Annotated in this window: 48 protein-coding genes and 1 pseudogene (1 of these 49 running past the window's edge); 36 read left to right on the plus strand and 13 right to left on the minus strand. The window is 41.8% G+C overall.

The features are described 5' to 3' along the window. The 14 genes from infB to H5182_RS13345 form a co-directional block, all read left to right on the plus strand. Positions 1–2,028, plus strand: a 2,028-nt coding sequence (gene infB / locus H5182_RS13280; RefSeq protein ID WP_182760163.1) for a translation initiation factor IF-2, incomplete at its 5' end; no start/stop codon positions are given. Positions 2,029–2,139: 111 nt separating this feature from the next. Continuing rightward, entirely contained in the window at positions 2,140–2,598 is a 459-nt protein-coding gene (gene rbfA / locus H5182_RS13285; RefSeq protein WP_145240438.1) for a 30S ribosome-binding factor RbfA, read from the plus strand. Continuing rightward, the gene (gene truB, locus H5182_RS13290; RefSeq protein WP_145240440.1) at positions 2,582–3,532 is read left to right on the plus strand and encodes a tRNA pseudouridine(55) synthase TruB; all 951 of its coding nucleotides are present in this window, start codon (positions 2,582–2,584) and stop codon (positions 3,530–3,532) included. The genes rbfA and truB overlap by 17 nt, the downstream gene beginning before the upstream one ends. 108 nt (positions 3,533–3,640) lie before the next feature. Then, a complete protein-coding gene (gene rpsO / locus H5182_RS13295; RefSeq protein ID WP_016707659.1) occupies positions 3,641–3,910 on the plus strand; it encodes a 30S ribosomal protein S15 in 270 nt (89 codons plus the stop codon). A gap of 353 nt (positions 3,911–4,263) precedes the next feature. After that, a complete protein-coding gene (gene pnp, locus H5182_RS13300; RefSeq protein WP_182760164.1) occupies positions 4,264–6,390 on the plus strand; it encodes a polyribonucleotide nucleotidyltransferase in 2,127 nt (708 codons plus the stop codon). 138 nt (positions 6,391–6,528) lie between these two features. Continuing rightward, positions 6,529–7,407, plus strand: coding sequence for a lipoprotein NlpI (gene nlpI / locus H5182_RS13305; RefSeq protein WP_182731379.1), 879 nt, complete (start codon positions 6,529–6,531; stop codon positions 7,405–7,407). After that, on the plus strand, positions 7,391–8,602 hold the full coding sequence (locus H5182_RS13310) for a hypothetical protein (protein WP_182718694.1): 1,212 nt from the start codon (positions 7,391–7,393) through the stop codon (positions 8,600–8,602). Before nlpI ends, H5182_RS13310 begins: the two co-directional genes overlap by 17 nt. A gap of 213 nt (positions 8,603–8,815) precedes the next feature. After that, positions 8,816–11,608 carry a monovalent cation/H+ antiporter subunit A gene (locus H5182_RS13315; protein ID WP_145240448.1) on the plus strand — a complete coding sequence of 931 codons (2,793 nt, stop codon included), beginning with the start codon at positions 8,816–8,818 and terminating at the stop codon, positions 11,606–11,608. Continuing rightward, the gene (locus H5182_RS13320) at positions 11,608–11,955 is read left to right on the plus strand and encodes a Na+/H+ antiporter subunit C (RefSeq protein ID WP_145240450.1); all 348 of its coding nucleotides are present in this window, start codon (positions 11,608–11,610) and stop codon (positions 11,953–11,955) included. Before H5182_RS13315 ends, H5182_RS13320 begins: the two co-directional genes overlap by 1 nt. Beyond that, positions 11,952–13,469, plus strand: coding sequence for a monovalent cation/H+ antiporter subunit D (locus H5182_RS13325; RefSeq protein WP_145240452.1), 1,518 nt, complete (start codon positions 11,952–11,954; stop codon positions 13,467–13,469). Before H5182_RS13320 ends, H5182_RS13325 begins: the two co-directional genes overlap by 4 nt. Beyond that, a complete protein-coding gene (locus H5182_RS13330) occupies positions 13,469–14,005 on the plus strand; it encodes a Na+/H+ antiporter subunit E (RefSeq protein WP_145240454.1) in 537 nt (178 codons plus the stop codon). The genes H5182_RS13325 and H5182_RS13330 overlap by 1 nt, the downstream gene beginning before the upstream one ends. Next, positions 13,999–14,268, plus strand: coding sequence for a K+/H+ antiporter subunit F (locus H5182_RS13335; protein ID WP_016707651.1), 270 nt, complete (start codon positions 13,999–14,001; stop codon positions 14,266–14,268). The genes H5182_RS13330 and H5182_RS13335 overlap by 7 nt, the downstream gene beginning before the upstream one ends. A gap of 11 nt (positions 14,269–14,279) precedes the next feature. After that, on the plus strand, positions 14,280–14,612 hold the full coding sequence (locus H5182_RS13340) for a Na+/H+ antiporter subunit G (protein ID WP_145240456.1): 333 nt from the start codon (positions 14,280–14,282) through the stop codon (positions 14,610–14,612). A 118-nt stretch (positions 14,613–14,730) separates the two neighbouring features. Beyond that, on the plus strand, positions 14,731–15,315 hold the full coding sequence (locus tag H5182_RS13345) for a hypothetical protein (protein WP_145240458.1): 585 nt from the start codon (positions 14,731–14,733) through the stop codon (positions 15,313–15,315). A 62-nt stretch (positions 15,316–15,377) separates the two neighbouring features. On the opposite strand, the gene H5182_RS13350 is transcribed toward H5182_RS13345, so the two are convergent. Further along, on the minus strand, positions 15,378–16,448 hold the full coding sequence (locus H5182_RS13350; protein ID WP_257326219.1) for an efflux RND transporter periplasmic adaptor subunit: 1,071 nt from the start codon (positions 16,446–16,448) through the stop codon (positions 15,378–15,380). Positions 16,449–16,465: 17 nt separating this feature from the next. Beyond that, a complete protein-coding gene (locus H5182_RS13355; protein WP_182760165.1) occupies positions 16,466–19,576 on the minus strand; it encodes an efflux RND transporter permease subunit in 3,111 nt (1,036 codons plus the stop codon). 260 nt (positions 19,577–19,836) lie between these two features. Here H5182_RS13355 and H5182_RS13360 point away from each other — a divergent pair, with 260 nt between their 5' ends. Then, on the plus strand, positions 19,837–20,865 hold the full coding sequence (locus tag H5182_RS13360; protein ID WP_220496291.1) for a DUF2804 domain-containing protein: 1,029 nt from the start codon (positions 19,837–19,839) through the stop codon (positions 20,863–20,865). A 254-nt stretch (positions 20,866–21,119) separates the two neighbouring features. Here the strand turns inward: H5182_RS13360 and H5182_RS13365 are convergent, their stop codons facing one another. The 5 genes from H5182_RS13365 to map all read right to left on the minus strand — a co-directional run bounded on the left by H5182_RS13365 (position 21,120) and on the right by map (position 26,959). Further along, complete coding sequence (locus tag H5182_RS13365; protein ID WP_182734973.1) at positions 21,120–21,404, minus strand: hypothetical protein; 285 nt, start codon at positions 21,402–21,404, stop codon at positions 21,120–21,122. Positions 21,405–21,410: 6 nt separating this feature from the next. Further along, positions 21,411–22,424 (minus strand): tetratricopeptide repeat protein, encoded by a 1,014-nt coding sequence (locus tag H5182_RS13370; protein WP_259398305.1) that lies wholly within the window; start codon positions 22,422–22,424, stop codon positions 21,411–21,413. A 240-nt stretch (positions 22,425–22,664) separates the two neighbouring features. Beyond that, entirely contained in the window at positions 22,665–23,492 is an 828-nt protein-coding gene (dapD, locus tag H5182_RS13375; RefSeq protein ID WP_145240464.1) for a 2,3,4,5-tetrahydropyridine-2,6-dicarboxylate N-succinyltransferase, read from the minus strand. Between the two features lie 9 nt (positions 23,493–23,501). Continuing rightward, positions 23,502–26,120 carry a [protein-PII] uridylyltransferase gene (gene glnD / locus H5182_RS13380; RefSeq protein WP_145240466.1) on the minus strand — a complete coding sequence of 873 codons (2,619 nt, stop codon included), beginning with the start codon at positions 26,118–26,120 and terminating at the stop codon, positions 23,502–23,504. A 53-nt stretch (positions 26,121–26,173) separates the two neighbouring features. Continuing rightward, complete coding sequence (gene map / locus H5182_RS13385; protein WP_145240468.1) at positions 26,174–26,959, minus strand: type I methionyl aminopeptidase; 786 nt, start codon at positions 26,957–26,959, stop codon at positions 26,174–26,176. A gap of 271 nt (positions 26,960–27,230) precedes the next feature. Between map and rpsB the strand changes: the two genes are divergently transcribed. The 14 genes and pseudogenes from rpsB to H5182_RS13455 all read left to right on the plus strand — a co-directional run bounded on the left by rpsB (position 27,231) and on the right by H5182_RS13455 (position 40,590). Continuing rightward, on the plus strand, positions 27,231–27,959 hold the full coding sequence (rpsB, locus tag H5182_RS13390; RefSeq protein ID WP_145240470.1) for a 30S ribosomal protein S2: 729 nt from the start codon (positions 27,231–27,233) through the stop codon (positions 27,957–27,959). Between the two features lie 105 nt (positions 27,960–28,064). Continuing rightward, on the plus strand, positions 28,065–28,916 hold the full coding sequence (gene tsf / locus H5182_RS13395) for a translation elongation factor Ts (RefSeq protein ID WP_145240472.1): 852 nt from the start codon (positions 28,065–28,067) through the stop codon (positions 28,914–28,916). 159 nt (positions 28,917–29,075) lie between these two features. Then, positions 29,076–29,825: a UMP kinase gene (gene pyrH, locus H5182_RS13400; protein ID WP_145240474.1), complete on the plus strand. Its 750-nt coding sequence runs from the start codon at positions 29,076–29,078 to the stop codon at positions 29,823–29,825. A 50-nt stretch (positions 29,826–29,875) separates the two neighbouring features. Next, positions 29,876–30,397, plus strand: a complete 522-nt coding sequence (gene frr, locus H5182_RS13405; RefSeq protein WP_215909106.1) for a ribosome recycling factor — start codon at positions 29,876–29,878, stop codon at positions 30,395–30,397. Between the two features lie 58 nt (positions 30,398–30,455). Further along, on the plus strand, positions 30,456–31,235 hold the full coding sequence (locus H5182_RS13410; RefSeq protein WP_145240478.1) for an isoprenyl transferase: 780 nt from the start codon (positions 30,456–30,458) through the stop codon (positions 31,233–31,235). Positions 31,236–31,252: 17 nt separating this feature from the next. Further along, positions 31,253–32,119, plus strand: coding sequence for a phosphatidate cytidylyltransferase (locus tag H5182_RS13415; protein WP_145240480.1), 867 nt, complete (start codon positions 31,253–31,255; stop codon positions 32,117–32,119). Next, positions 32,116–33,321, plus strand: coding sequence for a 1-deoxy-D-xylulose-5-phosphate reductoisomerase (gene ispC / locus H5182_RS13420; protein ID WP_145240482.1), 1,206 nt, complete (start codon positions 32,116–32,118; stop codon positions 33,319–33,321). The genes H5182_RS13415 and ispC overlap by 4 nt, the downstream gene beginning before the upstream one ends. Position 33,322: 1 nt before the next feature. Continuing rightward, the gene (gene rseP / locus H5182_RS13425) at positions 33,323–34,675 is read left to right on the plus strand and encodes a sigma E protease regulator RseP (RefSeq protein WP_145240483.1); all 1,353 of its coding nucleotides are present in this window, start codon (positions 33,323–33,325) and stop codon (positions 34,673–34,675) included. A gap of 104 nt (positions 34,676–34,779) precedes the next feature. Next, on the plus strand, positions 34,780–37,251 hold the full coding sequence (bamA, locus tag H5182_RS13430) for an outer membrane protein assembly factor BamA (RefSeq protein WP_182731381.1): 2,472 nt from the start codon (positions 34,780–34,782) through the stop codon (positions 37,249–37,251). Between the two features lie 11 nt (positions 37,252–37,262). Next, positions 37,263–37,781 (plus strand): OmpH family outer membrane protein, encoded by a 519-nt coding sequence (locus H5182_RS13435; protein WP_145240487.1) that lies wholly within the window; start codon positions 37,263–37,265, stop codon positions 37,779–37,781. Between the two features lie 9 nt (positions 37,782–37,790). Next, on the plus strand, positions 37,791–38,828 hold the full coding sequence (lpxD, locus tag H5182_RS13440; protein ID WP_145240489.1) for a UDP-3-O-(3-hydroxymyristoyl)glucosamine N-acyltransferase: 1,038 nt from the start codon (positions 37,791–37,793) through the stop codon (positions 38,826–38,828). A gap of 13 nt (positions 38,829–38,841) precedes the next feature. Next, positions 38,842–39,294 (plus strand): 3-hydroxyacyl-ACP dehydratase FabZ, encoded by a 453-nt coding sequence (gene fabZ / locus H5182_RS13445; RefSeq protein ID WP_145240491.1) that lies wholly within the window; start codon positions 38,842–38,844, stop codon positions 39,292–39,294. 2 nt (positions 39,295–39,296) lie between these two features. Further along, a complete protein-coding gene (lpxA, locus tag H5182_RS13450) occupies positions 39,297–40,067 on the plus strand; it encodes an acyl-ACP--UDP-N-acetylglucosamine O-acyltransferase (protein ID WP_145240493.1) in 771 nt (256 codons plus the stop codon). Positions 40,068–40,207: 140 nt separating this feature from the next. After that, positions 40,208–40,590, plus strand: a pseudogene (locus H5182_RS13455) (septal ring lytic transglycosylase RlpA family protein). Here H5182_RS13455 and cydC read toward each other — a convergent pair. From cydC to H5182_RS13480, 5 genes are read right to left on the minus strand one after another with little or no spacing between them, the layout of a single operon-like run. Further along, the gene (gene cydC / locus H5182_RS13460; protein WP_182760166.1) at positions 40,587–42,320 is read right to left on the minus strand and encodes a thiol reductant ABC exporter subunit CydC; all 1,734 of its coding nucleotides are present in this window, start codon (positions 42,318–42,320) and stop codon (positions 40,587–40,589) included. The pseudogene H5182_RS13455 and the gene cydC overlap by 4 nt on opposite strands. Then, on the minus strand, positions 42,313–44,097 hold the full coding sequence (gene cydD, locus H5182_RS13465) for a thiol reductant ABC exporter subunit CydD (protein WP_182760167.1): 1,785 nt from the start codon (positions 44,095–44,097) through the stop codon (positions 42,313–42,315). The genes cydC and cydD overlap by 8 nt, the downstream gene beginning before the upstream one ends. Further along, a complete protein-coding gene (cydX, locus tag H5182_RS13470; protein WP_064667585.1) occupies positions 44,087–44,239 on the minus strand; it encodes a cytochrome bd-I oxidase subunit CydX in 153 nt (50 codons plus the stop codon). Before cydX ends, cydD begins: the two co-directional genes overlap by 11 nt. Positions 44,240–44,252: 13 nt before the next feature. Next, entirely contained in the window at positions 44,253–45,392 is a 1,140-nt protein-coding gene (gene cydB, locus H5182_RS13475; protein ID WP_145240499.1) for a cytochrome d ubiquinol oxidase subunit II, read from the minus strand. Then, positions 45,389–46,990 (minus strand): cytochrome ubiquinol oxidase subunit I, encoded by a 1,602-nt coding sequence (locus H5182_RS13480; protein ID WP_182731386.1) that lies wholly within the window; start codon positions 46,988–46,990, stop codon positions 45,389–45,391. The genes cydB and H5182_RS13480 overlap by 4 nt, the downstream gene beginning before the upstream one ends. Before the next feature lie 378 nt (positions 46,991–47,368). Between H5182_RS13480 and lpxB the strand changes: the two genes are divergently transcribed. The 6 genes from lpxB (at position 47,369) to H5182_RS13510 (ending at position 55,335) form a co-directional block, all read left to right on the plus strand. Further along, positions 47,369–48,526 (plus strand): lipid-A-disaccharide synthase, encoded by a 1,158-nt coding sequence (lpxB, locus tag H5182_RS13485; RefSeq protein ID WP_145240502.1) that lies wholly within the window; start codon positions 47,369–47,371, stop codon positions 48,524–48,526. Continuing rightward, on the plus strand, positions 48,516–49,112 hold the full coding sequence (gene rnhB / locus H5182_RS13490; RefSeq protein ID WP_145240504.1) for a ribonuclease HII: 597 nt from the start codon (positions 48,516–48,518) through the stop codon (positions 49,110–49,112). Before lpxB ends, rnhB begins: the two co-directional genes overlap by 11 nt. Further along, positions 49,112–52,603: a DNA polymerase III subunit alpha gene (gene dnaE, locus H5182_RS13495; protein WP_182760168.1), complete on the plus strand. Its 3,492-nt coding sequence runs from the start codon at positions 49,112–49,114 to the stop codon at positions 52,601–52,603. Before rnhB ends, dnaE begins: the two co-directional genes overlap by 1 nt. Before the next feature lie 16 nt (positions 52,604–52,619). Further along, positions 52,620–53,576 carry an acetyl-CoA carboxylase carboxyl transferase subunit alpha gene (gene accA, locus H5182_RS13500; RefSeq protein ID WP_145240508.1) on the plus strand — a complete coding sequence of 319 codons (957 nt, stop codon included), beginning with the start codon at positions 52,620–52,622 and terminating at the stop codon, positions 53,574–53,576. 107 nt (positions 53,577–53,683) lie between these two features. After that, positions 53,684–54,991 (plus strand): tRNA lysidine(34) synthetase TilS, encoded by a 1,308-nt coding sequence (gene tilS / locus H5182_RS13505; RefSeq protein WP_182760169.1) that lies wholly within the window; start codon positions 53,684–53,686, stop codon positions 54,989–54,991. Further along, positions 54,988–55,335, plus strand: a complete 348-nt coding sequence (locus H5182_RS13510; protein ID WP_182734969.1) for a hypothetical protein — start codon at positions 54,988–54,990, stop codon at positions 55,333–55,335. Before tilS ends, H5182_RS13510 begins: the two co-directional genes overlap by 4 nt. 47 nt (positions 55,336–55,382) lie before the next feature. On the opposite strand, the gene H5182_RS13515 is transcribed toward H5182_RS13510, so the two are convergent. Next, complete coding sequence (locus H5182_RS13515) at positions 55,383–56,279, minus strand: GGDEF domain-containing protein (protein WP_145240514.1); 897 nt, start codon at positions 56,277–56,279, stop codon at positions 55,383–55,385. A gap of 150 nt (positions 56,280–56,429) precedes the next feature. On the opposite strand from H5182_RS13515, the gene H5182_RS13520 reads away from it, so the two are divergent. Continuing rightward, positions 56,430–57,671, plus strand: partial view of a monovalent cation:proton antiporter-2 (CPA2) family protein gene (locus tag H5182_RS13520; protein WP_145240516.1) — the 5' portion only. The gene runs 735 nt beyond the window's last position; 1,242 of the gene's 1,977 nt are visible here — the first part of the coding sequence; its start codon is at positions 56,430–56,432; its stop codon lies off the right edge, out of view.

The raw sequence follows: 57,671 nt of genomic DNA on the forward strand, positions 1-57,671 counted from the left end.
AGAAAGCTAGCAGAAGAAAATTCAGCTCGCTGGAAGAAAGAAGAAGAAGAACGTAAGAAGCGCGAAGAAACCGCTGATCACCACCTTACGACTTCTACTTACGCACGTGAAGCAGAAGATGTTGCTGATGCGCGTGATGAGCAAGGCACACGCCGTGCTAAGAAAAAGAAAAAAGCCCCAGCGAAGGAGAAATTTGTTCCTTCAAGAGGCAAGAAAAGCAAGCTAAAAGCACCAGCTTCATTACAACATGGCTTCCAAAAGCCAACGGTTGACGTGAAAAACGAAGTGCGTATTAGCGAAACAATTACAGTTGCTGAGCTTGCATCACGCATGGCCGTTAAGGGCGCTGAAGTTGTAAAAACAATGATGAAAATGGGTGACATGGTTACCATTAACCAAGTGATCGACCAAGAAGCTGCACAGTTAGTTGCAGAAGAAATGGGCCACAAAGTTATCATTGTTAAAGAAAACGAATTAGAGCAAACAGTACTAAATGACCGTCATGAAGATGGTAAATCTGAGCCACGTGCACCAGTAGTAACTGTAATGGGTCACGTTGACCATGGTAAAACGTCAACGCTTGATTATATTCGTTCAGCAAAAGTGGCCTCTGGCGAAGCCGGTGGTATCACACAGCATATCGGTGCTTATCATGTTGACGTAAATGGTAACATGATCACTTTCTTGGATACTCCTGGTCACGCGGCGTTTACGTCAATGCGTGCTCGTGGTGCTAAAGCAACAGATATCGTAATCCTAGTGGTTGCAGCAGATGATGGTGTAATGCCACAAACTAAAGAAGCGGTTCAGCATGCGCGTGCAGCTGGCGTTCCTTTAATTATCGCTGTTAACAAAATGGATAAAGAAGGCGTAGACCCAGATCGCGTTAAGAATGAGCTTGCTCAACTAGACGTTATTCCTGAAGAGTGGGGCGGTGATACACAGTATGTGCATATTTCTGCTAAAACTGGTTTAGGTATTGATGACCTTCTTGAAGCGGTATTAAACCAATCTGAGTTGTTAGAACTTACTGCTCCAACTGTGGGTATGGCTGCTGGTGTTGTTATTGAATCTCGTCTTGATAAAGGCCGTGGTCCAGTTGCTTCTATCCTTGTACAATCTGGTACGCTTAACCAAGGTGACATTGTATTATGTGGTCTTGAGTATGGTCGTGTTCGTGCAATGCGCGATGAAAACGGTAAAGACATCAAGTCTGCAGGTCCTTCAATCCCAGTTGAGATTTTAGGTCTATCTGGTATTCCAGCAGCGGGCGACGAAGCAACTGTAGTTAAAGACGAGCGTAAAGCCCGTGAAGTTGCACTTTACCGTCAAGGTAAATTCCGTGATGTTAAACTAGCACGTCAGCAAAAAGCGAAGCTTGAAAACATGTTTACTAACATGACTGAAGGCAATGTATCTGAAGTTAATGTGGTACTTAAAGCAGACGTTCAAGGTTCAATCGAAGCAATCTCTGATTCATTGACTAAACTGTCAACAGATGAAGTTAAAGTGAAGATTGTAGGCTCAGGCGTAGGTGGTATCACTGAAACTGACGCAACCCTTGCTGCAGCATCTAATGCAATCGTGGTTGGCTTTAACGTTCGTGCTGATGCATCGGCACGTAAAGTAATTGAGTCTGAGAACTTAGACTTACGTTACTACAGCGTTATCTATAGCTTGATTGACGAAGTGAAGCAAGCTATGTCTGGTATGTTAGCACCAGAGTTCAAGCAAGAGATCATTGGTCTAGCTGAAGTTCGTGACGTATTCAAGTCACCTAAAATTGGCGCTATCGCTGGTTGTATGGTTACTGAAGGTGTTATTAAACGTAGCGCACCAATTCGTGTACTTCGTGATAACGTGGTTATCTACGAGGGTGAGCTTGAGTCACTTCGTCGCTTTAAAGACGATGTTGCTGATGTTCGTAACGGCATGGAATGTGGTATCGGCGTTAAGAACTATAACGACGTTCGCGTTGGTGACCAAATCGAAGTATTCGAAACAGTTGAAGTACAACGTACACTTTAATTGTTCGTAAGCTAAGATAATAAATGGGGGCTCAGCCCCCATTTGTGTATCCATTATTTAAATAACTTATTTATATTTCTCAATGAGTTATAATTTTTAGAGTAGAGTCTAATGAGAGAGTTTTCTCGTACTGATCGTGTTGCTCAGCAAATTCAAAAAGAAATTGCTGTTATTTTGCAACGTGAAATTAAAGATCCACGTTTAGGTATGGTTACAGTATCTGCTGTAGAAGTATCACGTGATTTATCTTATGCAAAAATCTTTATTACTGTGTTTAACACCCAAGATGAAGATGCTGCAAAGCAAAGTGCTAAAGTATTAAATGAAGCGACCGGTTATATTCGCTCACTACTTGGCAAACGCATTCGTGCCCGTATTATGCCAGAGCTTAAGTTTGTGGTTGATAATTCACTGATGGAAGGCATGCGTATTTCAAACCTTGTTGATTCTATTATTCGTGAAGATAAAGCAAAGCATGTAGATGACGAAGTTGATAGCGTAGATGATGCAGAGCATATCGACGAAACAGACAGCGAAGAAGGCACTAATACAGATGGCAAAGCGCAGTAAAGGCCGTCCAGTTGACGGTATTTTGTTGTTAAACAAACCAATAGGCATTTCATCAAATAAAGCGCTACAGCAAGCTAAAAGTGTGTATTTTGCACAAAAAGCGGGGCACACCGGTGCCCTTGATCCGCTTGCAACGGGTATGCTGCCTATCTGTTTTGGTGAAGCGACTAAATTTACTCAGTTTTTACTCGATACTGACAAAACCTATGTAGTTCGCGCTAAATTAGGTGAACGTACGACAACATCAGATTCTGATGGTGAAATTGTCAGTACTAAAGATGTCAATGTGACGGCTGAGCAACTTAGCGAAGAAATTGCTAAGTTTTTAGGTGAATCAGATCAATACCCGTCAATGTATTCAGCGTTAAAATATGAAGGCCGACCTTTATATAAATATGCGCGTGAAGGCATTGAAGTACCTCGCAAGTGCAGAAAAATCAACGTATTTAGTTTAACACTAGATGAGTTCGATGAAGCTAATAACGAAGTGCAAATGACCGCCCATGTTTCAAAAGGTACTTATATTCGTACTATCGTCGATGACTTAGGCGAAAACCTAGGTTGTGGCGCGCATGTGATCATGTTGCATCGCAGTGCGGTAGGGCATTACCCTGCTGACAAAATGGTGTCACTTGAGCAGTTAGAAGCGTTATTAGTAAAAGCGAAACAAGAAGAGCTTACGCCTTCTACTTATCTTGATGAACTATTACTGCCAATGGACACCGCATTAGTTGGTTTACCTGTGGTTGAGCTCAGTAAAGAGCAAGGTAGTTCTTTTAGCCATGGTCAGGCGGTTGTACTTGATATTGAACTGCCAGAAGGGGCAATTAAAGTGCTCGCTGATGGTGTGTTTATTGGCACTGGTGAACGTAATCCTGATGGCCATTTAAAGTCAAAACGTGGCTTATCAAATCAGCAAGAAACAACAGCGTAAAGTTTAGCTTGTAGTTATTGCCGTAGCTGGTAGAATACGCCCGCTAATCGTTTTGGCTGAATTAGTGATCGGCTAAGACACCTTTTAAATTTTATTTTTGGAGTTACTATGTCACTAAGCAATCAAGAAAAGATCGATATCATCGCAAAATTCGCACGTGCAGAAGGCGACACTGGTTCACCTGAAGTACAAGTTGCACTTCTTACTTTTGATATCAACAAGCTTCAAGGTCACTTTGCTGATCACAAGCATGACTTCCACTCACGTCGTGGTCTGCTTCGTAAAGTAAGCACTCGCCGTAAACTGCTTGATTACCTTAAAGGTAAAGACATTGCACGTTATACTGCGTTAATCCAAGAACTTGGCCTACGTCGCTAAGAACTAGATTACATAGAAAGGAGCTTTATAGCTCCTTTTTTTGTGCCTGAAATTTCTCACTCTCTCTGTCCACAACAATTAATTCTCTTGAAATATCAAATAAAAGCCACATAGTTAGTGACAGCAAAGCACACTTTTTAGCGCGCCTATTATCACCACTTTTATCTAGGGACTAAGCTCGCAATTTTGCATTACTTTGTTATATACTATGCGCGTAGATAAAAAGGTTTATCTACGCTTATTCACATCATTGCCAATTGTAGTACTTAATTGATTTCCAACTGAATACAATTATGTACTGTAATTGGTACTTTGATGGCAACTTATTAGAACACATTTAAGGAACATTTTAAGTGCAAGCAATTATTAAAGAATTTCAACTAGGTCAACATACAGTTACCCTAGAAACCGGTGCAATCGCTCGTCAAGCAGACGGCGCAGTACTAGCAAGTATTGGCGACACATCAGTATTAGTTACTGTTGTTGGTAAGCGTGAAGCACAACCTGGCCAAGATTTTTTCCCACTAACAGTTAACTACCAAGAGCGTATGTACGCTGCAGGTCGTATCCCTGGTGGTTTCTTAAAGCGTGAAGGTCGTCCTAACGACGGTGAAACACTTATTGCACGTCTTATTGACCGTCCAATTCGTCCACTTTTCCCAAATGGTTTTGTAAACGAAGTACAAGTTATTGCTACTGTTGTTTCTGTTAACCCTGAAATTCAACCTGATATGGTTGCGATGATCGGTACTTCAGCAGCACTTGCTATCTCTGGTATCCCATTCAGTGGTCCAATTGGTGCAGCGCGCGTTGGTTACATCAACGGCGAATACGTACTTAACCCAACGCTAAAAGAGCTTGAAGAAAGCCAACTTGATTTAGTTGTTGCTGGTACTGATAACGCAGTACTTATGGTTGAATCAGAAGCTGACGTACTTGCAGAAGACGTTATGCTAGGTGCGGTTGTATATGGTCATGAGCAATCTCAAGCTATCATCAACGCAATTAACGAATTCAAAGCAGAAGCTGGCAAGCCTACATGGGATTGGGCAGCACCTGAAAAGAACGTTGCTTTAGAAGATAAAGTAGCAGCAATCGCAGCTGATAAAGTAGGCGAAGCTTACCGCATCACTGATAAAGTGGCTCGTAAAGAAGCACTTGGCGTAGCTAAAGACGAAGTTGTTGCTGTATTAACAGCTGAGCTTGCTGAAGGCGAGTCACTAGACAAGCAAGAAGTTGGCAAAGTATTTGGTTCTCTTGAGAAGAAAATCGTACGTGGGCGCATCACTGCTGGCGAAAAACGTATCGATGGTCGTGAACCAGATATGATCCGTGCACTTGACGTAATGACTGGCGTATTGCCACGTACTCACGGTTCTGCAATCTTTACGCGTGGTGAAACACAAGCACTGGTAACAGCTACACTTGGTACAGAACGTGATTCACAGTTAATCGATGATTTAACTGGCACGCACAAAAACCACTTTATGCTTAACTATAACTTCCCTCCGTTCTGCGTAGGTGAAACAGGTTTTGTAGGTTCTCCTAAGCGTCGTGAAATCGGCCACGGTAACCTAGCTAAGCGCGGTATCCAAGCTGTAATGCCTACATTGACTGAGTTCCCTTACTCAATCCGTGTTGTATCTGAGATCACTGAATCAAATGGTTCATCTTCAATGGCATCAGTATGTGGTACTTCACTTGCACTTATGAATGCGGGTGTGCCAATTAAAGCGTCTGTTGCGGGTATCGCGATGGGTCTAGTTAAAGAAGACGAAAAATTCGTAGTTCTTTCTGACATCTTAGGTGATGAAGATCACTTAGGTGACATGGACTTTAAAGTAGCTGGTACTGCTGCAGGTATCACTGCACTACAGATGGATATCAAGATTGAAGGTATCACTCAAGAAATCATGCAAATTGCGCTTAAACAAGCAAAAGCTGCACGTTTACACATCTTAGGTGTGATGGACGAAGCGATTTCTGCACCATCTGAAGAGCTTTCAATGTTTGCTCCACGTATCTACACTATGAAGATACCACAGAAGAAAATCGCAGAAGTTATCGGTAAAGGCGGCGCAACTATTCGTCAACTTACTGAAGAAACAGGTACTACGATTGAAATCGGTGATGACGGTACAATCAAAATTGCAGCAACAGACGGTGAAAGCGCAGCAAATGCAATTAGCCGCATTGAGCAATTAACAGCTGAACTAGAAGTAGGTACTATCTACGAAGGTAAAGTTGTACGTATCGTTGATTTCGGTGCGTTTGTAAACATTCTTCCTGGTAAAGATGGCCTAGTGCATATCTCTCAGATCAGTACTGAGCGCGTAAATAACGTGACAGATCACCTATCTGAAGGTCAAGAAGTTAAAGTTAAAGTACTAGAAGTAGACCGTCAAGGTCGTGTACGTTTAAGTATCAAAGAAGCAATGGAATCAGCAGCTGCCACAGCTGATGCACCAACTGACGCTTAATTGTTGATATTTAATCCAGATATTCTCTGGATAATATAAAAAGGGGCTGTATAGCCTCTTTTTTTATGCTTTAATGAAACCTCTTTGGATAGCACTTGTCCTATCAGTTTGCTACTTATCTTGGTATAAAGGATTTTAATGATACTTAAACACATAGCCTTGGCATCGTTTGCTATTCTGTCTTTAAGCGCCTGTCAATCTACTTCGCAAGCACAACCGACTGCGATTGTGAATGTGCCTTTCACTGCGCCTTTAGCGTCTGATTTTCGTAGTGAAATAGCGATAGCTCGTTATTCTGAATTATTAAATCGTGCTGATCTAGCGCCAGATCAACAAGCAAAATTATTTTATGACCGTGGCGTATTATTTGATAGTTTAGGTATGTCTACCTTGGCGCGGATTGATTTTAATCGTGCTGTGCAATTGAAGCCCGATTTAGCCGAAGTGTATAACTTTTTAGGTATTCACCATACCTTGATGCAACAATTTGAAAAAGCCTATGAATTTTTTGATTCAGCGTTAGAACTCAATGAGCAACACGAATATGCCTACTTAAATCGTGGTATTGCTCTTTACTATGGCGATAGAGCAAATCTTGCAGCGGCTGATCTTAAAGAGTTTTTATCACGTTCGCCAAGTGATCCTTACCGGGTATTATGGCTTTATCTAGCGCAAGCAAGCGCTGATCCTGTGCAAGCTATAGCAAACTTAAAAGCCAACGCACAAGGGCTGGATGATAGTCAATGGGCGTATAGTTTAATATCACTTTATTTGGGCGATATGAGCGAGCAGAGCTTTTTAACAAGTCTTGCCGATGGTGTTAAAACTGAACAAGAATATGCGCAGCGGCTATGCGAAGCTTACTTTTATTTAGCTAAAATATATCAAGCTAAAGGGCTTGATTATCAAGCCGCAGATTTCTTTCGTTTAGCACTTGCCACCAATGTGCATGAGTTTGTGGAATATAAATATGCCCGTTTAGAGCTTGAGTTAATGGCTGGTGAAAACGACAGTTAAATTATTTATTAGCGTTGTTGTTATGCTGAGTTTGGGATATTTACCAAGCTCAGTTAATCAGCATCGCGATATTGCCTTTTGGCATGTAAAACATACCCCAGATTCTATTCTTATTAGTTATTATCGTTTTATTGACGATTTTAATGCTCAGCTTAATTCATTGACTGATGCTACCTTATACTTATTAGCTATAAATGCTGTTACAGATGCACAATTTGCTTGGGCACTGCGGTTACTAACAAATGATCAAGCACAATCGGCTTTACCTTTTTGGCGTGTTAGCGTGGCTCAGCAAAGTGTTGATAAGCGCCGCAGACTCAGTGCATTGTTACTGCAATCAGAACGTTGGGATGATTTAACATCACTGGCAGAGCAACACCTGTTGCCTGCAAGTCATGCGGCAGAACAATTAAAATTACACCATGGCGCCACACCGGCGAGTATTGACCAAAGCTTTGCCAGTCATGAGGGATTTTTATTATCCTTTTCACAGCTGCAAGCGCAACCGCAGTGTCAGTTTAATGTGTTGATGATGACAGATCATCGCCAAGGTTTAGCAAAACTTAATGCATTTAAAATTCGTTATCAACAACACCCCCAACCGAGCTCAGGCAGTTTTTGTTTTAGTAAGCCGATTTATTTAGGGGACTCCATAAACTGCCAACAACAGCCGCAACATGCCGCTAAATGTGATTGGCAGCCTTTAGCTCACAATAAAGCTTGGCCAACGGGCTTTGATTTTATAGTGATGATGACCGCAACTGGCTCAGGCAATGTGCAAGGTGGCATAATGCACTTAAACTCGGCGAGTTATTACGGTTTATTTTTACATGAGCTGATGCACTTTAACGGCTTTGAAGATGAGTATCCATTACCCGCAGCGAAGCAGGCGTGGTTATGTAATCAAAAAGGCTTGGTGGCGCCGAACCTTTTTATTGCCAATGATCTTACACCACCGGCTGGCTGGCAGCTAAGTGATAGCTGTCAAACACCAATTAAAGCATATAAACCAAGTCATAACTGGTCAATAATGCAATATCAACAAATCCCTTTGTCAGTGCATTATCAACAATTATGGTTGCAACAAATTACTGATCCGAGCTATCAACCACTACGATTTAGCGACTATTTTCAGCAATTTAAAGCACCTATGAACTTTATAAACAAAATGACAAAAAAAAATATTGAGGGATAAAGTTGTAAATAATATGCTGTCAGCACTAAAATAGTACAAAATAACAGCAGGTAGAAGGGCTTACTATAGACAAAATCGTCGCTGATCAGTATAACTATATACCTATAAAGCGTTTATTGAAGCTAAAATTAAAACCATCCGAAATGACCAGTACTAAACTAAAACTAACTAGCAGTGTATTGATACTCTTATGACTTCAAAAGGTTTCTCTCTATGACTTTGCTCTGGATACCCCTGTTATCCTTAATTGGCAGTGTTATTTCTTCCTGCACCGGCAAATTGACTCGTAATCAATCTACGAGCTTAACTATGCTAGCGCCTTTATGCGCCTTAGCAATTGCGATTTATCACACGCCAGCGGTTTTAGCGGGTGAGACAATTCGCTTTACCACACAATGGATACCAGCGCTGGGTATGGAGCTGGCTTTTCGCCTAGATGGCTTAAGCTTATTGTTTATCTTTATGATCTTAGGGATCGGGTTGCTGGTTATTTTTTATACCCGTTATTACCTAAGTAATAATGACTCGATGCCAAAATTATACTGTTACTTAATGCTGTTTATGACTGCAATGCTAGGTATTGTGATGTCGAATAACGTGATTCAACTATGGCTGTTTTGGGAATTAACCAGTATTAGCTCATTTTTGTTAATCAGTTTTTGGTGGCATAAATCAGAGGCCCGCAAAGGGGCACGTATGGCATTAGCAGTCACTGGAGCCGGCGGATTAGCTCTACTAGGCGGCTTACTACTGCTTGGTGATATTGTTGGTAGCTATGATCTAGACGTTATCTTAGCTAGCAAAACATTGATCCAGTCACATGACTTATACGAAGTTGCATTAGTGTTGGTATTGCTAGGTGCATTTACTAAATCAGCTCAATTCCCATTTCATTTTTGGTTACCGCACGCAATGGCAGCCCCAACGCCAGTGAGTGCCTATTTGCATTCAGCGACTATGGTAAAAGCCGGTATCTTCCTACTTGCACGTTTTTATCCAGCGTTAGCTGGAACAGATATCTGGTTTATTTTGGTTGCCATGACCGGCTTAACAACGTTATTGGTCGGCGCCTACATCGCTTTATTTAAGCATGATTTAAAAGGGCTGCTGGCGTATTCAACCATTAGCCATTTAGGTTTGATCACTTTATTACTTGGGTTAGATACTGAACTTGCCACAGTAGCGGCAATATTTCATATTATTAACCATGCAACGTTTAAAGCATCATTATTTATGGCCACCGGTATTATTGACCATGAAACTGGTACGCGAGATATGCGTAAGCTCAATGGTATGTGGCGATTTATGCCTTATACAGCGACACTGGCAATGGTTGCTGCAGCGGCAATGGCTGGGGTGCCGCTATTAAATGGTTTCTTGTCAAAAGAAATGTTTTTTGCAGAAACCTTACATCAACAAATACTAGGTTCTATGTCGTGGCTTATTCCTGTATTAGCAACTCTAGCGGCTGCTTTTTCTGTGGCATATTCGGCACGCTTTATTCACGATGTATTCTTTAATGGCGACCCAATCAATTTACCAAAAACACCGCATGAGCCTCCTCGCTATATGCGTGTGCCAATCGAAATACTAGTTGTGTTGTGTTTACTAGTCGGTATGTTTCCAAACTTTGTGGTTGATGGTATTTTGTCAGCGGCGTCGCTAGCAGTTCTTGGGGAAGCGACACCACAGTTTAAACTGTCAATTTGGCATGGTTTTAATTTACCATTGCTTATGAGTGCGATGGCTGTCGTGGGCGGTGTATTTATATATATTCAGCGCAAGCACTTATTTAAGTTTCAAGCATCACTACCTCCATTAAATGCTAAAAAAACCTTTGAGCGGTTTGTCTATACGATCATTAAGTGGAGTCAAGAAAAAATCAGCAGCACCGAAAATGGTTCTCTGCAACGTTACATTGTTGTGATGTTGGGGGTCGTATTGTTGTGTGCTGGTTGGCCATTGTTTGAAATGAACGCTTTGGCGGGTACTGCGCCACGTACGCCGATCGATTTTCATAATGCCATTGGTGCAGGTTTAATGATCATCGGTGCCATTAGCACTGTGATTTGGCATCGCTCACGGATGGTATCGTTATTGATGATATCAATCGTAGGGTTAATGGTTTCAGTGGCATTTACTCGCTTCTCAGCGCCCGATTTAGCGCTTACACAGTTAACCGTAGAGGTAGTGACAGTCATTTTATTAATGCTGGCATTATTCTTCTTACCGCAACGCACACCTAAAGAGTCGAGTTCATTACGTATTTTACGTGATTTAGGGATTGCCTCAGCAGTGGGGGTGGTTATTGCCAGTATTTGTTATGCATTATTAACGCGTCCGCTTGAGTCAATTTCAGATTTCTTTATCGCCAATGCAAAAACTGGCGGAGGCGGTACCAACGTCGTAAACGTTATTTTGGTTGATTTCAGGGGCTTTGATACCCTAGGGGAAATCACGGTACTGGGGATTGCAGCGTTAGGTATTTATAAAGTATTAACTAATTTACCATTGTTTATGCCAGCCAGTGACAGTGAAGGTCGCCCTTGGGCGCGAGAACGTCATCCTCTGTTATTAGCCAGTATTTCACAAAGTTTATTGCCATTGGCGTTATTAGTCTCTGCGTATATCTTTTTGCGCGGTCATAACTTACCTGGTGGGGGCTTTATTGCCGGGTTAGTCACTGCAATTGCCTTTATTTTGCAGTATATGGCTCATGGTTCAATTTGGATCTCTGAGCGCTTTGATGTGAACTATCGAAAGATCATTGCCTCGGGTATCGCCATTGCAATGTTAACAGGGCTAGGAAGTTGGGCATTTGGACGACCGTTTTTAACCACTTGGTTTGAATATTTTGATGTGCCATTTATCGGCAAAGTAGAACTGGCCAGTGCCATCGTATTTGATTTAGGTGTTTACATGACCGTAGTCGGCGCGACCTTAATGATACTCGCAAGCCTAGGTAAGTTAACCGCAGATACACCTAAGAAAGAGGTAAATATTTAATGGAACTGTTATACGCATCATGCGTTGGTGTACTGGTGACTTGTGGGGTGTACTTGATCCTAAGAGCACGGACTTTTCCGGTAGTATTAGGGTTAACGATGCTGTCATACGCAGTGAACTTATTTTTATTCTCTGCGGGGCGCTTAACTATTAATAAAGCCGTCGTGCTTGGTACAGGCACTGACTATGCCGATCCGCTGCCGCAAGCGTTGGTACTGACAGCTATTGTAATTGGTTTTGCAATGACCGCCTTTGTCGTGATTTTGGCAATTCGTGGTCGTGCTGATTTAGGCAATGATCATGTAGATGGTCACTTAGGTAAAATTGAACACAAGGAGCACAAATGATCCAGCATCTAGCTTCTTGGCCAATTTTATTACCTATGCTTGCCGGCATTATTTTACTGTTACCTCCCTGTGGGAAAAGTATTCCTATTCGTCGTGTTGCCTCTGTAGTCATGGCATTATTAAACACTTTCGTCAGTGCGCTATTATTATGGCAAGTTTTCCAGTCAGGCATTATTGTGTATGCCATCGGCGGCTGGCAAGCCCCATTTGGGATCGTGCTGGTTGCTGATTTAGTGTCAGTCCTACTGGTGTTACTAACGTCATTTCTAGGTTTGGCTGTTACTGTTTACAGCTGTATGGGAGATGATGAAAAAGGGGGCTTTTTTCATCCTTTAGTACACTTTTTGGTACTGGGTGTTAACGGTGCTTTTTTAACAGGGGATTTATTCAACCTGTTTGTATTTTTTGAAGTGCTGTTAATTGCTTCCTACTCATTACTAATGCATGACGGTGATAAACACAAAACGCGATCAGCCATTCAATACGTGAGTTTAAACCTGATTGGATCGAGTGTGTTTTTGATTGCACTGGGTATTTTATATGGTGTTTTAGGCACCTTGAATATTGCTGATATGGCACAAAAAGTGTCGCAGTTACAGGGCGATGACGTCTACCTTGCAAAAATTGGTGGGTTATTACTGCTGGTTGTTTTTGCGCTAAAAGGCGCATTGTTACCACTGCACTTATGGTTACCCAATACTTACGCTAGTGCAATGCCTGTGGTGGCAGCGTTATTCGCAATTATGACTAAAGTGGGTGTATACGCAATGCTGCGTGTCTATACCGTTATCTTTGGTGATGAAGCAGGGCAACTTGCACACATGGCACAACCATGGTTGTGGGGCTTGGCCGTTGCAACTATTATAGTTGGCTCCATTGGTGTTGTTGCCGCGCAAGATTTACGTAAGCTCACTGCTAATTTAGTGATTGTATCGGTGGGGACGTTAGTCGCCTTAGTCGCATTACAAAACATTAATGCCACAGCGGCGCTGTTGTATTACTTAGTGCATTCAACCTTAGTGTGCGCGGCCTTATTTTTAGTGGCCGACCTGATCGCTCATCAGCGTGGTAAAGTTGCGGATCGTTTTGCGCCAGGACGCGGCGTAGCGCAACCATACTTATTAGGCACGTGCTTTATTATTGCTGCTTTAGCTGTAGTCGGCATGCCACCACTGTCAGGGTTTATTGGTAAAGTGTGGATTTTAAAAACCACCTTAGATAGCGAAAAAGCATTGCTATTTTGGCCTGTTTACTTGCTTGCCAGCTTTGCATTATTGGTCGCATTATCTCGAGCGGGTACTACCTTGTTTTGGGAACGCAAACACCAAGACTGTGAACCGACTGAAGGAGTAAAAGCGCATCCATTGCAGATCACGGCAATAATTGCTTTATTAGTTTGTTCGCCTTTGTTAGTGATCTTTGGCGGCGCAGTAAGTGAATATATGATTGCTGCTGCTACGCAATTGCATGATATTACCGGTGGTATCAATACGGTACTTGGAGGGGGCTTATAATGCGTTTAGAATCACGTTTTCGTTGGTTACCAACACCTTTTCGCAGTGCATTATTGTTTGTCGTATGGCTGCTACTTAATAACAGCGTATCGGCAGGTCATATAGTGTTGGCTGTGATATTCGCTATTTTAATTCCTTTAGTCAGTTTTCCATTTCGCGAACCGCAACCGCTTATTATTAAGCCCGGTTTAGCGCTAAAGCAGTTAATTATCGTGATGTACGACATTATTACCGCCAATATGCAAGTCGCATTGCTTATTCTTGGGCCAGTTAAAAAACTGCGTCCCGCGTTTGTAAAAGTACCAATAGAGCTCAGCCATGCTATGCCTATAACTATTTTGGCAAGCACAGTATCGCTCACACCGGGCACCGTAAGTGCAGAGGTATATCCGATACCTGAATCTCTCGCTGAGGGTGAGCAACCAACGCAGCGTTATTTGCTTATTCATGTATTAGATTTAGATGACGAACAAGCATTGATCGACACCATTAAACAACGTTACGAAGCACCTCTTAAGGAGATATTTCAATGTTAGAAACGGTCTTTTTAATTGTTTTTGCAATGATTGGTTTATCGTTACTGCTTAACTTATGGCGTTTGGTGGTAGGCCCTTCGGTACCTGACCGCATTTTAGCGCTAGATACTATGTATATTAATACCATAGCGTTAATTATTTTATACGGTATGAGTATGGGCACAGGGTTGTATTTTGAAGCTGCACTGTTAATCGCGATGCTTGGCTTTGTAAGTACAGTAGCTGTATGTAAGTACTTGTTACGTGGCGACATCATCGAATAAAGGGTAATAACATGATCAGTGAATGGATAGTTTCTATATTATTATTAATCGGTGGTGCATTTATATTAATAGGCTCGATAGGCCTTATCAAAATGCCGGACTTTTTTATGCGTCTGCATGGTCCTACAAAAGCTACAACCCTTGGCATGGCTGGAATGCTAATCGCCGCGATGGTATTTTTTAGTAACACGCAAGATGGCGTTAGTGTCAAAGAATTATTGATCTCAATTTTCTTATTGATCACCGCACCGATCAGCGGTTACATGCTAATAAAATCAGCAATACACCATAAACTAAAAGCCAAAGACGGCACCAAAGGTTTGGATAACATCGAAGACGATTAATTTTTTGAAGATTGAAGATTGAAGATTAATATCAGCCCGTTAAGTTACTTTAACGGGCTTTTTATTCACGGTTTTTATTTGTACACTCAAACCTATCATCAACTGCCATCACTTATAAATGCTAAAACATAAAAAACTTATTATCGCGTGCTTGCTGATATTATTGCCGTTGCTAGATAGTTTATTTATACCAACGGCTTTTGGGCTGCAATGGCATAATGCAAAAAGCATGTATTTACTCAGTGCTTATATGATGCCGATTAAATTAATATTGGTGACTATCGGTGGCTTTTTGTTAGCAAGCCACGGTCATCCCCATCATGACGAGCCCCGAGTTTGGTATGCTAAATTATTTGATATCAGCTTTTTTATATTGGCAGGGATCCAATTTATTGTCCTAGCAATCATTAGTGCATTGTATCTAGTGGTTGGCACTCAAGCCGACGACTACCGGCAACAGGGGAATATTAGTGTGTATACCTCGGATGTTGGCGCGTTTGGCAAAGCAACGCATTATTTTTCTTATCAATGCACTGATAAAAATGGCTTTTATACTTTAACACCGATAGCCACCCTCGATTGGTTAGGGTCGTTCACATTTAGTGAAAAAGCGAATACCTTAATCATCAAGCATGACGATCACAGTGGTAAAGGCGAACAAATTAAACCAATAGATATCAGTGGATTTGGCTGTAAATACTGAGTTGTACCCAGCAACTTTGGGAAAAGTTGCTGGATGAAACGGCCTACTAGTTAGAGTTCTGATTATTTTATCTGTATCTCGACATCTTGCCCTGTTTGTAAACGTTCAGCACCACGCACAGCCACGTTATCTCCTGCATTTAAACCGTTATCTGCAATTGGCGAGACTTCGACAAGTGGCCCTTTTCCACTGCCAACGGTTACAGGAATTTTTATCGCTTGACTTTTCGCATCAATTTTAACCACATGTATGCCTTGCTTACGGATGATTAACGCATCTCGATTTACCAATAATACCGGATTTTTGCTGGTCAATGGCACGGTTACATCAACAAGTTGGCCAATTGCCCAAGCGTGTTGTGCATCTGCTTGTAAATTGGCGCGTATTTCAACTGTCTGAGAGCGTGGATCTGTAGATGGAATTACCGCAGTTATTATTGCTGCAGCTGTTTCTGGTTGCGATAAGTCACCCGCTTTAATGGGAAGTTCGATGCCTGTTCGTAAATATTTTAAGTATCTAACGGGTACATATATACGTACTTCTAAATGATGAATATCAAGTAGCGTAAGTAACTCATCAGCACGGTTTATTTCACGACCTGCGCGCTTAAAGCGCTCGCTTACAACGCCAGCAAATGGCGCACGAATAGTTGCTCTTGTTAGTTTGTCATCGATTACTTTAAGTTCGATCTTCGCAAGTGCTATGTCAGAGCGAGCCAGATCGTGCTTATTTTGCACTTCGTCTACTTGGCTTAGTGCGGCGCTGCTAGATTTTTCTAACTCTTTTAAGCGTTTTAGGTCTTGTTGATATAAACGTAAATTAATATTAGCGCGATTGAGCATTTCTTCTTGGCGTGCTTTATCTAATTCTAAAGGTAAGGTATCCATACGAACTAAAATATCATTTTTCTTGATCACGCTGCCAGGCTCGGCAACATAGATAAGACGGCCACTAATACCTGCTGTTAAAGTAACATCGTCTTTGCCAAACAGCGTACCATTAACTTCTATTTCACTGGTTAACGGCGCTTTAGTGACCTGTGCAACAGTCACAGGAATAACGGCAAAAACAGGTGCTATAAATAAACAGTTACATAGGATGAAAGACTGCATGGCTAGTTTAATTCTATTCATGATTAGGTTCTCTATACTCATTGGCTTGTAGCTAAACTTTTTGCTGTATTGTTTACTGATTTATTATTTGACGCAGGCGGTGTGCTTCGGCCTAGCTGTAACAAACTAGGCATTAAAATGAGAGTGAACAACGCACTGATCGCCATACCACCGACTATAACGGTTGCAAGCCCTCTGTAAATTTCAGAGCCTACACCTGGCATTAGCATCAATGGCAGCATGCCAAATAAGCTCGTAAGTGTACTTAAGTAAACAGGCCTTGCCCTTAGTAATATCGCTTGTTTGACCGCCGCCTCACGACTTAAACCTGATGTCATCGCTACCTTAGTTTGATCCACTAATAATATGGCATTGTTAACTACTAACCCTAACAAAATGATAAACCCTATCATGGTGAGCAAATCAAGCGATTGAAAAGTAAATAGGTTTAAAATAAACAGCGCTAATACGCCACCAGCAATGGCTAGAGGCATAACCAGTAAAACCAACGCACTGTCTTTTGCGGATTTAAACAGTGCTGTCATTAATAAAAATAAAATAAACAACGCCAACACAAAATTCAGCGCCATTTCGGTCATCGCCGAATTCATTTTTTGTGCGTTGCCAGCCAATATTGCTCCCGCATTACTTGGCAGGCTAGCTCTGACTTTAGGCATTACCTGTTCGCTTAAAATTGCTTGCGCTTGTTGTAAGCTCATATCAGCAGGTGGAGTTACGACTATGCTCACTGTACGGCGACCATTTACCCGACGTAACTGAGTGGGTCCCACAGTACGTTCAATGTTGGCAAGCTCGCCAAGGCTTTGTATACCTGCTTGTGGGGTAACAATCGGCAGTGCTTTTAGTTCTTCTGGGGTTTGCCAAGGAATGCCTCGTAAAATGACATTCATGCGTTCATTACCATCAAAATATTCATTCACAAATAAACCACCAGTATATGCTTGTACTGCTTGCGATACATCTCGACGAGTCAGGCCTGCTTGGGTAATACGGCGATCATTAGGTGTTAGTCTAAGTTCAGGTTCAGCCATATCAAGACGAGGCTGTGGCTGGGCGGTAGCATCTGGTAGAACTTCATTGACGGCGTTTAGTGCAATTTGTGCTGCATTAACTAAGTCATCCATGTTCGGCCCGGTTAGGTCAATATTGATATCGCGGCCATCACCACCGTTTGCAACTTGGATCATTGAACCACGAAAGAAAAATACTTGCGTGTCGGGTAAATCAATAAAAATCTCTTCTTTGGCTACTTTCATTAACTCTTCGACTCGTTGTGGATCGGCTGAGTAAATAAAGCCACCTGCATTTGAGCCAAAAGCATAAAAATTAAAATCTTTAATGCTAGGTTCTTTTTCGCCATTGAAGTAGGGCATGAGTCGTTTTTTAACTCTGAGTAAGAGCTCTTCTTCCATAAATTGCACATTCCCACCTGGTGGCGTGACCAAATTGAAAAAGAAGCCATCAGTAGGCGCGCGTGGCATAAAATCGGTTTTCGGTAGCATAGTTAATGTTGCTATCACTGAGCCGCCAAGTAATACGATAATCCACATAATTTGCTTAACGCGAGTGTTCGTTAACTTCATAATAAAATTACTGAGCTTTTGCCAATAGTAATGATATGGGTCCGCTTTGATTTGCGCATCGGGCCATAGATGATTCGCTAATGGGATAAGTGTAATTGCGCATATCATTGATGTGATAACCGCTACAGAGAGTGTCAGTGCTAAATCAGAAAACAATTGCCCTTCAATACCAGCCATAAATAAAATAGGTAAAAATATTGCAACACTCGTTGTTGTTGATGCAAATAACGCCCCAGTAACTTGGGCCGCTCCTTTAAGCGCCGCTTTTTTATTATCTAGGCCTTCAGCGCGAAGTCTGGCGATATTTTCTTGTACTATAATAGCCGCATCTAACACTAAGCCAACAGCAAATGCCAGACCCGCGAGTGATATAACATTTAGACTACGGTCAAAAACATTAAGCGCTAAAAATGCCACCATCAATGAGATTGGAATAGTCGCTGCAATCACTAAAGTAGCTTTCAGGCCTCTAAAAAATAACCATAAAATTAAGCAAGACAAAATAACGCCAAGGCCTAAGTTACTTTTAACTAACGACAGTGCATTGCTTATATGCACCGAGGCATCAAAACTAAGCTCAATAGAGAGTCCATTCGCTGCCAGCGGCCCTTCATTTAGCTCTTTTATTGCTAGATTAATATCGTCAAGTAACGCAACCGTATTGGCTTTATTAGCGCGAGAAATACGGATGTAGTAGGCTGGTTTTCCATTACGTCCACTCATACCTAAGCGGTCAGAGTAAGTCCGTTCAACACTGGCTATATCGCCTAAATAAATAGGCCTATCATCTGAGTAACCAACGCGCATTTGTGCCATGCTAGATAAGTCATATTGTCCCGTAAAACGCACTGTATATTGGCGCCTACCTACATTAGCTAAGCCACCTGAAGTATCTCGTGAACTGGCAAGTACGTTACTAATTTTATCTAGGCTTATTCCTAAGGCTGCTGCTTTATGCGGATCAAACGTAATACGCAATTCTTTCGGGCGTTCACTGGCCAGATCCACCCGCGCAACACCTGGAATTTGCGCTAATCGTGGTTCGATAAACTCATCAATTTGTTTTTGAAACTGCGACATATCAAAATCTAAACTATCCGATTGATAATCTTTAGGTGTGATCAGTAAGGTTGCTGCCGCCTCACCATTATTTCCGCCAGCGAATACAACAGGGTCGAATGCGTCTAAAGGTAAAGGGGGAGCTTGATTAAGGCTGGTTAATACATCAAGCATGGCTTGTTGCATATTTTGGCCAACAGCAAAGGTTAGCGTAATAGCGCCATTGCCTCGGTTGATATTGGTATTTACTTCTAATGCGCCAGGTGTATTTTTAACTGCATTTTCAATGGGCTCAATGATAACCGATTCAATCTCTTCGGGTGCAGCTTGTCGCCAACCAGAGAAAATTGTAATTTGCGGTTGTTCAATATCAGGGGTTAATTGAATCGGCAACTTAAAAATGCTTAATATGCCAAACAACATAATTAGCACCAAGATAACAATGACACTCGCAGGGTTTTTTAGCGAACTACGTGTCAGGTTCATTGTGTGTCTTCCAATATTTGTTTTTGTGCATTGTAGTGATATGTAAAAAAAGCGCCACTATCATAAATAGAATGTATGTCAAAAAGTAACCAAGAAACCACTAAATCAGCCAAAAGAGGCAATTTTGTAATAACTTGTAACACTTTAAGTATAAATTCGGTGGCACTTTTTTAAGCGATCATTTTTAAGTTGTTTTGAGTTAGACTTACTAACAATATTTTTAATCGATAAAATGTTGTTTAAAAAGCAAGGAGCTTATCATGAAAAAGCATGAGCTGATTGACCAAGATGGACAAGCCGACTTTGGTATTTTTCCAGATGGAGTAGATGACATCAATTACTTGGATTTTGACCTGCGTAGTACTATGGGTAAATCCAGAAGTACGCTTTTTAAAAAGTTAAGCTTTAATCAATTTCAATTTATTAGTTTGAGTTGCGAGCAGTTAATTATTGGTTTAGCGATCGTTGATTTAAAAATTGCGAGTCAATGTTTTGTATATGTATACGACCCACAAACGACAGAATTCGATGAAGTCAGTTTTATCAGCTTACTGGCTTTAAATACGTGTATTGATAGCACACCAAACACCGGGCAAGCGACTTTTCGAAAAGGGCGTAACAGCGTAACTATTAATACAACCGCTAAGCCGCAAATACGCTCGGTAGAGGTAAATTTAAAGTCCGGGCTGAAAATTAGTGCCTGTATTGATGAATCGATAAATTATAACCCGCTTGCGGTGTGTGTTCGTGCCGGTTTTACAGGCTTTCATTTTACCCAAAAAACTGCCGCATTACCCTGTACTGGAACACTTCAGTGGCGTGGTAACAAATATGTATTTGAAGAGCTTAAAATACTGGCAAGTGTTGATTGGAGCGCGGGTTTCATGCGTCGCGAAACCTTTTGGAACTGGGGGAGTTTAGCCTGCACATTAGCTGATGGCCGCCGCTTAGGTTTAAATTTAAGTGCGGGGGTTATTGAAACAGGTTTTACCGAAAACGCCTTGTGGCTCGATGGCACGCTTTATAAAATTGATATGGTCGATTTTCAATTTGAGCGCTATGGTAATGCTAAAGCAACGAGTAAATGGCGGCTGCGTTCAAACGACGGTATCATCAATTTATACTTCGAACCAATAGGTAAACGCCAAGATAAAACCAACTTAATTATTATCGCGACTAACTTCACTCAACACTTCGGCCGTTACTATGGTGAAATAACTCTTGCAGACGAAGTTATCACACTTAACGGCGAATGGGGATTTACCGAAGACCACTATGCGAAGTGGTAAAGAGTACTTAATACCAATCGACTTAAATATTTAACCACCCTAGCGAGCTAAATAAAGCGCTAACTGCGTTATAATTTTTTCAAGTAGAACAACTGCATGTCAAAATTTATGCCTTGTTATCACTCCATTTATCTGTCGCTATAAATGGTCAGTAACTTTACACGATTGGTATAACCTGACTATCGTTTAAAAATGAACTTAACATCTATCCCAAGATCAGCTCGTTGCCGCGTCACTAAATTCAATCGATTTGTTTAACGACTATAGTGCTTAATGCACTGTGTGATAAACCAAATCGAATCTTGTATTAGGTAAACACCGACAGCACCCAACGTGAGTAAAGTCGCGGCAGCTTGCAACAGCAAATGCTGCGACACATGCTTCGCCAGCAAGCCGTTGTTAAGGTAACTCCCCAGCAGTGAGCCTAGTCCCAAAAAAATCCCACTGTAACCAAATTGCTCAGGCGTGAACCCCAGCGCTGCGAAATTAAATCCGCCCAGTTGGTAATAAGAAAAAAGGGAGATGTTGTAAAGTGCCACCAACAATTACCACTGACACTTTTTAACTAACTCAAACCAAGAACGAGTAAACTTTTTAGGGAGGATTTTCTTTGGTGGTACGATAGGGACTTCGAGCTTTTTAGCAAAGTAACGGTGTACAAAGGTTTTCATTTGATCGCTTTCTAATTGCTCGTAAGCTATTTGCAATTGTGCTATGTCCTTTCGGCTAACATAATTTCCTTTAAGTTTTTTAAAACGCATTTCCAGCCACAGTAATAAAGCTTGTTTAGCCTCATTGGGAAAGGCATGGGTTAAAGTGGATGTGGGTCCGTATAACCTTTCAAAGTTTATTGTTTGATCTTGGATCAAAAATACCATTAACAGATTTAATCCTGCAGAAATTTGTCCCGCTCGCTTGTCAATAATTTGATAACGGCTTAAGGCACTACGAAAATAATGTTCAGCTTCTGGGATTTTATTCTCATCAAGTGCCAAATAGCCCAAGTTACTTTCTATCATGGCGACAACATTAGGGAGGTTTAAACGCACCGTGAAATTATAGCTTTCGGCATATAGGTTACGCGCTTCGTCATTGTTATTTTGTGCCATAGCGACCAGTGCCATACTGTTGGTAAGCGTCAAGCGTTGACGATCATTTTCAGCGTATTTATAACCACATTGAAAACTTAGTTGGGCATCGTCTAAATACTCTGCATAGCGTAGCCAAATACCTAACGCACTCATAATAGACGTTATTCTCTTTTTGAAATAAGGGGCTTGCTGCTGACTAAATATCGCATCTACAGACTGATGAAGGCGGTCAAATTGGCTGGTCGGAACGGCTGCTCGGGCGTTAATAAGATGCCAACGAATAAATAACTCAGGTGAAACTTTATCGATATCGTCAAGATTTTCAAGAATAATAATAGATTGCGCTGGGTTGACCACAAGGTAGTCTTCAGCTTCGTTTAACTTATTTTCAAAAGTGCTTAGTTCAGTAGCAAAAGCTTGCTGAAAACCAAGTAACAGGAACCAACATATAACGAAAAGCCGTAACAACTTGATCTCAATTACTTAATGATGTGATTGATAATTATAGTTGCCGCAGTCATACAAATCAAAGCTAATAAACCAGAATAAGTTCTCAGCTATCAAGTATGTTGTATTTAAAGGTGATATTTATCATAAAAGAGAAAATAACACAGATAGAAAAAGCCCTAGATCTATATAGATTTAGGGCTTTCATTTATTTACTGTTAATGTCAATCAGCTTATTGTTTAGAACTTTTCAGCTCTCTATTATTCGTCTATCGATCTCAATAATGCATTAATCCCTACTTTTTCGCGGGTTTGCTGATCTACTTTTTTCACGATAATTGCAGCGTACAAGCTGTGAGTACCGTCTTTTGATGGCAGTGCGCCTGGAACAACCACTGCACCTGCTGGTACGCGGCCGTAGTGGATCTCGCCAGTTTCGCGGTCGTAAATGCGAGTACTTTGGCTGATGTAAACACCCATTGAAATAACAGCGCCTTCTTCAACGATCACGCCTTCTACAATTTCAGAGCGTGCACCAATAAAACAGTTATCTTCAATGATAGTAGGATTGGCTTGTAATGGCTCTAAAACGCCACCTATGCCAACACCTCCTGACAAGTGTACGTTCTTACCAATTTGTGCACACGAGCCTACAGTGGCCCATGTATCAACCATAGTGCCATCATCAACGTAAGCACCAATGTTTACATATGATGGCATCAATACTACATTTTTACCGACAAAGCTGCCTTTACGGGCAACAGCGTTTGGTACAACGCGCATGCCACCTTGCTGAAATTGCTCCGGTGTATAGTCGCTAAATTTCAGTGGTACTTTGTCATAAAACTGGTTTACGCCGTCGTTCATTGGTTGATTGTCACGAATACGAAACGACAGTAACACGGCTTTTTTTAGCCATTGATGGACAACCCACTCACCACTGATTTTTTCAGCAACGCGTGCGGCACCACTATCAAGTAGCTCAAGTACATCGATTATGGCTTGTTTTACATCACTAGGTACTGTGCTCGGGCTGATGCTATCACGGTTATCCCAGGCGTTTTCAATGGTGGTTTTTAAATCTGACATAAGATCCTCTTATTCGGTTTCTGCGTTGAGTTTTTTACGCAATGCTTGATGAATTTTTGCTTGTTCTTCGTCGGTAAGAGCTTGGTATTCGTTATTCGATACCACGAAGAAATCTTCTGCACGTTCACCTACGGTGGTGATCCGCGCGGCGTGTATATGTAATAAATGGGCTTGAAACACTTCGGCAATTTTGGTTAATAAGCCAGGAATATCTACCGCTTGAATTTCGATTAAGCTGCGGTCTTTACGCGGGTGAGGGCGCAGGATAATTTTTGGTTTAATATTAAAATCTTTAAAGCGTTGTGAGCGATTCTTTTTAAAGCGAATTTTCTTTTTCGGATCAGCAAGCGCTTGATCAAGGCCGCGTTTGATTGACTGCGCTTGAGCGCTGGCAATCGGGTCGCCACTGACTTCAAGTACTACAAAGCTAAACAGCACATAGCCGTCGCGAGTGGTGAGCACTTGAGCATGTTGAATTTGCGCTTTTTTAGAGCCGATCACACTTACTAAACGGGCAAATAAACCGCCGGAGTAGGGGCTATAAACAAAAATCTGTGTACCGCCGTGCATGGCTGTATTTGATACCGCAACACTGGGTTGGCTTAAATCAACGCAGTTTAGTAAATGTTCGGTGTGCCATGATAGTTGTTGTTCACTAAAGGCCGTAAAGTAATTTGCTTTAAAACGGCTCCAAATTAAATCAATCTGATTTTCATCATAGCCATTGTTGATTAACCGTTGTTTGGCTTGATGCTTTTTATCGCGAATTTGGTCGCGCTGATCCATAGGATTTTCAAGGCCTAACCGTAACGCCCTTTGAGTATGCAGGTAAAGCTCACGCAACAAGGTGTTTTTCCAATCATTCCACAAGTTGTCGTTAGTGGCGCGAATATCTGCGACGGTTAAGCAGTATAGATAATCAAGTTGTCGTTCGGTTTTAACTCGAGTAGCAAAGTCTTTGATCACATCTGGGTCATTAATATCTTTACGCTGTGCAGTTACAGACATAAGTAAATGGTTACTAACTAGCCAAGCAATCAATTTGCCATCGGAAGTTGAAAAACGGTGTAATTTGGCAAAAGCAATGGCATCAACAGCACCGAGTTCTGAGTGATCGCCGCCACGGCCTTTGGCAATGTCATGGAAGATGCCCGCTAAATACAGTAGCTCGGGCTTGTCCATGCGGGTGACTATTTCACAACAAATAGGAAACTCACTGACGTTTGCTTTATCAAAATATTGATAAATGTTATTGATCAACTTATGAGTATGTTCATCCACAGTATAAGCGTGAAATAAGTCAAATTGCATCTGTCCAAAAATGTTTCGCCACTGGGGTAAATAAGCGGCAAGCATGCCGTGTTTGTGCATTAAAGTAAATGCACGGCCCATGCCGTTAGGGTGTTTAATTAACCGTAAAAATGCTTCGCGACAGGCGGCATAATCTTGCAAATCTCCTAACAGGCGACGGCGCACTTGGCGAATGGTACGGATAGTACTTGGGTAAATATGGGTAATTTCAGGGTTATCGGCAATGTGTTCGAACAATACAAATAGTTGATCACGGCGAAAGAACACGGACGGATTTTTTACCCTAATTTGATGGCCAACACGTTCGAAATTACGATCGAGTTCAACCACTGCTTGTTCGTTACTTTCCGGTAAAATGCTTTGTTCAAAATATGATAACAACATTTGATTTAGCTCACGGACCCGGCTCATGATCCTAAATAATCGCTTCATCATCCGCTCAACTGAGGCTTTACCATCGCTACCAAAGCCAAGTAAATCAGCGGCCAGTGGTTGATGATCAAATAACAACCGGTTCTCAGAGCGTCCAGCCGCTAAATGCAGCGCAAAACGGATATTCCAGAGATTTTCTAAACACTCTAGGAGCTCTTGGTATTCTTCATGAGTGAGATAGCCGTGGCTAATAAGCTCTTGTAAGGTTTCGGCTCTAAAATGTTTTTTAGCAACCCAAATGATGGTTTGTAAATCGCGCAGCCCCCCTGGGTTTTCTTTAATATTTGGTTCGAGGTTGTATGCTGTACCGTGACATTTTTTATGACGCAGTTGTTGCTCATGTACTTTTGCTAAAAAGAATTCGTCAGAGTGCCATACAGGCGTATCAAGAATATGCTCTTTGAGTTTTTCATATTCAATGTGATTACCGAACAGTAGTCGACTTTCAAGCAAGCTAGTGGCAAAAGTCACGTCGGCACGTTTTTGCTCAATCGCTTGCTCAATGGTACGCACACTGTGGCCAATTTCTAAATTAAGATCCCATAGCATGGTCACAAATTGGCCGATTTTTTCACACACGGCATCACTAGGTTGCTCAGTAACTAGCAGTAAAAAATCGATATCTGAATAGGGGTGCAGCTCACCGCGACCATAACCGCCAACGGCGATCAAGGCTAAATCTGGCTCATGGGCTAAATCATAAACATGAAACAGTTTAATCAGTAAGCGGTCGATAAACTCAGCCCGGGCATTAATCAAATTACCGACTGGCTGTTTTGAAAACTCGTTTTGTAACCATTTATAAAAATAATTAGAACAATCGCGATAATCGGTTAATTGCTCAGCATCGCTGAGCAATTTTTTAACTTTATTGGGTAATGCCACGTGGGCTGGCTCCTTAGCATACTAATTTCACCCTAAGTCGGGTGAGTCAGTATTTAATGTTCAATGATCCGGTCAATCGTATCATCTGATCGAAGCGTTAAAATTTCAACACCATTTTCAGTTACTAATAAGGTGTGTTCCCACTGCGCAGACAAGCTACGGTCTTTAGTAACCACAGTCCAGTCATCTTTTAATAGTTTACACTGGCGTTTACCAGCGTTAACCATTGGCTCAATAGTCAAACACATACCTGCTTTTAGGGCTTCGCCAGTACCAGCGCGGCCATAATGCATTATTTGTGGTTCTTCATGAAACTCTGCACCAATACCATGGCCGCAATATTCACGAACAATTGAGTAGTTAAAGCTCTCTGCATATTTTTGAATCGCTTCGCCGATATCACCTAAACGCACGCCTGGTTTAACCATTTTTATTGCTAAATAAAGGCTTTCTTGCGTTACTTCAGCAAGACGCTTGCCTTGGATGTTTGGCGTGCCAACATGAAACATTTTTGATGTGTCGCCGTGGTAGCCATCTTTGATAACCGTGATATCGATATTGACACTGTCGCCATCTTTTAATGCTTTGTCGTTAGGAATACCATGGCAAATTACATGGTTTACTGAGGTGCAAATTGATTTAGGAAAACCATGGTAATTTAGTGGGGCAGGAATTGCCTTTTGCACATCGACAATATAATTATGACAAATTGTATTTAGTTCATCAGTGGTTACACCGGGAACTACATGTGACTCTATCATTTCCAGGACATCTGCCGCTAAGCGCCCGGCTACACGCATTTTCTCTATTTCTTCAGGGGTCTTGATCACAGCACTCATGGAGGCTCCATTGTCGAGTTTTACACATTTATCGTCGCACAAATTTTGCACGCGACGTTGAATATTTGTTTTTAATATGGTATAAAGCGCGCCGTCTTTTTACAAATAAATTCTTAAATGATTTTTTGTATTTAAGGCAAACACAATTTTATTTTAACACACACACGTATCGTCACATACACTTGGGTGCATTTCAGTTTCATTTAACTGCGGTGTTGGTGCTATGGGGTATGTGGAGGCCTAACCCTAAACTAAACAGAGGAAATACAAAATGGCAAACGTTTCAATGCGCGACATGCTTCAAGCTGGTGTTCACTTCGGTCACCAAGCACGTTACTGGAATCCTAAGATGAAGCCTTTCATCTTCGGCGCACGTAACCGTGTTCATATCATCAACCTTGAGCAAACTGTTCCAATGTTCAACAACGCACTTAAGTTTTTAACTGGTGCTGCGTCAAACAAAGGTAAAGTTCTTTTCGTTGGTACTAAGCGCGCAGCAAGCGAGTCGGTTAAAGAAGCCGCTATCGCTAGTGATCAGTATTACGTAAATCACCGTTGGTTAGGTGGTATGTTGACTAACTGGAAAACAGTTCGTCAATCAATCAAGCGTCTTAAAGACCTTGAAATCCAAAGCCAAGACGGTACTTTCGAGAAGTTAACTAAGAAAGAAACGTTAATGCTTAACCGCGAAATGGAAAAGCTTGAAAAGAGCCTTGGCGGTATCAAAAACATGGGTGGTCTTCCTGACGCACTTTTCGTTATCGATGCAGACCACGAGCACATCGCTATCCGTGAAGCTAACAACCTAGGTATTCCAGTTGTTGCGATCGTTGATACTAACTCTAACCCAGACGGTGTTGATTTCATCGTACCTGGTAATGATGATGCTATCCGTGCAATCAACCTTTACACAGGCGCAGTTGCAGCAGCAATCACTGAAGGTCGTGAGAGCAATATCGTTGCTCAAGCTGAGAAAGACGACTTCGTAGAAGCTGAGTAATTAGCTGTCATCAAGTCTTCATCTAATTTTAGATGAAGACTTGCTATTCTTGTAGAGCGGGTAACCCGCTTATCTAAACCTGAATTCAGATTTGAGGATTTACTAATGGCTGTAACTACTGCCCTAGTTAAAGAATTACGCGAGCGTACCGGCGCTGGCATGATGGATTGTAAAAAAGCGTTAACTGAAACAGATGGTGACATCGAGTTAGCGATTGAAAATATGCGTAAAAGTGGCGCTGCAAAAGCTGCTAAAAAAGCAGGTAACATTGCTGCTGAAGGTACTATCATCATCAAGCAAAATGCAGGTGTTGCAGTACTAGTTGAAGTTAACTGTCAAACTGACTTCGTAGCAAAAGACGTAAGTTTCTTAGCATTTGCTAACAAAGTTGCTGATGCTGCTATTGCAGAAACGATTTCTATCGAAGACTTACAAGCTAAGTTCGAAGAAGATCGTGTTGAACTAGTTACTAAAATTGGCGAAAACATCAACGTACGTCGTTTACAGTACATTGCTGGTGAGCAACTAGTTGAGTACCGTCACGGTGAGCGTATTGGTGTTGTTGTTGCGGGTGTTGCTGATGAAGAAACACTTAAGCACGTTGCAATGCACGTTGCTGCTTCAAACCCAGAGTACCTAGCACCTGAAGATGTACCTGCTGACGTTGTTGAAAAAGAAAAGCAAGTACAAATTGAAATCGCGATGAACGAAGGCAAGCCTGCTGAAATCGCTGAGAAGATGGTTGTTGGTCGCATGAAAAAATTCACTGGTGAGGTTTCTCTTACTGGTCAAGCTTTCATCATGGAACCTAAAAAATCTGTTGGCGAAATTCTTAAAGAGAAAAACGCAACAGTTACTGGCTTCGTACGTGTAGAAGTTGGTGAAGGTATCGAGAAGAAAACTGAAGATTTTGCTGCTGAAGTTGCTGCACAGATTGCTGCTGCTAAAGGTCAATAAAATCGATTTCCTTTGACGAAAAAGTGAGTTAGATGAAATTATTCTGTTATTTGCTTTTGCGTCATCGCTGAAAATTCTTTAAAATAACCGCGCTCTTTATGTGAAAATCATAAGCGCGGTTATTTTTTATCCTTTTTTTATAAAGTTGGCCCAAATACTATGACAATCAATCGTAAACCTATTTTTAGACGCGTTCTTCTCAAATTAAGCGGTGAAGCACTGATGGGAGACGAAGGCTTCGGCATCGACCCAAAAGTATTAGATCGTATGGCGCAAGAAATCAAAGAGCTTGTAGAACTCGACGTAGAAGTGGGTTTAGTTATCGGTGGCGGTAACTTTTTACGTGGCGGCTCACTTGCTGAAGCAGGCATGAATCGCGTAGTTGGCGATCATATGGGGATGCTAGCAACTGTCATGAATGGTCTTGCAATGCGTGATGCGTTGCACCGTGCATTTGTAAATTGTCGTTTAATGTCAGCTATCCCACTTAACGGTGTGTGTGATGCATACAATTGGGCTGAGGCAATTAGCTTATTAAAAACGGGCCGTGTAGTTATTTTTGCAGCCGGTACTGGTAATCCATTCTTTACAACGGATTCGGCCGCGTGTTTACGTGGTATTGAAATTGAAGCCGATACCGTGATTAAAGCCACCAAGGTTGACGGTGTTTACAGTGATGATCCGGTAAAAAATCCAGAGGCGACACTTTACCGTCACTTGAGCTACAATGAAATCATTGAAAAAGAATTAAAAGTAATGGATCTTGCGGCATTCACTCTTGCGCGTGATCACAAGATGCCGTTGAGCGTATTTAATATGAATAAATCAGGCGCTTTAAAGCGTGTAATTATGGGCGAAGAAGAAGGCACTCTTATCTCTTCACAAGCCTCAGATGAAGTTATTAACTAGATTAGGATTGAACCGTGATAAACGATATTCAAAAAGATGCTGCAGAACGTATGCAGAAAAGTGTAACGGCACTTAGCAGTCAACTATCTAAAATCCGTACTGGCCGTGCTCATCCGGCAATATTAGATGGCATTATGGTGCCATACTACGGCGCACCAACGCCATTGAACCAAGTTGCCAATGTAACAATTGAAGATTCACGTACACTTGCGTTAAGTGTATTTGATAAATCGCTTGCACAAGCGGTAGAGAAAGCAATCATGGCATCTGACTTAGGTTTAAACCCAATGTCAGCAGGTTCTGTGATCCGTGTACCACTTCCTCCGCTAACTGAGGAACGTCGTAAAAACTTAATTAAAATCGTTCGTGGTGAAGTTGAAAGCGGCCGTGTTGCAATCCGTAATATTCGTCGTGATGCTAACGGTGACGTTAAAAACTTATTGAAAGATAAAGATATTTCTGAAGATGAAGCGCGTCAATCTGATGATGCAATTCAAAAGCTTACGGACAAATTCATTAAAGAGATGGACACTCAATTAGCGGCGAAAGAAGCCGAGTTGATGGAAATCTAAGCTAGTAAATTTATTAGTTTTGAAACGCCGTCTGGGGTATACTAGGCGGCGTTTTTTTATGGAATACTCGATATTTATGGTTCTTAACGCTGATAAAATTTCCCAGCAATGTTTACCCAAGCATGTCGCTATAATCATGGATGGCAATGGTCGTTGGGCACAAGCCAAGAATAGGCCACGTGTGTACGGTCATAAAAAAGGCGTGGATGCGGTTCGTCAGTCTGTGCAGTTTTGTACTAAATTAGGAGTAGAGTCATTGACTCTATTCGCTTTTAGTAGTGAAAACTGGCATCGCCCCGAAGATGAAGTCAGTACCTTGATGGAGCTGTTTTTGTTTGTGCTGAGTAAGGAAGTTAAAAAGCTACACAAAAATAATGTTAAGTTAACCATTATTGGTGACTTATCTCGTTTTTCAGATACTTTGCGCAGCAAGGTTGATGCAGCACATGAATTAACGGCTAATAATACTGGTTTGCAACTGAATGTAGCGGCAAATTATGGTGGTCGATGGGATATAACAAATGCTGCAAAGCAATTAGGTAAGCTGATTGCTGCAGGGACGTTAAACCCTGATGATATTACAGAGCACGATTTAGCCGCCCATATGAGTATGCAAGATCAGGCTGAACCTGACTTGTTGATCCGTACTGGTGGCGATTTACGCATAAGCAACTTTTTATTGTGGCAAGCTGCTTATGCTGAACTTTACTTTACCGATACGCTTTGGCCTGACTTCAATGAAGCAGCTTTTGCTGATGCTATCGCTTGTTACGTTGCCAGAGAGCGACGGTTTGGTTGTACTGGCGAACAAATAAAACAATTACTCGCTGAAACCTAATTAAAAAGGGTAACACTTTGCTAAAACAACGAATTTTAACCTCTTTAGTGCTAGCGCCTTTGGCACTGGTGTTGGTTTTTTATACACCTCTTACATTGTTTAGTTACATTGCTGGCGCGATTGTTTTATTAGGCGCGTGGGAATGGTCGGCATTTATGGGGTTATGCGATAAAGTTAAACGTTTTTCGTTTGTGACGTTTATTGGCTTGTTACTGGTACTGCTTAATTGGCATTGGCCAATTGATGGACTGTGGGTCGACGGCCAGCTCGTAGGAGACGCAAATTATATATTCACACTGTCATTTTCGTGGTGGATTGTAGCCACCTACCTAGTGTGGCGCTACCCAGCAATGGCTAAAGCATGGAACGAAGGAGTGGTTATGCGCGCTATTGCCGGTATTCTCACCTTAGTACCGCTGTGGCTTGCGCTTAATACACTGCGCAGTGCTAACTATGAGCAATCAACGCACTTTGGTTCGATGCTTATTTTAGTGGTACTGGGGATCGTATGGAGTGCTGACATTGGTGCATACTTTACGGGTAAAAACTTTGGCAAGCATAAGTTAATGCCAAAAGTGAGCCCTAATAAAACCATTGAAGGTTTAGCTGGTGGCTTAGTTGCTGCGGTAATTTTTGTTTTAGCGTTTTGTCATTTTACCAATGTAGATATGTCTGTTTGGCCAATTTACGCGATTATGACTGTATTCATCGCGTTATTCTCAGCTATTGGCGACTTACTCGAAAGTATGTTTAAACGCGAAGCTGGTCTTAAAGATAGTGGCTCATGTTTGCCTGGCCATGGGGGTATTTTAGATCGCCTTGACAGCCTAACTGCTGCAGCCCCCATTTTTGTGTTGTGCTATGCATGGACACTTAGTTTATGAGTTGTAGACAACAACTCGTCATTCTCGGCGCAACAGGTTCCATTGGTTTAAGTACCTTAGATGTTGTTGCGCGTAATCAAGAACAGTTTGCTGTATTTGCACTTGCGGCAGGTAATAATAGTGAATTGATGGCGCAATTGTGTATTGCTCATCAACCACGCTTTGCAGTGATGGCAGATGACAGCGCTGCAGCTAAGTTAAGCCAACACTTATCGGGCAGTGGCTGCAAAACAGTGATCCGCAGTGGCATTGCCGCCATGAGTGAACTGGCCGCTCACCCAGACGTTGACGCGGTAATGTCGGCGATTGTTGGTGCAGCAGGGCTCATACCTACACTCAGTGCGGTAGAAGCAGGTAAAAAAGTATTACTGGCGAATAAAGAATCTTTAGTCATGTCAGGTCAGTTGTTTATTGATAAAGTAAAACAACATAAAGCCACTTTACTACCGATTGACAGTGAACATAATGCCATATTCCAGTGCCTGCCAAGTGCACTGCAAGGCTCTAAAACTAATGCACAGTTACATGAGCATGGGGTAAGTAAAATTTTACTTACCGGTTCTGGTGGGCCTTTTTTAACGTGTGATATTGCCTCTTTAAAAGACGTTACTGTGGCACAAGCCGTGGCGCATCCAAATTGGTCGATGGGACAAAAGATATCTGTTGATTCAGCCACTATGATGAATAAAGGCCTTGAGTTTATTGAGGCTAAATGGCTATTTAACTGCCAGGCAAACGATATTGAAGTGGTCATTCACCCGCAAAGTATTATTCATTCAATGGTGCAATACCAAGATGGCTCGGTGCTAGCGCAAATGGGGAATCCAGATATGCGTACACCGATTGCTCATGCTTTAGCATACCCACAGCGTATTGATGCTGGAGTAACACCACTGGATTTTTCACAGCTTGCTGATTTTACTTTTACGAAACCAGATTTTGCCCGCTATCCCAATTTACAATTAGCTATTGCTGCGTGTAATGCTGGACAAGGTGCTACAACGACAGTTAATGCTGCCAATGAAATTGCTGTGCAGGCATTTTTACAAGGGCAGATAGGCTTTACTGATATATACCGCATTAATGCACAAACATTAGACACAACGGTTGATGTAAACGTACACACGCTCGATGAAATTCTTGAATGTGACCGTTTAGCTCGACTTCAAGCGACGCAACTCATTGCAAAGGTAGTACGCTAATATGTTCGATTTTCTGTGGAATTTAGGTTCTTTTATTCTAGCGCTGGGAATTTTAGTAACAGTGCATGAATATGGCCATTTTTGGGTTGCCCGCAAAGCGGGTGTGAAGGTGTTAAGGTTTTCTATTGGCTTTGGTAAACCGCTAATAAAATGGCACGATAAACACGACACTGAATATGTCATTGCAGCAATTCCTTTAGGTGGCTACGTGAAAATGCTTGATGAACGTGTTGATGAGGTGTCAGCTGAACAACGTCACTTATCATTTAATGCCAAGTCAGTACAAGCGCGTATCGCGATTGTAGCGGCAGGCCCGCTGGCTAACTTTATATTTGCTATCTTTGCTTTAGCTGCGATGTACATGGTTGGGGTTCAATCGGTGAAGCCGGTGGTTGGCTCAGTAAATGAGGGTAGCCGCGCTGAGCAAGCCGGTATTATGCCAAGTCAGCAAATTATAAAAATTGGCGATGATGATATTGCTACCTGGCAAGATGCTACGTTTGCGTTAATGGCCAGCCTAGGTGATAAAAGCGTTGCAGTTACCGTGCGTGACGAGCAATTTCAAGAACAGGTTAAAATGCTTGATATTGATGGTTGGAAACTTGATCAACAAGATGTGCCACCATTAGCTTCATTAGGTATTGTACCGTTTCGTCCGCAGGCGACTTTAACCGTTGCCACAATTTCGCCAAACTCTGCTGCAGCAGACGCTAATTTACAAGCAGGCGATGAAATTATCGCAGTAAATGGTGAAACAATAACCAGTTGGACGCAGTTAGTTAATGTTATTCAGCAATCCGCTAACAAATCATTACAATTTAGTGTAAAAAGACAAGATAGTATAGAGCTGCTAAATGTTACGCCGAAAGGACAACGTAATAGTGATGGCTTGCTACAAGGCTTTTTAGGTGTAGCGCCGGTGGTTGAAACATGGCCAGATGGTTACATTGAAACTAGACATTATGGTCCACTCGATAGTATGGTGCTGGGCGTAAGTGAAACATGGCGCTTGATCAGCCTAAGTTTTGATATGATTGGTAACTTAATTACTGGTCAAGTATCAGTGAAGAATTTAAGTGGTCCAGTTGGTATTGCTGTTGGAGCGGGAACTAGCGTAAGCTATGGCTTAGTAGCGTTTTTAGGCTTCTTAGCATTGATAAGTGTAAACCTGGGCGTATTTAATTTATTGCCCTTACCAGTGCTTGATGGTGGGCACTTAATGTATTACATAATTGAACTTTTTCGTAAAAAGCCGGTCTCTGAAAAGACACAAGAATTTGGTTTTAAAGTGGGTGCCTTGCTACTCATTTTTCTTACATGTTTCGCTTTGTTCAATGATGTATCGCGATTGTAAGCAATTGCGACAGTCTCGAATTAAAACACGATTGTAAAACACCGCTAAAGTATAATTTTAAGGTGTTGAGCGGTAATACCGTTGTAAAGGATAAAGATAATAAAATGGCTATAAAAAAACATTTGGCAGTAACAAGTTTATTAGGTGCTAGCTTTGCAGCCCTAGGCCAAAACTCCTTTATTGTTGACGATTTAAAAGTTGAAGGCTTACAGCGCGTTGCGTTGGGAGCGGCATTGACACATATTCCTATTAATGTGGGTGATAATGTTGATGACTACACAATTTCAAAAACGATTAAGTCTTTGTATAACTCAGGTCACTTCGACAACATCAAGGCACTACGTGATGGCAATAATGTTATTTTTAAAGTAACAGAGCGCCCAACAATTAGTGTTATTGAGTTTGAAGGTAATAAAGACATTAAAGACGAGCAGCTTACTCAGTCGCTTGATCAGCAAGATATTCGCCAAGGTGAACCACTGGATAAAACTGTGGTGGATAACATCGAGAAAGGCTTAATAGAGTTTTTCCACAGTATTGGTAAATACAACGCTAAAATTGATGTCAGTATCACTAAGTTACCGCGTAACCGCGTTAAGCTAAAACTTGAGTTTGATGAAGGCGATGCCGCATCTATTCGTCAGATCAACTTAGTTGGTAATGAATTATTTAGTGATGAAGACTTGTTAGCACTTGCTGAGTCACAACAAGATTTACCTTGGTGGCAGTTTATGGGCAGCGATCGCTACCAGAAACAAACCATTGAAGGCGATCTCGAGAAAATTCGTAGTTATTATTTAGACCGTGGTTACTTACGTTTTAATATTGACTCAACACAAGTATCAGTTAGTCCTGAGCGTGAATCTGTGTATGTAACAGCTAACATCACCGAAGGCGTTAAATACAAAGTGAAAGGCTTTGACTTCATTGGTGATTTACTTGGCCGTGAAGAACTGATCAAAAGCGTTATTCCACTTCGTGCCGGTGAACTTTATAATGGCTCAGTGGTTACCTCATCTGAAGAATTTATCAAAAGTTATTTAGCTCGTTTCGGTTATGCGAATGCGGAAGTTCGCACCATTCCTGAAATTGACGATGAAAACAAAGAAGTTCAGTTAACACTCTCAGTTAATCCTGGTCAGCGTGTTTATGTTCGTCGTATTATCGTTGGTGGTAACCAAAATACCGCAGATGAAGTATTACGTCGTGAAATGACCCAGCTGGAAGGCGCCTGGTTATCGAATCAGAATCTTGAGCGTTCAAAGCTACAAATTCAACGTCTTCCTTACATGGAAAGTGTTGATTTTAATGTTGTGCCAGTCCCTGGTATAGATGACCAAGTTGATGTCGATTTTACTGTTAAAGAGCAATCAGCAGGTAGCTTTAATGCAGGTCTTGCTTATGGTTCTTACTTAGGTCTGCAATTTAATATCGGTGTTACTGAGTCTAACTTCTTAGGCACGGGTAACCAGATTGGCTTTAACATCAATACCTCGCGTGGTTCAGAACGTGTTAGTTTATCGTATACCGACCCTTACTTCACCCCAGATGGTGTGTCGCAAGGCAGTAGTATTTTCTACAGTAATTACGATGCAAGTAAGTTTAGCCTCATCGATTACAAATCGAAAAGCTACGGGATTGGTACTAATATAGGATTCCCGATTGATGCGGTAAACCGTATCAACTTTGGTGTACGTTGGATCCAAGAAGAATTATCTGAAATTGCTGAATATGAGCAAACTCGTGTTATGCGTGAGACCTTCTTAGACCCGAATAATCCAGATAAAGGATTTGATTTTACTAAGTACGAACTCAGCGTTGGCTGGTCTCGTGTGACAGTAAACCGTGGCTTATTCCCAACTGCAGGTTCGCGTCAAACATTAAACTTAACAGGTACTACGCCAAACTCTGATTTAACTTACTTTAAGTTAAACTATGACTCGCGTTTTTATTGGCCGCTTTCGAATAACCATCGTTGGGTATTCTCAACCCGTGCTGCGCTTGGTTATGGTAACGGTTATGGCACAACCAATGGTTACGACCAAACATTGCCATTCCAAGAGTACTTTCGTATAACAGAAATGGAATTACGCGGTTTTGACCGTAATACTATATTGCCGCGCGCAATATCACGTACGCCACAGTTAATTCCGGGCACTTCGTTGCCAGATGGTGGCCTAACAGGCAATATAGGCGGTTCGCCAGAGTTTGATGTGTTAACACCACAAGGGCGTATTGGTGGTAATGCTAAAGCGGTTGCTGGCATGGAGTTAATTGTGCCAACTCCATTCTTGGATGAAGATAATACCAGTTCTGTACGTACCAGCTTCTTTATTGATGCTGCAAACGTATGGGATACTGAATTTAACGTTGATCGTTATAAAAATTTAGGGCCGGATGAACGCGCTAAGCTTGAGGATTATTCAGATCCGCTGCGCTTTAGGGTATCAACCGGTTTATCACTACAATGGATCTCACCTATGGGTCCTATGTTGATTAGTTTTGCGTATCCATTGCAACAAGAAGAAGATGACGATACGAAGACCATCAGCTTTAACATTAGTAATACATTCTAAAGGAGTTTTTTGTGAAAAAATCATTTAAATCATCGGCAATTGCCATTTTAGCTACACTTATGATGGGTACTTCTGCAAGTGCTTTTGCACATAAAGTAGGTATCGTAGATATGCAAGAAATCTACAAACAAATCCCACAAATGGCAAAAGTTGAGCAAACATTACAAGCTGAATTTGCTGAGCGTCGTCAAGAGCTTGAGAAGTTACAGGGCGATATCCGCTTTGAAGCAGAAAAATTCAAGCGTGAAAGCACTACGATGAGCCAAGCGCAAAAAGATGCCTTACGTGAAAAAGTGGAAGGTATGCAAAAAAATCTTGCTGAAAAAGGTCGTCCTTTAGAGCAAGAAATTAAAGTTCGTCAAAATCAAGAATTAGCTAAAGTTCAAGGTCTTATCATCAAAGCAATCGAAGATATTGCCAAAGATGGTAAATATGATGAAGTTAAAGTTAAAGATACTACTATCTACTTTAACCCTAAAACGGTAGTTGATTTATCAAGTAAAGTTGTTGATCAAGTAAGTAAGCAATAGAACTGATATATGCATAATTATACGCTTTCGCAGATTGCGGAACTTCTAGGCGCCACGCTTGACGGTGATGGCGCTTGGGAAATCTCAAAAATTGCTACACTTGCAAATGCCCAGTCTGGGCATATTGCATTTTTAGCGAATAAGAAATATCGCTCACAACTTAGTGATACTCAAGCGGGGGCAGTGATCCTATCTGCCGCAGACGCAGAGTATTATCAAGGTAATAAGCTCATTGTTGCTAACCCCTATGTTTGCTATGCGAAATTAGCCCAGTTACTCGATACAACTCCACGCTCAGCGTCACCAGGTATTCACCCAAGTGCGGTGGTCCATTCTGATGCTACAGTTGCAAGCACAGCTGCTATTGCAGCTAATGCGGTGATTGAAGCCGGAGCGGTAATTGGTGATAACGTGCAAATAGGTGCTAATTGCTTTATTGGTGAAAACACAAAAATTGGCAATGGCACAAAACTGTGGGCAAATGTCAGTGTTTATCATGATGTAGAGATTGGCAATGATTGTTTATTTCAATCAAGTAGCGTAATCGGCAGTGATGGCTTTGGCTATGCAAACGATAAAGGACAATGGATAAAAATCCCTCAGCTTGGTCGCGTTATTATTAGTGACAAGGTTGAAATTGGTGCAGGTACTACGGTTGATCGCGGCGCAATAGACGACACGATTATTCACAGCAATGTGATTATCGATAACCAATGTCAAATTGCTCATAATGTTGAAATTGGTTCAGGCACAGCAATTGCTGGCTGTACCGTGATAGCTGGTAGTACAACTATTGGTAAAAATTGCCAGATTGCGGGGCTTGTAGGCATAAATGGTCACATAGATATCTGTGATGGTGTTATACTTACGGGTATGAGCATGGTGACTAAAGCGATTACGGAACCTGGTGTTTATTCCTCAGGGCTTCCACACTCTTCAAATAAAGAGTGGCGCAGAAACATTGCCCATTTACGTAATCTGCCAGAGATGAAAGTTCGCCTTAAAGCGCTAGAGACTCTGACTAAGTCATTAAACGTTGATCATTAATAAGGATGCTATTTTGGCAAACGAATTAAATAGCCTTGATATACAAGAAATTTTAAGCTTACTTCCGCATCGTTACCCGATGCTACTAGTTGACCGTGTGCTTGATTACACCCCTGGTGAATCATTACATGCAATTAAGAACGTAACTTTTAATGAACCGATTTTTACCGGCCATTTCCCTAACCAGCCAATTTTTCCTGGTGTATTAATTTTAGAAGCCATGGCACAGGCAACCGGTTTATTGGGTTTTAAAACTGTCGAAAATCGCAGTGAAAATGAACTATACTTATTTGCAGCGATAGATAATGCGCGCTTTAAACAACCAGTAACGCCTGGTGACACCATGCATTTACACGTTCAATTTTTAAAAGAGCGTCGTAATATTTGGAAGTTTGCAGCAGAAGCAAAAGTTGATGGCAAAATAGTATGTAGTGCCGAAATCATGTGTGCGAGAAGAGAGCTTTAATTGTGATCCATCCTACAGCGATAATCGAATCAGGTGCAAAGTTAGGTAATAATGTATCAGTTGGCCCTTACAGCTACATTGGCAACGATGTGGTTATTGGTGACAACTGCATTATCGAATCCCATGTTGTGGTCAAAGGTCCGTCAACAATAGGTTCAGGCAATCATATATTTCAATTTGCGTCTGTAGGTGAAGCCTGCCAAGACAAAAAATATAATAATGAGCCAACCACACTTATCATTGGCGATAACAATGTTATTCGTGAATGCGCGACTATCCACCGAGGTACAATTCAAGACCAAGGTGTGACTAAGATTGGCAGCAATAATTTATTTATGGCTTACACTCACGTAGCTCATGATGCAGTGATTGGCGATAACGTTATTTTTGCTAATAATGCATCTGTTGCAGGCCATGTACATATTGGTGACTGGGTTATCTTAGCGGGTAATTCAGGTATTCATCAATTCTGTAAAGTGGGGGCACATGCCTTTGTAGGTATGTACTCTGGCGTCAACAAAGATGTGCCGCCGTTTGTAACAACCATAGGTACGCCAGCAGGTCCTGTTGCAATTAATACTGAAGGCATGAAACGCCGTGGTTTTGAAAGCGATGAAGTAATGGCAACACGTCGTGCTTATAAAACATTATACCGCAAGAGCTTAGGTGTTGAAGAGGCACTTGCAGCGCTTGCTGATGATGCCGCTAAGTACCCAGCAGTACAGTTAATGGTTGATTTTGTGAAAAATTCTGAACGCGGTATTATTCGTTAATTCGTTTATGCTGTGTATAAAAGCCACCAGTTATTAAGTTAACTTGGTGGCTTTTTTGTATTCACTGTTTTGTATTTACTTTAATTCAGTTGCAGCTCAGTTGATACCTGCTATCTTTATGCATTCTAAGGGAGCGTTGAATTTTGATTAAAGCACTTTTAATTAGCTTATCACTGGCTATTTTAGCTGGCTGTAGTAGCTCGCCTACAAACTATTCTGCAACAAGCACAGGTATTCGTGAGCAGGGAAATGCTAGCTTTTATGCCGATAAATACCATGGTCGGCTGACCGATAGTGGTGAAAATTTGACCAGCAAGCCATGACTGCGGCGCACAAACAGCTCCCTTTTAACAGCAAAGTTAAAGTCACAAACACAGCAAATAACCGTTCAGTGGTCGTTAGAGTGAATGATCGCGGTCCTTTTATTCGCGGCCGTATCATCGATTTAACAAAGCATGCGTTTGAGCAACTCGCAGAGCCAAGCTCGGGCGTTATTAACGTAACCGTTGAAGTAATTGATTAAAAGCGTGTGATCAAGTTCACGTACTCAGGTTGCTCTGCTAATAGTTGCTGATGCGTTGCAATCGCTTTTATTTGCCCTTGCTCTAACCAAATTACGTTATCCATATTGGCAAGTAAGGCAGGGTCGTGAGTTATGCTGATCACAGTACAGTGCTGCATGCTGGTTAATATCGCATCCATAACTTGATGCTTCGATTGATTGTCGAGGCCTTCGGTTGGCTCATCAAGCACTAAAATAGCTGGTGCTCTGAGTAAGGCTTGCGCTAACGCTAAACGCCGCGATTGCCCGCGCGACAAACTTCTGCCACCTGTGCCTAAGCGGGTGTCTAATCCTAGTTTTAACTCGCTAAGCCAATCATCTAACTGTGCTTGTTGACAGGCTGTGCGCATTTGTTGTTTAGTTGCTGAGGGCGCCGCATAGCGTAAGTTTTCAGCAATGGTGCCATCAAAAATATGATGTTGTTGTGCGACTATGTTAATCAGTTCGCAGCGATTTTGTTGACTGATCGTGTTAATTGCTATGGTTTTGTCTGCTGAAGTTAGATTTATCTCACCATTTTGCTGTGGCCATAAACCACTGAGTAAATTAACCAGCGTACTTTTCCCACTGCCGCTTTGCCCCACAATCGCGACTTTTTGCAGTGGCTCAATCGCAAAACTTAAGTTGTTAAGCGCAAAAGTATCACTGTGGTAACAATAACTAAGATCTTTAAATTCAAGCCCTAAAGGTTGCACTGATAACGACTCCTGAACGCTTGTAGTTTCAGGGCGCAGTTTATCTTCTAAATCAAAAATACGCTTTGCAGCGCTTAGCGCTACGGGCAATTGAATAAACGCATTTGGCAGCGTTAGCACCGTTTCAAAACTAGCAAGCACAAATAAACTAAGCATTGCCAGTTCAACATTGGCCATAGCTCCGCTGTAAACTAGCGGTGCAATTATCACAATGGCACCGAGCATACTCAGTTGTACTATTAATAGTGATATGCCATTACTATGTGCTTCGGCGCTATGGCGAACAAATAGTTGCCGATTATAGCGTTCACTGGCTGCCCGACATTGCTCAATTTGTTGCTCGGTGGCTTGATAGATAGCCAACTCTCGTAAGCCACTTAGGGTATCTGATAATTCAGCACGTAAAGTCGCCGAATAGTGAGTTTCGAGGTCGGCAGTTTGCTGAAGTTGTTTACTCAGTATGATCGGCAGGGCAACGCCTACTATTAAGAGTGCAGTAAAGCATAGTAACGCTACATTACTGTTGTAGGCTGCCATAATTGCAACCACAATTGGCACGCTGATTAGCGCAACAATCATCGGTAATAATACGTTTAAGTAAAATTTATCGAGCGCTTCAACGTCATTTTGCATGCGGTTAAATAGATCGGCGCTGCGGCTCATGGCTAAATCAACATTGCTTAGCTGGCTTAGCGTGTTAAAAACACTGACACGAATTTCACTTAATAATAAAAAGGTGGCGTTGTGGGTTACCAATCGCTCGCCGTAACGAGAGGCGGTTCTTACGATTGCCAAAAATCTAATTGTGCCGGCTGGTGTGAAGTAATTCATTTGCGTGCCAGCCAAGCCAGCTGCAGCCATGGCGGCTAAAAACCAACCAGAAATAGCCAATAAGCCAACGTTTGCCAGTACTGTTAAGGTTGCTAAAAATGCCCCTAACAGCATGGCACCTAGGTGCGGTCTACACAGTTTTAATAAACGTAAAAAATTAGTCATGCTGTTTACTCCTTGCATGCACTAAATCAAACAGCGCGCCTTGGTTATCGATGAGGGTTTTAAAGCTACCTTGCTCAATAACAGCACCATCTTTCATTACAATAACTTGTTTAGCTTGTGCAATGGTATTTAAGCGATGGGCTATCACCACAACGAGATGTTGCTGTGCATAATGATTGATAGCCGCTTGCACCTGTTGCTCAGTTTGGCTATCGAGGTGTGCGGTTGGCTCATCAAGGATCAAAATTGGCGCTTGTTTTAAAAATGCCCGAGCTAAAGCGATCCGCTGCTTTTGCCCGCCTGAGAGTCCTTCGCCTTGTTCACCAATTTGAGTGTCAAAGCCCTCTGGTAATTGATTGATAAACTCAAGTGCACCAGCTTGCTCTGCTGCAGTTTCTAGCTGCGTGAGTGTGGCATCCGGTTTGGCCAATAGTAAGTTAGCTTTGATACTGTTAAACAATAAAGTAGGTTGTTGTGGGATCCAGGCAATATGTTGCTGCCATTGCTTAATGTGTGATGCGGCTAATTGTTGTTGATTTACCGTAACAGCACCGATCACCTGAGGATGAAACCCTAATAAACAATCGAGTAAGGTGCTTTTACCAGCACCACTTTGACCAACGATGGCATACAGGCCTGTGCCTGCAAATGTTAGGTTTATATTGTTAACGCCTTCATTACTTTGTGGGTAATGAAAATTTAAATTATCAATATTTAGTTGTTCGATACTTGGTAAGTTTAAGCTATTTTGAGTATTTGGTTGTATGTTCTCAAGAGCCTTAGCAGGGAGTGGCTTATTCAATATTTTTAGCATATCAGCGGCGGCACTAATCCCTTCTAATCGGGCATGGTAATGGCTGCCGAGTTGGCGCAGCGGTAAATAAAACTCCGGGGCAAGTAACAGTACAACAAAGCCGGTCGAAAAATCTAAGGTACCAAAAAACAACCGAAAACCGATTATCACCGCTACTAACGCAACACTAATGGTCGCTAAAAACTCGAGTGCGAAAGATGATAAAAATGCGATTTTTAATACGTTTAAAGTCGCATGGCGAAAGTCATCGGAAATTTTGGCAATTTGTTTTAGTTCGCGCGTAGTCGCATTAAATAACTTTAGTTGGGTTAAGCCTTGTAAGCGGTCAAAAAAGTAATTACCCAACACAGCTAGTTGTTGCCAACGTTGTTGATTCAGTTGTTCTGCTTTGTGGCCAACCAAAATCATAAAAAACGGAATTAGGGGGGCGGTGAATAAAAAAATCAACCCAGCTTTCCAATCGGTAGGAAAAATCACCATCAGGATAGCCAAAGGAATAAGCGCACTGTAAGCCACGCTCGGTAAATAATTAGCATAATAATCGTGCAGTGCTTCAACACCATTGTGTAGGGTGTTTAAAGTCGCGCCATGACCTTGTTGTTCAATATAACTTGGCCCAAGTAAGGTGAGTTTCTCGAGTAAAGCATGGCGCATTGCAGTTTTAATTTTAAGTGCGGCTTGGGCACTTATGCGCTGCGAAAATCCAAGCAATATTCCGCGCCCTAAAATCAATGCTGCTAATGGCCAAAGTAAAGGGGTAATAGTGGCTAAATTGGCGTGTTCAAACATCACTAAATGAATTGATCGTGCCACTAAATAAGCACTGGCAATCATCAATAATGCGTTAAATGTTCCTAGCGCAATACTGATTTTTAAAAGACTGCCAGCGTGATTGGAATGCGTTTTTAAAAACGCGCGTAGCGTAGTTTGCTGCGCGCGATTTGGTCGGGGGTTAGTCGTCATTTTGGCGATTAAGCCTATCGTGTAATTCTTGTTCGTCGTCAGCGATACTGTCTTTGTTCTGGCCAAATTCGTACCACATAACGTTGATCACACCTAACGTACAGGCTAATAAAACACCGAGTATCCAAGCAAAATACCACATAGATCAAATCTCCTTAGTAACTGCCATGGCTGTTATTTTCAATTTCTTCTACGGTTACTTTGCGCCACATTTTCACATAACACCATGTGGTGTAAAGTAAAATAAGTGGCACAAAAATACTTACTGCAATAAACATTACATTCAATGTTCTATGGCTAGAAACCGCATCCCATATTGTTAAACTAATATCAGGGTGATTACTTGATGGCATAATAAATGGGAATAAGGACATTCCAGCCGTCATGATCACACCGCCAAGCATTAAGCTTGTTGCTATTAATGCCAGGCCCGGTCTATTAATTTTTGAACATATCCACGCTAATGCAGCCATTAAAAAAGCGACCGCAGGGAACAGCATAGTTAAAGGCATTTGTTGATAATTGTTTAACCAAGCACCTGCAGAGGTGGTTACTGTTTTATCTAGTGGGTTTGCAAAGCCTTGCGTATCACCCATCGAGATTATTTGGTAACCATCAAGATTAGCAATCCAAATACCTGCAACAGCAAATAACACGATGAATGCTAACAGTGCATAACGACCATATTGCGCTGAGCGACGAGCAACATCACTGTCTGTACGCAGCTGTAACCACATACCGCCATGGGCAAGTAACATAGTTACGCTGATCAAGCCGGCTAATAAGGCAAATGGATTTAATAATGCAAAGAAAGATCCTTGGTAGCTGGTTCTAAGGTATTCATCAATACTAAATGGCACACCTAAAAACAGATTGCCAAAGGCCACGCCAAATACCAGAGCAGGAATGGCACTGCCAGCAAATAAGCCCCAATCCCAATTGTTACGCCAGCGTGGAGAGTCAATTTTGCTGCGATAGTCAAAACCCAAAGGTCTAAAAAATAAGGCAAACAATACCAACATCATAGCAAAGTAAAAGCCCGAAAATGCAGCCGCATAAACCATCGGCCACGCTGCAAATAAGGCACCACCTGCGGTGATAAACCATACTTGGTTACCATCCCAGTGTGGACCTACCGTATTGATCACCACACGGCGTTCACTGTCGGTTTTACCAACTAACTTGATAAGCATAGCCACGCCCATGTCCATACCATCGGTGATTGCAAAACCAATTAACAATACGCCGATGATAACCCACCAAAGTAACTTTAACGTTTCATAATCGAAAATCATGATTTTGCTCCTTGCTCGTCAGTTATTTGGTCGCCATTAGTATGGTCATCTAAATGTTCAAAGTGATATTTACCAGTGTGCAATGAACTTGGTCCTATTTTTACAAATCGCAGCATCAGCCAGCCTTCGACAATAGCAAGGCCGGTGTAGAATACGATAAAGCCGGTTAAGCTTATTAAAATATCATTGACAGTCAGTGACGAGGTCGCTAAAAAGGTCGGCAGTATTTCTGAAATTGCCCACGGCTGACGGCCATACTCGGCAACTATCCAGCCAAATTCAATTGCTATCCAAGGTAGAGGGATACTCCACACCGCAGCCCACAATAACCAACGTTTTTGTTCAATCACACGATGTGCATTGTAATAAAAAGACAATACAAATACGCCCAGCATAATCACACCACAGCCAACCATGATCCTAAATGACCAAAACATCGGGCCTACTTGAGGGAACGAATCTTTAACGGCTTGCTGAATTTGTGCTTCAGTTGCATCCACTACATTTGGTGTATAACGCTTTAACAATAAGCCGTAACCTAAATCAGCTTTGAGGGTGTCAAACTTAGCAATATTCTCAGCTGAGTCATCACCACTGCGCAGTTTTTCAAGGTATTTATAAGCGATCATACCGTTACGAATACGCACTTCGTGTTGTTTTTCTAAATCATTAATGCCGGTAACTTGCTCATCTAACGAGCGGGTCGCTATTAAGCCTAGCGCATACGGGATTTTAACAGCAGCATGGGTCACTTGTTTATCTGAATCAGGGATCCCCACTAACGTAAACGCAGCGGGTGCTTCCTCGGTGTGCCATTCAGCTTCAATAGTTGCCAGTTTTACTTTTTGTACTTCACCGACTTCATAGCCTGATTCATCGCCAAGTAAAATAACACACAATACTGAGGCTAAACCAAAGCCGCTAGCGACTGAAAAAGAGCGTTTTGCAAAAGCGAGATCACGGCCCTTAAGGATATACCAACTACTGATCCCCAATACGAACATGGATGCGGCAACATAGCCCGCAGACACAGTATGAATAAACTTAACTTGTGCGACAGGGTTAAACACAAGCTCGGCAAAACTCGTCATTTCCATGCGCATAGTTTGATAGTTAAATTCAGCACCGACAGGGTTTTGCATCCAACCATTAGCGACTAATATCCACAGCGCAGACATATTAGTACCAATAGCCATTAAAAAGGTTGCACCTAAATGCTGGCGTTTACTGAGCCGCTCCCAGCCTAAAAAGAACATACCCACAAAGGTCGATTCTAAAAAGAATGCCATTAACCCTTCTATCGCAAGGGGAGCGCCAAATACATCGCCCACATAATGAGAGTAATAAGACCAGTTAGTACCAAATTCAAACTCCATGGTAAGGCCTGTGGCTACACCAATGGCGAAGTTAATGCCAAATAGTTTACCCCAAAACTTGGTCATATCACGGTAGATTTCTCGGCCGGTCATTACATAAACCGACTCCATGATCACTAAAATCCAGGTCATACCTAGAGTCAGTGGTACAAATAAAAAGTGAAACAGGGCGGTGACAGCAAACTGTAATCGCGATAGATCCACAAAGGTTTCATCTATCATTTTTTATAGCTCCTTGTATGTGCGGGCGAGTCACAAAACAAATAAAGTAAGCAAAAGTTAGTTAATAAAGTTTCAGTAATTATTGAAACTTTATGTATTATTCTCTTTTGGTTAATTATTGTCAATCACAACATGGATAAATATTACCCCATTATGATTAATGCGACGCTTTTTAATCAGCTTTAGTTAGTGGAACACAGAGCTTAACTATTTACCAATATATGTTTGAAAAACAGGCAAATAGTTCTGGTTGTATCAGTAAAGGTACGTTGGTGAAGGTTTCTCTAATTTATTCAGGGTGTGTCATTTAATCGCGCAGTAAAACAAGCTAGACTACTGCCTATGACCGTCTTGTTGACTTGTGAATAAAAAACAGCCATGAATAAAGATAAACAGCCACTACGTATAGCGATTGTAGTTGGAGAGCTCTCTGGTGATATTTTAGGTGAAGGCCTAATTAAAGCATTGAAACAGCGCTACCCTGATGCCATTTTTGAAGGTATTGCAGGGCCGAAAATGCAGGCGCAAGGCTGTAGTAGCTTATTTGATATGGAAGAGTTAGCTGTAATGGGCTTAGTGGAAGTGCTAGGCCGATTACCGCGGTTATTAAAAATTCGCAAGCAACTAGTCCAACACTTTATTGATAACCCGCCAGACGTTTATATCGGTATTGATGCACCTGACTTTAATTTACGGGTTGAAAAGCCGTTAAAAGATGCTGGTATTAAAACGATTCAATATGTAAGTCCATCAGTGTGGGCATGGCGAGAAAAACGTATTCACAAAATCAGCGCTGCAACCAATATGGTGCTGGCTTTATTACCGTTTGAAAAAGCATTTTACGATAAACATAATGTGCCATGTACTTTTGTTGGCCATACACTGGCTGATGATATTGCCCTTGAGCATGACGACAGCGCAGCGCGTCAACAATTAGGTTTAAGCCTTGATGATAAAGTACTGGCATTATTGCCAGGTAGTCGAGGCTCAGAAGTAGGGTTGCTTAGTGAAACTTACCTTAAAACAGCGGCCGGGCTACAAGCTAAAAATCCTGATTTAAAAATAGTGGTGCCATTAGTAAATGAGCAACGCAAAGCACAATTTAGTGCTATTTTGGCAGCTACAGCGCCACAACTAAATATTCAGTTGTTGGATGGGCAATCGAACCTTGCTATGCAAGCGGCAGATGTGATTTTAATTGCATCAGGTACCGCGACCCTGGAAGGGATGCTTTATAAAAAACCTATGGTGGTTGGCTATAAAATAAAAGCCCTAAGTTATTGGATTTTTAAAAGTTTATTCACTTTTAATATTAAATACTTTTCGTTACCAAACTTATTAGCTGACGAAGAGCTAGTGCCTGAATTTATGCAGCATGATTGCAGCGTTGAAAACCTAACGAACGCCCTTGAACCAATGCTAAATAGTGATAATCGCGAGTTGAAAGCGCGTTTTTTAGCCATTCACCAGCAAATACGCTTAAATGCTAGTGAGCAAGCAGCCACTGCTGTTGCGGAGATTATAGATGCAAATTGAACGACCTAACCTCAGCTTTATCGCTGGCGTTGACGAAGTCGGCCGTGGGCCATTAGTTGGCGATGTAGTGACCGCTGCGGTGATCCTCGATCCAGCTAAACCGATAGCTGGTCTTGCGGATTCAAAAAAGTTAACCGATAAAAAACGCCAAGCACTGGCAATTGAGATCAAAGAAAAAGCGCTGTGTTGGTCCATTGGCCGATGTAGCCCCACAGAAATCGACGAGTTAAATATTCTCCATGCCACTATGCTGGCAATGACTCGTGCGGTTGAAGGCTTAAGTACCACCCCTGAGTTTGTATTTGTCGATGGCAATCGCCTACCTGCGCTCAGTATGCCGGCACAAGCCGTAATAAAAGGCGACAGTCTAGTGGCAGAGATCTCAGCAGCATCCATTATTGCTAAAGTTGCCCGTGATGATGAAATGATTGAGCTTGATAAACGCTATCCAGAATATGGTTTTGCAGGTCATAAAGGCTACCCAACCAAGGCACATTTTGCTGCTCTTGAGCAGTACGGCGCCATTAGTGAACATCGTAAAAGCTTTAAACCAGTACAACGTGTACTGGCGATGCAGGAGAAGTAATGGCAGCTCCAGATTTTGTGCATTTACGGGTACATTCAGACTTTTCAATGGTCGATGGTTTAGCGAAAACTAAACCGATTGTCGCCAAAGCGCAGGAATTACAATTACCGGCATTGGCTATTACCGACCAAATGAACTTATGTGGTTTAGTGCGCTTTTACGACACCGCTCATAATGCGGGTATTAAACCAATTGTTGGTGCTGATTTTTGGTTACACAGCCCAGAGTTTCCAGAAGGGCCTTGTCGGTTAGTTATTTTAGCTAAAGATAATGTCGGTTATAAAAATCTTACCCTTTTAATCTCTAAAGCGTATCAACGTGGGCATTTATTTCATCGCCCTGTTATTGAACGAGATTGGTTAGTTGAGCACAAAGAAGGGCTTATTTTACTCTCTGGTGCCAAAGATGGCGATTTAGGTAAAGCGCTATTAAAAGGCAACCCAGCCACAGTTGAGTCGGTGGTTAGTTTTTATAAACAGCATTTTAGTGATAACTACTATATTGAGTTGATACGTACTAAGCGTACACAAGAAGAAGACTATTTACACTTAGCGGTTGAGCTTGCAACCGTTGAGCAATTGCCAGTGGTGGCTACCAACGAAGTGGTATTTTTGAAGCCTGAAAACTTCGAGGCCCACGAAATACGCGTAGCAATATTTGACGGCTATACGCTTGATGATAAACGCCGACCAAAGCGCTTCTCTGAAGAGCAGTACTTAAAAACCCCAGCACAAATGGCTGAGCTGTTTAGTGATATCCCAGAAGCGCTGAAAAACAGTGTGGAAATCGCCAAACGCTGTAATGTGACGGTGCAGCTTGGTACGTATTTCTTACCAGATTACCCAACCGGCTCATTAAAAATTGAAGACTTCTTGGTGAAAGTATCCCGAGACGGTCTTGAAGAGCGCCTACAGTTTTTATTCCCTGATGAAGCGGACCGAGCAGAAAAACGTGCTGAATACGACGAGCGTTTGCAAATCGAGCTCGATGTAATTAACCAAATGGGTTTCCCTGGTTACTTCTTGATCGTAATGGAGTTCATCCAGTGGAGTAAAGATAACAATATTCCAGTTGGTCCAGGACGTGGTTCAGGTGCGGGTTCGTTAGTGGCGTACGCGCTGAAAATTACCGATCTTGATCCGCTTGAATTTGATTTACTGTTCGAGCGCTTCTTGAACCCTGAACGTGTATCAATGCCGGATTTCGACGTCGATTTCTGTATGGATAGACGCGATGAAGTAATCGATCACGTATCGGCTCTATATGGACGAGACGCGGTATCACAGATCATTACTTTTGGTACTATGGCAGCAAAAGCGGTAATACGCGATGTTGGCCGAGTACTTGGCCACCCGTACGGATTTGTTGACCGTATATCAAAACTGATCCCAGGCGATCCCGGCATGACGTTGGCAAAAGCGTTTGATGTTGAGCCACGCCTGCAAGAAGCTTACGATGGCGATACAGAAGTAAAAGACTTAATCGATATGTGTCGCATCCTTGAAGGCTGTACACGTAACGCTGGTAAACATGCCGGCGGTGTGGTTATTTCACCGACTACAATTACTGATTTTGCCGCCCTGTATTGTGACGATGAAGGTAAGTTTCCGGTTACTCAGTTTGATAAAAATGACGTAGAGACCGCCGGATTAGTAAAGTTTGACTTCTTAGGTCTACGAACCCTGACCATTTTGCAATGGGCAGTTGATATGACTAATGAGCGCTTAACCCGAGAGGGCAAAGAGTCAATAGATATCAACACCATTCCACTGAATGATAAAAAGAGTATAGAGCTGCTATTAAGAGCAGAAACTACCGCGGTATTCCAACTTGAATCCCGGGGTATGAAAGACTTAGTAAGGCGCTTAAAGCCCGATTGCTTTGAAGATATGATCGCCTTGGTAGCCTTGTTTCGTCCCGGGCCATTGCAGTCAGGCATGGTAGATAACTTCATCGACCGAAAACTTGGTCGCGAAGAAATTTCTTATCCAGATGCACAATATCAACACGAAAGCTTAAAGCCTATTTTGGAGCCGACTTACGGCATTATCTTGTATCAAGAACAAGTAATGCAAATTGCTCAGGTACTGGCAGGTTACACCTTAGGTGGCGCCGATATGTTACGTCGTGCAATGGGTAAGAAAAAGCCAGAAGAGATGGCAAAACAGCGTTCAACATTTGAAGATGGTGCGCGAAATAACGGCATTGACGGCGAACTGGCGATTAAGATCTTCGACTTGGTAGAGAAGTTCGCAGGCTACGGTTTCAATAAATCGCACTCCGCAGCCTATGCGTTAGTATCTTACCAAACGCTGTGGATGAAAACCCATTATCCTGCTGAATTTATGGCGGCGGTGATGTCGGCTGATATGGATAATACTGAAAAAATCGTCACCTTGGTTGATGAATGTGAGAACATGAAACTCACTTTATTACCGCCTGATGTAAATGCCGGTGCCTATAAGTTTACAGTAAACCTCAAGGGTGAAATTGTTTATGGTATTGGTGCTATCAAAGGCGTGGGTGAAGCGCCTGTAGATGCAATTTTAGAAGCGCGAAGTAACGGTGGGCCATTTAAAGACCTATTCGATTTTTGTGCGCGGGTAGATTTAAAACGTATCAATAAACGCGTAACCGAAAAACTTATTTACGCCGGTGCGCTTGATCAACTCGGTCCCGAGAAAACGCAACCAGCGCGTGCTACGTTATTGGCAAGCTTAAAAGATGCGATGAAAGCGGCTGATCAGCATCATAAAGCAGAGTCGTTAGGGCAAACTGATTTATTTGGTTTATTAGCGACAGAGCCGGATGAAGTCGAGCAAGCATTTATAAAAGCCACGCCACTGACTGATAACCAATGGCTTGATGGGGAAAAAGAAACCTTAGGCTTATATTTAACCGGGCACCCAATAAATCAGTATCGTAAAGAGCTGAAATATTACACCAGTGGTAAATTAGTGGATTTACAGCCAACTAATCGTGATGTGCAATCAACCGCTGCAGGCCTTGTTATAGCTGCACGTACACTAGTAAATAAAAAGGGAAATCGTTGGGGGCTTGTAACTTTAGATGACAAGAGTGCCCGTATTGATGTACGCTTATTCCCAGAACAGTTTGAAATGTACCAAGATATGCTGCAAATCAACAATATCTTGGTAATATCTGGACAGGTCAGCTTTGATAACTTCTCCGGTGGTATTACAATGACCGCCAGAGACATATGCACCATCGCGCAAGCGCGCGAAAAACGTATTAAAGCGATTAAAATGACGCTAAATATGGTGCAAATCGAAGCCAACTTCTTCGATAAATTACAAAAAGTACTCGAACCTTATAAGTTTGGTACTTGTCCGATTAAGGTTTACTATCAGCGTCCAGATGCGTTGGCACAGTTAACCCTCGGGACAGAATGGTGTGTTACGCCTAGTGATGACTTAATTCATAAGTTATCGTTAATGGCGGCGCAAGATGTAGAACTAGAATTTAACTAATTAGGTAGTTTAGAGCATGAGCCTCAATTATCTTGATTTTGAGCTTCCAATCGCAGAGTTAGAAGCAAAAATTGAAGAGTTACAAAATATAAGCCGCGCTGGCGATTTAGACCTTGAGTTAGAAGAGGAAGTCAGTCGATTAAAAGAGAAAAGCGCTAAAATGAAAGAGGAAATATTCTCTAAATTAGGTGCTTGGCAGGTTTCTCAGTTAGCCCGTCATCCGTTGCGTCCTTATACTCGAGATTATATCGAGCGTATTTTCACGGAATTTGACGAGTTTGCTGGCGATCGTACTTTTGCGAATGATCCGGCAATTTTAGGCGGTGTTGCACGCTTTGAAGGTCAACCAGTGATGGTTATTGGCCAACAAAAAGGCCGTGACACAGCTGAAAAAATTAAACGCAACTTTGGTATGCCAAAGCCTGAAGGTTACCGTAAAGCATTACGCTTAATGGAAATGGCAGAGCGTTTTAAAATGCCAATTATGACCTTTATCGACACCCCAGGTGCATACCCTGGTGTTGGCGCTGAAGAGCGAGGCCAATCTGAAGCAATCGCACGTAACCTTAAAGTGATGGCAGCATTAAAAGTGCCAACAATTTGTACGGTTATTGGTGAAGGTGGCTCAGGTGGTGCTCTAGCCATTGGTGTAGGTGATCGCGTTAACATGTTGCAGTACAGTACTTACTCGGTGATTTCACCAGAAGGTTGTGCATCAATTTTGTGGAAGAGCGCTGATAAAGCCCCTCTTGCTGCAGAAGCGATGGGTGTAACCGCTGAGCGTGTTAAAGAGCTTGATTTGATCAACAGCTTAGTTGAAGAGCCATTAGGTGGCGCACACCGTAACTACGAAGGTATGGCGCGTAACCTGAAAAATCAACTTAAGCGCGATTTAGCTGATTTACAAGCTCTGTCACTGGATGAGATGCTTGATCAACGCTATAAACGTTTAATGTCGTTTGGCTATTGTTAAGATAAACAAAACAACCAAATTGATGAAAAAAAGCCGCTATTGCGGCTTTTTTGTTTTAGAATGCTTTGGAGCTTGGAGCACTACTAAATTTAAGTTGATGGTTACTCATGCAAACAACATCGTTATACCAACAAGTAAAAAATGCCATTACGCCTTATACCGATGAGCACAAAACCGCATTTACGGTAGCGCTCTCTGGTGGTGTGGATTCGGTGGTATTACTGCATATAATGAATGCGCTAAAAGCTGAAATACCGCAACTGCAATTAAGCGCAGTTTATGTTAATCATGGTTTAAGTCAGTATGGCGACGATTGGCAGCATTTTTGCGAAAAACTATGTGCAATAGTAAAAGTTCCTTTTTACTCGGCTCAGGTAAAAATCACCAATAAATCACGCACGAGTCTAGAAGAGCTCGCCCGCGATGCTCGGTATCAGGCACTTGATCAGCATAGCCCAAGCGGCAGTATTATTTTGCTAGGGCAGCACTTAAATGATCAACTAGAAACGTTTTTATTGAGACTAAAACGGGGCTCAGGATTACAAGGCCTATCATCTATGCGGCAAACTCGCACCTTGAGTTCTGGGCGAGAATGTTTACGGCCACTGCTGAACACCACACGACACAGTATTGAACAATTTGCTACCGAGTTTAAGCTTGAGCATATTACCGATGATTCAAATACGGATGAGCGCTTTGATCGCAACTTTATTCGTCAGCAAATAGTGCCTCTATTAAGTGAACGATTTACCGGCTTTGAGAAAAGCGCAGCGCGCAGTGTTAACCTTCTTCAACAGCAGCAAGATGTACTTGATGAATACACTCAGTTAGATTTAAGGCAATGCCAAAATACCCAGCAAGGGTTAAGTTGTTTACAGCTAGCAAATTTTAGCGCTGCGCGCCAAGCAAATGTTTTGCGTTGTTGGCTTGGACAATTTACGACGCTTATGCCATCACAACAACAAACTCAGCAAATACTTACACAAGGTTTAACAGCAAAAGCTGATGCGCAGCTACTTATTCAGTTAACGGATGGGCAAGTTCGCCGGCATCAAAAATTTTTATATTTTGTACGTGAAACAACCGTTCCTGACAGCCAATCACTAACTGCTCAAAACCAGTTACTTTCAGATGGTCGTACCCTAATACAATTATCAGGTATAGGAGTTAGAAAACCATTGCTTGATGAACACGTTTCTGTCCAGTTTAATTGTCCACAGGCGCGTATTAAACCGCTTAAAAAACCGGGTCACAACAGCATTAAACATTGGTTTAAAGATGCAAAAGTAGCGCCATGGTTACGTGCTAATGTGCCACTTATTTTTTATAATGAGCAATTAGTTTATGTCGTAGGGCATTTTATAAGTGCAGAACACGCCGATGAAAAAGGTATATTTTGGGAGATAAAAACATGACAACGTCACAGCCACACGTTGGTTTATCACTAGTCAATAAAGCACCGTTAGGGCTAATAGTTACAGCCGTTATAGCGGGCATTGCCACGGTAATGTTTGAGCTTGAGCTATTAACGTTAGCGTATTCGGTTTTAGGTGGTTTGGTGTGTGCAATTATTTTAATTGCGTACTGGTTAGGTAAAGGTGGACTATTTTTTATTGTTGGGGTGAGTATTCCATTATTAATGGTCATTGTTGTACCACTAACCAGCATGGCTGCTTTGTTATACCTAATTAGTGGTTTCTTTTTTGGTTTTTGCTTAGCACTATTAGGTTATAAGTTATTAGCCAAGTCAGATAATTAGTATAATTATAAAAGAAAGCCTAGTGGGGGAACTAGGCTTACCTTTAATTAATACGCTTTAGCGCAGTTACGCCCTGATGCTTTGGCCTTGTATAAACCTTTATCGGCGCGGGCAAAAATCTCATTCTCACAATCTTTGCTGTTTGCCAAAGTAAATCCAATGCTGGTGGTGACTTCATATTGTTTCATTAAACTTGACTGAGTCACTAACTGCATTACTCGCTGAGCAATCACTTTATTTGTGGTAAATTCAGGATCATCGATTAATACTGCAAACTCATCACCACCAAAACGAAATACAGAATCAGTCCCGCGAATACTACTGCATAAAACGTTGGCAAACTCTTGTAATACGTCATCGCCAATTTTATGACCGTAGCTATCATTAACTTGTTTAAAGTTATCTAAATCTAACAACATTAGACTAAATGGACGATGATGGCGGCGAAAACGCTCTAATTTCTGAGCCAAAATAGCATCAAACTGACTACGATTATTAAGTCCTGTTAAAGTGTCTTTAGTAGCTAGCTTTAGCACGCGGCTATACATTAATGCATTACGTAATGGATAAACCAATACGCTGTGTAAGCCAACTAACTTTTGCTTGATACTTCCCGAAAGCGGGTATTGGCAAAAATAGATAAGCTGCCCTAAATGTTCATTATTTATGTCTAAATTAAATGAATATGGCGGTTTACTATTATCACTATTAGGGATTTGTGCCACTCCAAGAGACGACTGAAACTGCAAGCCTGAAAAATTTATGATTTGTTTTGCATGCTCAGCATAAATCGTTAATAGCTCTTCTATATTTAACGTTGTTTGCAGTTTTTCGAGCAAACTATGAATAGCAGCAGGTTCATTATTACGGTAATGCTCTGCCGAAAACGGCAGAAACTCGCCACGTGCCGAGATGCGCTGCGTCAAAATATGGACATTTTCCATGGTTTTCTCCCCCTAGGAGTTTGTTATTACTTTTCTAAGCGATTTTTGTGCCACTATTCCAAACTGGCTGAAAAACAGATAGTTGCTATAGTTAACTCTTAAGTAGCTAAAATTTTGACAGTATGGCAACAGTATAAATAGGAGGTTTATTTGCAAAGTGTATTGGCTCAAATATTTGGCTTATTACTGGCTGCTGTGGTGCTGGTATGGTTATTTAAGCGCATTGGCTTACCGCCGATCCTCGCCTACCTTGCTACTGGCTTATTAGCGGGTAGTCATGGCATTGGCTGGATGGCGCAAAGTCATGAAATACATTTTGTAGCTGAGCTTGGTATTGTATTTTTATTATTTAGTTTAGGGCTGGAGTTTTCTGTTGGCCGCTTAATGGCAATGCGCAATATTGTATTTGGCTTGGGCACGTTGCAAGTAATTGTCACAAGTATTGTGTTTATGCTGATTTTATTGTTGATGGATTTGTCTTTGTTGAGCAGTTTCACTATTGCGACATTAATGGCGCTGTCATCAACAGCGGTGGTGGTTAAATTACTTAAAGAAACCGGCGAACTTAAACAGCGGCGAGGGCAGCTCGCTATCGGAATGTTATTATTTCAAGATATTGCGGTGGTGCCGTTACTCATTACTTTACCTTTACTGGCCCAAAGCAGTGATACTGAAGGCATTGCCTGGGCCCTGACTTTCGCTTTAACTAAAGGCGCATTTGTATGTTTGTTGTTATGGATGATAGGCAAGTGGGTATTGCCAAAAGTCTTTAGCGAAGTTGCATTAATGCGCACCGATGAATTGTTTGTTTTGACCACCTTAGTGGTTGCCTTATTTGCCGCAGGCTTAACGTATTTATTTGGCTTATCGATGGCGCTGGGCGCATTTTTAGCAGGAATGATGCTCGGCGAAAGCCAGTACCGACATCAATTAGAAGCTGATATTCGACCATTTCGCGATATTTTAATGGGCCTATTTTTTGTCACTGTCGGTATGCAGCTCGATATTTTATATGTGTTTGGCGTATGGTATTGGATAGTGGCTGCATTAGCGCTAATGCTAGTATTAAAAATTGGTGTTATTACTTTTTTAGCGCAACTGATGGGCGAGCGAAAACAAGATGCAATTGCAGCAGGCATCATGCTATGGCAAATGGGCGAGTTTGGTTTTGTATTAATTGCGCTTGCTACTAAACACCAATTATTAGCTTTAGATCACGCCTCATTTTTAATTGCTATTGCAGTCATGTCGATGGGCTTAACGCCTTATTTAATAGAATCGACGCCTTGGTTATTAAAACAACTTGGGGTATTAAAAAATCCCAACGGTGAGTGGCAGCAACAGCCTAATAGTAGCACCTTGTATCAAAACCATGTAGTGATCTGTGGGTTT

Source organism: Pseudoalteromonas sp. SG44-17 (assembly GCF_014164235.1).
Lineage (GTDB): Bacteria > Pseudomonadota > Gammaproteobacteria > Enterobacterales > Alteromonadaceae > Pseudoalteromonas > Pseudoalteromonas rhizosphaerae.

Bases quoted from the DNA above. Each gene is read 5' to 3' on its own strand.
- tilS (WP_182760169.1), top strand. From the start codon at position 53,684: ATGCAAACAACATCGTTATACCAACAAGTAAAAAATGCCATTACGCCT.
- cydD (WP_182760167.1), bottom strand. From the start codon at position 44,097: ATGACGACTAACCCCCGACCAAATCGCGCGCAGCAAACTACGCTACGC.
- H5182_RS13335 (WP_016707651.1), top strand. From the start codon at position 13,999: ATGTTAGAAACGGTCTTTTTAATTGTTTTTGCAATGATTGGTTTATCG.
- bamA (WP_182731381.1), top strand. From the start codon at position 34,780: ATGGCTATAAAAAAACATTTGGCAGTAACAAGTTTATTAGGTGCTAGC.
- frr (WP_215909106.1), top strand. From the start codon at position 29,876: ATGCAGAAAAGTGTAACGGCACTTAGCAGTCAACTATCTAAAATCCGT.
- H5182_RS13340 (WP_145240456.1), top strand. From the start codon at position 14,280: ATGATCAGTGAATGGATAGTTTCTATATTATTATTAATCGGTGGTGCA.
- H5182_RS13360 (WP_220496291.1), top strand. From the start codon at position 19,837: ATGAAAAAGCATGAGCTGATTGACCAAGATGGACAAGCCGACTTTGGT.
- cydX (WP_064667585.1), bottom strand. From the start codon at position 44,239: ATGTGGTATTTTGCTTGGATACTCGGTGTTTTATTAGCCTGTACGTTA.
- ispC (WP_145240482.1), top strand. From the start codon at position 32,116: ATGAGTTGTAGACAACAACTCGTCATTCTCGGCGCAACAGGTTCCATT.
- tsf (WP_145240472.1), top strand. From the start codon at position 28,065: ATGGCTGTAACTACTGCCCTAGTTAAAGAATTACGCGAGCGTACCGGC.
- rbfA (WP_145240438.1), top strand. From the start codon at position 2,140: ATGAGAGAGTTTTCTCGTACTGATCGTGTTGCTCAGCAAATTCAAAAA.
- lpxD (WP_145240489.1), top strand. From the start codon at position 37,791: ATGCATAATTATACGCTTTCGCAGATTGCGGAACTTCTAGGCGCCACG.
- pyrH (WP_145240474.1), top strand. From the start codon at position 29,076: ATGACAATCAATCGTAAACCTATTTTTAGACGCGTTCTTCTCAAATTA.
- H5182_RS13315 (WP_145240448.1), top strand. From the start codon at position 8,816: ATGACTTTGCTCTGGATACCCCTGTTATCCTTAATTGGCAGTGTTATT.
- H5182_RS13345 (WP_145240458.1), top strand. From the start codon at position 14,731: ATGCTAAAACATAAAAAACTTATTATCGCGTGCTTGCTGATATTATTG.
- H5182_RS13325 (WP_145240452.1), top strand. From the start codon at position 11,952: ATGATCCAGCATCTAGCTTCTTGGCCAATTTTATTACCTATGCTTGCC.
- H5182_RS13355 (WP_182760165.1), bottom strand. From the start codon at position 19,576: ATGAACCTGACACGTAGTTCGCTAAAAAACCCTGCGAGTGTCATTGTT.
- H5182_RS13410 (WP_145240478.1), top strand. From the start codon at position 30,456: ATGGAATACTCGATATTTATGGTTCTTAACGCTGATAAAATTTCCCAG.
- accA (WP_145240508.1), top strand. From the start codon at position 52,620: ATGAGCCTCAATTATCTTGATTTTGAGCTTCCAATCGCAGAGTTAGAA.
- H5182_RS13350 (WP_257326219.1), bottom strand. From the start codon at position 16,448: ATGAATAGAATTAAACTAGCCATGCAGTCTTTCATCCTATGTAACTGT.
- truB (WP_145240440.1), top strand. From the start codon at position 2,582: ATGGCAAAGCGCAGTAAAGGCCGTCCAGTTGACGGTATTTTGTTGTTA.
- H5182_RS13330 (WP_145240454.1), top strand. From the start codon at position 13,469: ATGCGTTTAGAATCACGTTTTCGTTGGTTACCAACACCTTTTCGCAGT.
- H5182_RS13480 (WP_182731386.1), bottom strand. From the start codon at position 46,990: ATGATAGATGAAACCTTTGTGGATCTATCGCGATTACAGTTTGCTGTC.
- cydB (WP_145240499.1), bottom strand. From the start codon at position 45,392: ATGATTTTCGATTATGAAACGTTAAAGTTACTTTGGTGGGTTATCATC.
- rpsO (WP_016707659.1), top strand. From the start codon at position 3,641: ATGTCACTAAGCAATCAAGAAAAGATCGATATCATCGCAAAATTCGCA.
- H5182_RS13320 (WP_145240450.1), top strand. From the start codon at position 11,608: ATGGAACTGTTATACGCATCATGCGTTGGTGTACTGGTGACTTGTGGG.
- lpxB (WP_145240502.1), top strand. From the start codon at position 47,369: ATGAATAAAGATAAACAGCCACTACGTATAGCGATTGTAGTTGGAGAG.
- map (WP_145240468.1), bottom strand. From the start codon at position 26,959: ATGAGTGCTGTGATCAAGACCCCTGAAGAAATAGAGAAAATGCGTGTA.
- rpsB (WP_145240470.1), top strand. From the start codon at position 27,231: ATGGCAAACGTTTCAATGCGCGACATGCTTCAAGCTGGTGTTCACTTC.
- H5182_RS13515 (WP_145240514.1), bottom strand. From the start codon at position 56,279: ATGGAAAATGTCCATATTTTGACGCAGCGCATCTCGGCACGTGGCGAG.
- nlpI (WP_182731379.1), top strand. From the start codon at position 6,529: ATGATACTTAAACACATAGCCTTGGCATCGTTTGCTATTCTGTCTTTA.
- H5182_RS13510 (WP_182734969.1), top strand. From the start codon at position 54,988: ATGACAACGTCACAGCCACACGTTGGTTTATCACTAGTCAATAAAGCA.
- rseP (WP_145240483.1), top strand. From the start codon at position 33,323: ATGTTCGATTTTCTGTGGAATTTAGGTTCTTTTATTCTAGCGCTGGGA.
- dapD (WP_145240464.1), bottom strand. From the start codon at position 23,492: ATGTCAGATTTAAAAACCACCATTGAAAACGCCTGGGATAACCGTGAT.
- rnhB (WP_145240504.1), top strand. From the start codon at position 48,516: ATGCAAATTGAACGACCTAACCTCAGCTTTATCGCTGGCGTTGACGAA.
- dnaE (WP_182760168.1), top strand. From the start codon at position 49,112: ATGGCAGCTCCAGATTTTGTGCATTTACGGGTACATTCAGACTTTTCA.
- cydC (WP_182760166.1), bottom strand. From the start codon at position 42,320: ATGACTAATTTTTTACGTTTATTAAAACTGTGTAGACCGCACCTAGGT.